47 protein-coding genes and 1 tRNA gene (1 of these 48 only partly in view) are annotated in these 57671 nt (G+C 42.2%); 20 read left to right on the top strand and 28 right to left on the bottom strand.

Annotated elements, in window-relative coordinates; all coding sequences use genetic code 11:
• Both A7985_RS12075 and A7985_RS12080 read right to left on the bottom strand, forming a co-directional pair.
• On the bottom strand, positions 1-792 hold the 5' portion of the coding sequence (locus A7985_RS12075; RefSeq protein WP_065790715.1) for an efflux RND transporter periplasmic adaptor subunit. 477 nt of this gene lie to the left of the window's left edge; 792 of the gene's 1269 nt are visible here — the first part of the coding sequence; its start codon is at positions 790-792; the stop codon falls past the left edge of the window.
• Positions 793-1202: 410 nt separating this feature from the next.
• Positions 1203-1493: a hypothetical protein gene (locus A7985_RS12080; protein WP_065790716.1), complete on the bottom strand. Its 291-nt coding sequence runs from the start codon at positions 1491-1493 to the stop codon at positions 1203-1205.
• Between the two features lie 145 nt (positions 1494-1638).
• On the opposite strand from A7985_RS12080, the gene nhaR reads away from it, so the two are divergent.
• Positions 1639-2532 carry a transcriptional activator NhaR gene (nhaR, locus tag A7985_RS12085; protein WP_065790717.1) on the top strand — a complete coding sequence of 298 codons (894 nt, stop codon included), beginning with the start codon at positions 1639-1641 and terminating at the stop codon, positions 2530-2532.
• 38 nt (positions 2533-2570) lie between these two features.
• Positions 2571-2855 (top strand): SelT/SelW/SelH family protein, encoded by a 285-nt coding sequence (locus A7985_RS12090; RefSeq protein ID WP_065790718.1) that lies wholly within the window; start codon positions 2571-2573, stop codon positions 2853-2855.
• 75 nt (positions 2856-2930) lie between these two features.
• Here A7985_RS12090 and A7985_RS12095 read toward each other — a convergent pair whose 3' ends face one another.
• Together A7985_RS12095 and A7985_RS12100 are read right to left on the bottom strand one after the other, a co-directional pair.
• Entirely contained in the window at positions 2931-3794 is an 864-nt protein-coding gene (locus tag A7985_RS12095) for an AraC family transcriptional regulator (protein WP_065790719.1), read from the bottom strand.
• A gap of 160 nt (positions 3795-3954) precedes the next feature.
• Positions 3955-4887 carry a hypothetical protein gene (locus A7985_RS12100; protein WP_065790720.1) on the bottom strand — a complete coding sequence of 311 codons (933 nt, stop codon included), beginning with the start codon at positions 4885-4887 and terminating at the stop codon, positions 3955-3957.
• A 149-nt stretch (positions 4888-5036) separates the two neighbouring features.
• Here A7985_RS12100 and A7985_RS12105 point away from each other — a divergent pair, with 149 nt between their 5' ends.
• The gene (locus A7985_RS12105; protein WP_065790721.1) at positions 5037-5885 is read left to right on the top strand and encodes a hypothetical protein; all 849 of its coding nucleotides are present in this window, start codon (positions 5037-5039) and stop codon (positions 5883-5885) included.
• Here A7985_RS12105 and A7985_RS12110 read toward each other — a convergent pair.
• Positions 5830-6732 (bottom strand): LysR substrate-binding domain-containing protein, encoded by a 903-nt coding sequence (locus A7985_RS12110; protein ID WP_065790722.1) that lies wholly within the window; start codon positions 6730-6732, stop codon positions 5830-5832. The genes A7985_RS12105 and A7985_RS12110 overlap by 56 nt on opposite strands.
• Before the next feature lie 125 nt (positions 6733-6857).
• Between A7985_RS12110 and A7985_RS12115 the strand changes: the two genes are divergently transcribed.
• Complete coding sequence (locus tag A7985_RS12115; protein ID WP_065790723.1) at positions 6858-7322, top strand: OsmC family protein; 465 nt, start codon at positions 6858-6860, stop codon at positions 7320-7322.
• On the opposite strand, the gene A7985_RS12120 is transcribed toward A7985_RS12115, so the two are convergent.
• Together A7985_RS12120 and A7985_RS12125 are read right to left on the bottom strand one after the other, a co-directional pair.
• The gene (locus tag A7985_RS12120) at positions 7323-8480 is read right to left on the bottom strand and encodes an ATP-binding protein (RefSeq protein ID WP_065790724.1); all 1158 of its coding nucleotides are present in this window, start codon (positions 8478-8480) and stop codon (positions 7323-7325) included.
• Positions 8473-9156, bottom strand: coding sequence for a response regulator transcription factor (locus A7985_RS12125; protein WP_065790725.1), 684 nt, complete (start codon positions 9154-9156; stop codon positions 8473-8475). Before A7985_RS12125 ends, A7985_RS12120 begins: the two co-directional genes overlap by 8 nt.
• 71 nt (positions 9157-9227) lie before the next feature.
• Here A7985_RS12125 and A7985_RS12130 point away from each other — a divergent pair, with 71 nt between their 5' ends.
• The 3 genes from A7985_RS12130 (at position 9228) to A7985_RS12140 (ending at position 14507) form a co-directional block, all read left to right on the top strand.
• Positions 9228-10973: an amidohydrolase gene (locus tag A7985_RS12130; protein WP_065790726.1), complete on the top strand. Its 1746-nt coding sequence runs from the start codon at positions 9228-9230 to the stop codon at positions 10971-10973.
• Positions 10974-11340: 367 nt separating this feature from the next.
• Complete coding sequence (locus tag A7985_RS12135; RefSeq protein ID WP_065790727.1) at positions 11341-13260, top strand: methyl-accepting chemotaxis protein; 1920 nt, start codon at positions 11341-11343, stop codon at positions 13258-13260.
• Between the two features lie 8 nt (positions 13261-13268).
• Positions 13269-14507, top strand: a complete 1239-nt coding sequence (locus A7985_RS12140) for an extracellular solute-binding protein (RefSeq protein WP_065790728.1) — start codon at positions 13269-13271, stop codon at positions 14505-14507.
• Positions 14508-14846: 339 nt separating this feature from the next.
• Here the strand turns inward: A7985_RS12140 and A7985_RS12145 are convergent, their stop codons facing one another.
• Positions 14847-15578: a hypothetical protein gene (locus A7985_RS12145; RefSeq protein WP_065790729.1), complete on the bottom strand. Its 732-nt coding sequence runs from the start codon at positions 15576-15578 to the stop codon at positions 14847-14849.
• Positions 15579-15793: 215 nt separating this feature from the next.
• On the opposite strand from A7985_RS12145, the gene A7985_RS12150 reads away from it, so the two are divergent.
• The 4 genes from A7985_RS12150 (at position 15794) to A7985_RS12165 (ending at position 20918) form a co-directional block, all read left to right on the top strand.
• Positions 15794-16489, top strand: coding sequence for a fimbrial biogenesis chaperone (locus A7985_RS12150; protein WP_065790730.1), 696 nt, complete (start codon positions 15794-15796; stop codon positions 16487-16489).
• A 122-nt stretch (positions 16490-16611) separates the two neighbouring features.
• On the top strand, positions 16612-18954 hold the full coding sequence (locus A7985_RS12155; protein ID WP_256096749.1) for a fimbria/pilus outer membrane usher protein: 2343 nt from the start codon (positions 16612-16614) through the stop codon (positions 18952-18954).
• The gene (locus A7985_RS12160; RefSeq protein ID WP_065790732.1) at positions 18951-19817 is read left to right on the top strand and encodes a hypothetical protein; all 867 of its coding nucleotides are present in this window, start codon (positions 18951-18953) and stop codon (positions 19815-19817) included. The genes A7985_RS12155 and A7985_RS12160 overlap by 4 nt, the downstream gene beginning before the upstream one ends.
• Before the next feature lie 597 nt (positions 19818-20414).
• Positions 20415-20918 carry a hypothetical protein gene (locus A7985_RS12165; RefSeq protein ID WP_065790733.1) on the top strand — a complete coding sequence of 168 codons (504 nt, stop codon included), beginning with the start codon at positions 20415-20417 and terminating at the stop codon, positions 20916-20918.
• 698 nt (positions 20919-21616) lie between these two features.
• On the opposite strand, the gene A7985_RS12170 is transcribed toward A7985_RS12165, so the two are convergent.
• A complete protein-coding gene (locus tag A7985_RS12170) occupies positions 21617-22033 on the bottom strand; it encodes a BLUF domain-containing protein (RefSeq protein ID WP_065790734.1) in 417 nt (138 codons plus the stop codon).
• Between the two features lie 101 nt (positions 22034-22134).
• Here A7985_RS12170 and A7985_RS12175 point away from each other — a divergent pair, with 101 nt between their 5' ends.
• Positions 22135-23934 carry a sensor histidine kinase gene (locus tag A7985_RS12175; protein ID WP_065790735.1) on the top strand — a complete coding sequence of 600 codons (1800 nt, stop codon included), beginning with the start codon at positions 22135-22137 and terminating at the stop codon, positions 23932-23934.
• 277 nt (positions 23935-24211) lie between these two features.
• Here A7985_RS12175 and A7985_RS12180 read toward each other — a convergent pair whose 3' ends face one another.
• Genes A7985_RS12180 through A7985_RS12205 form a run of 6 tightly spaced genes read right to left on the bottom strand, consistent with a single transcriptional unit; the run spans position 24212 to position 31377 of the window.
• Entirely contained in the window at positions 24212-25501 is a 1290-nt protein-coding gene (locus A7985_RS12180) for a sensor histidine kinase (RefSeq protein ID WP_081310540.1), read from the bottom strand.
• A 1-nt stretch (position 25502) separates the two neighbouring features.
• Positions 25503-26768, bottom strand: a complete 1266-nt coding sequence (locus tag A7985_RS12185) for a sigma-54-dependent transcriptional regulator (RefSeq protein WP_065790737.1) — start codon at positions 26766-26768, stop codon at positions 25503-25505.
• A gap of 50 nt (positions 26769-26818) precedes the next feature.
• Complete coding sequence (locus tag A7985_RS12190; protein WP_065790738.1) at positions 26819-28042, bottom strand: ABC transporter permease; 1224 nt, start codon at positions 28040-28042, stop codon at positions 26819-26821.
• A gap of 9 nt (positions 28043-28051) precedes the next feature.
• On the bottom strand, positions 28052-29341 hold the full coding sequence (locus A7985_RS12195; RefSeq protein ID WP_065790739.1) for an ABC transporter permease: 1290 nt from the start codon (positions 29339-29341) through the stop codon (positions 28052-28054).
• 14 nt (positions 29342-29355) lie between these two features.
• Positions 29356-30081, bottom strand: a complete 726-nt coding sequence (locus A7985_RS12200) for an ABC transporter ATP-binding protein (protein WP_065790740.1) — start codon at positions 30079-30081, stop codon at positions 29356-29358.
• A 27-nt stretch (positions 30082-30108) separates the two neighbouring features.
• Positions 30109-31377, bottom strand: coding sequence for an efflux RND transporter periplasmic adaptor subunit (locus A7985_RS12205; protein WP_065790741.1), 1269 nt, complete (start codon positions 31375-31377; stop codon positions 30109-30111).
• A 534-nt stretch (positions 31378-31911) separates the two neighbouring features.
• Between A7985_RS12205 and A7985_RS26260 the strand changes: the two genes are divergently transcribed.
• Both A7985_RS26260 and A7985_RS12210 read left to right on the top strand, forming a co-directional pair.
• Positions 31912-32139: a hypothetical protein gene (locus tag A7985_RS26260; RefSeq protein WP_141685346.1), complete on the top strand. Its 228-nt coding sequence runs from the start codon at positions 31912-31914 to the stop codon at positions 32137-32139.
• 296 nt (positions 32140-32435) lie between these two features.
• Positions 32436-34610, top strand: a complete 2175-nt coding sequence (locus A7985_RS12210; RefSeq protein WP_065790742.1) for a fasciclin domain-containing protein — start codon at positions 32436-32438, stop codon at positions 34608-34610.
• A 57-nt stretch (positions 34611-34667) separates the two neighbouring features.
• Here the strand turns inward: A7985_RS12210 and A7985_RS12215 are convergent, their stop codons facing one another.
• The 3 genes from A7985_RS12215 to A7985_RS12225 all read right to left on the bottom strand — a co-directional run bounded on the left by A7985_RS12215 (position 34668) and on the right by A7985_RS12225 (position 40446).
• Positions 34668-35543 carry an ROK family protein gene (locus A7985_RS12215; RefSeq protein WP_065790743.1) on the bottom strand — a complete coding sequence of 292 codons (876 nt, stop codon included), beginning with the start codon at positions 35541-35543 and terminating at the stop codon, positions 34668-34670.
• A 3-nt stretch (positions 35544-35546) separates the two neighbouring features.
• A complete protein-coding gene (locus tag A7985_RS12220; protein ID WP_065790744.1) occupies positions 35547-36797 on the bottom strand; it encodes an MFS transporter in 1251 nt (416 codons plus the stop codon).
• Positions 36798-37467: 670 nt separating this feature from the next.
• Positions 37468-40446 (bottom strand): TonB-dependent receptor, encoded by a 2979-nt coding sequence (locus tag A7985_RS12225; RefSeq protein ID WP_256096750.1) that lies wholly within the window; start codon positions 40444-40446, stop codon positions 37468-37470.
• A gap of 476 nt (positions 40447-40922) precedes the next feature.
• Here A7985_RS12225 and A7985_RS12230 point away from each other — a divergent pair, with 476 nt between their 5' ends.
• The gene (locus A7985_RS12230; protein WP_065790745.1) at positions 40923-41789 is read left to right on the top strand and encodes an AraC family transcriptional regulator; all 867 of its coding nucleotides are present in this window, start codon (positions 40923-40925) and stop codon (positions 41787-41789) included.
• A 108-nt stretch (positions 41790-41897) separates the two neighbouring features.
• Complete coding sequence (locus A7985_RS12235; protein ID WP_065790746.1) at positions 41898-42683, top strand: penicillin-binding transpeptidase domain-containing protein; 786 nt, start codon at positions 41898-41900, stop codon at positions 42681-42683.
• 47 nt (positions 42684-42730) lie between these two features.
• Here the strand turns inward: A7985_RS12235 and A7985_RS12240 are convergent, their stop codons facing one another.
• Both A7985_RS12240 and A7985_RS12245 read right to left on the bottom strand, forming a co-directional pair.
• Positions 42731-45235 (bottom strand): ABC transporter permease, encoded by a 2505-nt coding sequence (locus A7985_RS12240; protein ID WP_065790747.1) that lies wholly within the window; start codon positions 45233-45235, stop codon positions 42731-42733.
• A complete protein-coding gene (locus tag A7985_RS12245; RefSeq protein ID WP_065790748.1) occupies positions 45225-45944 on the bottom strand; it encodes an ABC transporter ATP-binding protein in 720 nt (239 codons plus the stop codon). Before A7985_RS12245 ends, A7985_RS12240 begins: the two co-directional genes overlap by 11 nt.
• Here A7985_RS12245 and A7985_RS12250 point away from each other — a divergent pair.
• Positions 45943-46563, top strand: coding sequence for an arylesterase (locus A7985_RS12250; RefSeq protein ID WP_065790749.1), 621 nt, complete (start codon positions 45943-45945; stop codon positions 46561-46563). The genes A7985_RS12245 and A7985_RS12250 overlap by 2 nt on opposite strands.
• Before the next feature lie 63 nt (positions 46564-46626).
• On the opposite strand, the gene A7985_RS12255 is transcribed toward A7985_RS12250, so the two are convergent.
• The 4 genes from A7985_RS12255 to A7985_RS12270 form a co-directional block, all read right to left on the bottom strand.
• Entirely contained in the window at positions 46627-47883 is a 1257-nt protein-coding gene (locus tag A7985_RS12255; protein ID WP_065790750.1) for a sensor histidine kinase, read from the bottom strand.
• A gap of 3 nt (positions 47884-47886) precedes the next feature.
• Complete coding sequence (locus tag A7985_RS12260; protein ID WP_256096751.1) at positions 47887-48612, bottom strand: response regulator transcription factor; 726 nt, start codon at positions 48610-48612, stop codon at positions 47887-47889.
• A gap of 284 nt (positions 48613-48896) precedes the next feature.
• Entirely contained in the window at positions 48897-49313 is a 417-nt protein-coding gene (locus A7985_RS12265) for a winged helix-turn-helix domain-containing protein (protein WP_065790751.1), read from the bottom strand.
• Between the two features lie 366 nt (positions 49314-49679).
• A complete protein-coding gene (locus A7985_RS12270) occupies positions 49680-50786 on the bottom strand; it encodes a type 1 glutamine amidotransferase domain-containing protein (protein WP_065790752.1) in 1107 nt (368 codons plus the stop codon).
• A 261-nt stretch (positions 50787-51047) separates the two neighbouring features.
• Between A7985_RS12270 and A7985_RS12275 the strand changes: the two genes are divergently transcribed.
• Together A7985_RS12275 and A7985_RS12280 are read left to right on the top strand one after the other, a co-directional pair.
• Positions 51048-51527 carry a hypothetical protein gene (locus tag A7985_RS12275; RefSeq protein WP_065790753.1) on the top strand — a complete coding sequence of 160 codons (480 nt, stop codon included), beginning with the start codon at positions 51048-51050 and terminating at the stop codon, positions 51525-51527.
• A 472-nt stretch (positions 51528-51999) separates the two neighbouring features.
• Positions 52000-54384 (top strand): hybrid sensor histidine kinase/response regulator, encoded by a 2385-nt coding sequence (locus A7985_RS12280; protein WP_065790754.1) that lies wholly within the window; start codon positions 52000-52002, stop codon positions 54382-54384.
• Here A7985_RS12280 and A7985_RS12285 read toward each other — a convergent pair.
• From A7985_RS12285 to A7985_RS12295, 3 genes are all read right to left on the bottom strand, one after another.
• Entirely contained in the window at positions 54364-54690 is a 327-nt protein-coding gene (locus A7985_RS12285) for a cupin domain-containing protein (protein ID WP_065790755.1), read from the bottom strand. The two genes, A7985_RS12280 and A7985_RS12285, sit on opposite strands and share 21 nt — an antisense overlap.
• 71 nt (positions 54691-54761) lie before the next feature.
• Positions 54762-54837 (bottom strand) — tRNA-Ala (locus A7985_RS12290).
• 156 nt (positions 54838-54993) lie between these two features.
• Positions 54994-55521 carry an NADPH-dependent FMN reductase gene (locus A7985_RS12295; protein WP_065790756.1) on the bottom strand — a complete coding sequence of 176 codons (528 nt, stop codon included), beginning with the start codon at positions 55519-55521 and terminating at the stop codon, positions 54994-54996.
• 116 nt (positions 55522-55637) lie between these two features.
• On the opposite strand from A7985_RS12295, the gene A7985_RS12300 reads away from it, so the two are divergent.
• The gene (locus A7985_RS12300) at positions 55638-56534 is read left to right on the top strand and encodes a LysR family transcriptional regulator (protein ID WP_065790757.1); all 897 of its coding nucleotides are present in this window, start codon (positions 55638-55640) and stop codon (positions 56532-56534) included.
• A gap of 5 nt (positions 56535-56539) precedes the next feature.
• Here A7985_RS12300 and A7985_RS12305 read toward each other — a convergent pair whose 3' ends face one another.
• Positions 56540-57277: a substrate-binding periplasmic protein gene (locus A7985_RS12305; protein ID WP_141685348.1), complete on the bottom strand. Its 738-nt coding sequence runs from the start codon at positions 57275-57277 to the stop codon at positions 56540-56542.
• Positions 57278-57671 lie beyond the last annotated feature (394 nt).

The raw sequence follows: 57671 nt of genomic DNA on the forward strand, positions 1-57671 counted from the left end.
TTGGTTTTTAGAGACGGTATTCTTTTGCTCAACGGCTAAATTACCCACTATGCCTGCTACTGGCGATTTTATGGATAGTGCGGCAACTTGCCTTTGAATTTCATCTACGATGACTTGTTGTGCTTCCCATTCTAATGCACGCGTTTGAATTTCAAATTTTTGACTTTCTTTAAGTAGGGCAACTTCCTTAATGGCGAGACGATGTTCTCTTTGTGCATTTTCAAGGTCATCTTTGGCTTTTTGAAAATCAATATCGCTGACGACTTGGCTTTTGTGCCCCTCTTCATTTCGTCTCATTTCTCGCTTTGCCGCGTTTAGTGCAACCTGCGCCTTTCCAATGTAATTTTCTTGCTCCAGATTCTGCTTTTTGCCTTGAATTTTTTCACGCTCAAGTTGCGTTTTTAACCGAGTAAGTTCAGCTCTCTCTTGCGCAAATAAACTCGTCAATTCAGGGCTATCAATCGTCGCTAATTGTTCACCAGCTTTCACCGTGTCACCCGGTGTTACATGGTAAGTTACCGTACCTTGAGCCGGACTATAAAGAGTCGGTCTTTTGGCTGCTACTACCCTACCTTGAACAGAAATATCCCTAACAAATTGGCCCTTTTGTACTTCAGCAACGCGTATATTCTCTAATCGAATTGCCCCCTGTCCACCAAACCATACCGATAATTGTGGCACTACCCACACAAAAAATACGATGATACCTACAGCGACAGACAAATAGAGTTTGTAATTCCTTTTCTTCTCTATTTGCGTGTCTTGAGCACTGGTATCAGATATATAAGTCATTTTTTACTTCCTTGAGGATCTCGTTACAGCTTTACACTGTATAAAATACACAACAGAGCCGTGATTGTCACCAATAATAAACATTTTATTAAAGAGTTTTATTTAGCCAATTCGCCAGATTATGAATTGAAATTTGGCTAATAAATAACTAGTTAGAAGGCTTTTAGTTGATTTTTATCATTATAATTAAAATATTAATTACAAGGAATAATGAACATATTGGCTATAAACAAAGTGGTTTGTTAACAAATGAATATGAGCACCTGTAAAATAATGTCTTTTTTGGGATAAAAAGCGCAGCTTCCGTGCCGCAGCAAGTGCTTGGGAGTGTTACTTAGTAGTATAAAATCATTGATAAAACTGCCAACCCCCTGAGTACATTGGAGTACTCAAGGGGCTCAACAGTAACATCACAACTTTTGCGTCAATACGGTTTCGCTATTAGATACCGCCCGCTTAATTGCTTGCGCGAAGTCTTTTCCCTTTGCTTTGACCATAATGCTTGGCAAGCCAGGAAGCAGTACCTCAATGCGGCATTGGGTCAACGTGCCATGAAGTTTCGAAGGTACATCGTCTATATGTACTTTTACCTTACGAATATTAGTAACGTATTTGGCAAATTTGGTGGTAATCAATTTTGCAGCAGCGTTCTTGGCACTTGCGCCTAGGGTTTTGCCCGTCATACGTAAATTTAATTTCATATCTGTTGACCTCGTTCAATTAAACGCTTAAAAGCATCATTCATAATGAAATTACTGATTGCGTCGATGAATTAAATCTACTAAGGTGGAATCAAAGATAAAAGCTGATTAATTCTTAGTTTGGCATCGAAATTTACGAAGTATTATGAATATCAACTATAACCACCTGTACTATTTTTGGCAGGTAAGTAAATTAGGCAGCATTGCAGCCGCCAGTAAAGTGTTACACCTGACCCCTCAAACTATCAGCGCTCAGATCACGAGCCTAGAGCAGCGCCTAGGAAAACCCTTATTTGTCCGCGAGGGAAGAGGACTGCGGCTTACCGAATATGGGCAACTGACACAACAGTATGCAAATGATATGTTTAATGTTGCAGAAGAATGGCTCGAGACAACACGAGGAGATCTCGACAACCTAAATCGAACGTTAAAGGTCGGTATTTCTGACGCCCTGCCTAAGTCACTTGTTTCAAAATGGCTTTCTCCACTTATCAAGCATGAACGGATCACAAACTTGCACTGTATTGATGGTCAGCAGTCTGAACTATTAGCACAAATGGCAACACATAAAATCGATCTCGTTCTCGCGGATAAACCGCTGGACAGTTCAACGCCATTCAAAGCGTTTTGTCATGAGATAGGAAAGAGCCAACTCGGCCTTTATGGCAATTCCAACTATTACGCAAAATTGAGCAAAGACTTCCCTAATACACTCAAAGATATGCCCATTATTTTACCGGCAAAGACAAGCCCTGTTACCAATGCGATTCAGTACTGGCTCGAAGACCTTGAGATCAAGATGTCCGTCGCTGGACATGTAGATGACAGCGCCCTAATGAAGTCACTTGGACAACAGGGATTTGGCATTTTCCCAGCCCCTTTGTCAATCAAAGAAGAAATAGAAAGACACTATGATGTCACTTTCATTGGCAGCATAGATAACGTTTATCAACACTATTACGCCTTTACACCTGATAGACTCATTAAGGATTCAATTTACTCCGAGTTTGTGCAAAACGCACAAAAAGAAGGCGAGTAATTAACTCTGAACAACTTGAATAATAAGATTTGAGCGCAATGGATAAACCAAAGATTACAATTCACTATTGTGTATTATGCCAATGGCTTTTAAGAAGTGGTTGGCTTGCTCAGGAGCTGCTATCTACTTTTGGTCAAGATTTAAAAGAAGTCGCACTTGCCCCTGCTTCAAAAGGCGTGTTTGAAATTTACTACAATGACCAGCTTATCTGGTGCAGAGTCAAAGACGGCGGATTCCCTGAAGCCAAAGAGCTAAAACGTAGAGTTCGAGATTTGCTGTGTCCAGAGCGTGATTTAGGACACATAGATAAACACACGAATTAACTAAAGGCGCAGAGTAATGACACCCTGAAAGAGTTAACATCCTCAATGCTCTTTCAGGGTATATTTGATTATTACCTATTTTGTGATTGGTAAATAAATATCAGTGACCATCTCACGCTCTGCAACTTCAGGGAAGAAACGTACTCTTTCCAAGAAAATAGGGAAGTCTCTCAACTGATATGAAGAATCAGCTAACCACGTTTCATAAAGAAAATTGACCGACGCCCCTAAAGTATCATCACTCCCCACATGCCTCAAAACCGCACATTCCCCTGCCGGTATCCGTTTGGTGACAACGCCATGAGCATTATCTTGCACAGGTAAGTTAATAGCACACCCTATGTCTAATTGGTATTCATCGTCACACACTAAGTTAGGATCACTATAAATTAGGTTAAATGTTTTACTGGAACTGGGCGGCAAGTTATTTTCTCGCCGCCAATCAATAAACCGCCTAATGCTGTTTCCTACGAGTCTGGGGTCACCTCGGTGCTCAATCGTCGCTATCAAAGTTTCCTCAAATGAGACGATATCAATATTCGGCATCAGACTTGTAGTCTGACACCGTCGCCGAACCGCTATAATATCGTCATATTTAATATGCCATTGTGTCCAATCTGGCTTATTCCTGAAATTTGTCGGGGTCAAGCTAAAGTATTTTTTAAAAGCACGAGAGAATGCTTCATGGCTTTCAAAACCCGCATTCAATGCAATATCAACAACTTTCATCTCATTTCTGAATGCTAATTGGTACCCCGCACGCTTAAGGCGCAACAACCTCACCAAAGAGGCAACAGGCATACCAAAATAAGTAGAGCACTGTCTGTGAAAGTGGTATTTGGATAGATGGGCAACATGGCAAAGCTGGTTTATATCCAGCTCGCCATCAAGATTAGCTTCTATGTAATCTAGTACCTTGATAAATTTTTGGTGCATCATCGGCCTATTTTTCTCTTAAAAAGGCGATGTTAAGGTCTAATAATCTCATATACTTGACTAAAGTTGCGCAATCACCAACTAATATCCAGTACCTATTGGCCATCATATTGCCTGTAAAATAAGGGAATCTATGATGAATGCGAATGTTGAGAAGGCGATATTATCGCCCTGCATCTCGACGGATCTGCTCCAGTAACTCATCATCACTGATCAAACGCTGCATAACTAACTGAGCCTCTGAACTATTCGAATTGTTGTATAAATCCAGAATATCACTTGCAAGTTGTTGCTTGAGCTCTGGAGATGACTCACCAGATTGATAGTACTGACCAATCAGACCTTCAGCAGCCATAGTCTTCATATACTTATTAGGCTCTTTTTCAATAATATCTTGCAGTGATTTAGCGATACGCGTATCGACCACGGGCGTGTGTGCGACCACTTCTAAAGCCTGCACTTTTAATTTCTCATCTTGGCTGTTGCGACTAATCTCAAGTACTGCGTCAACCGTCTCATAGTCAAACATCTCGCCCTGAGTACGATTCAGAATATACATATTCATTTGCAACTGGCCCATTGCCGACAGGCGCTCTGTAGGTGAGAGGCTCTCATCAAGTACTTTGCTACGCAAGTCTTGACTGACTTTCATTGCAAATTCGGGGTCTGTTTTTAATTTGAGATCATAGTCTTTTGGAAGATCTTCATAAAAGCCATATACCGGATTATCTTCTCGATTTTGCGCTTTGTCTTTGCGTTCTTTTTCTTCTAGTACTGCAAGGATGACTTCCTCCATACCATCCACAGATGGCGTACTCGAAAATGCACGATTTTCTATGTCGAGAATCCGTTCCTCTAAATACTCAATGCGTTCAATAAGCGCATTTTTATCCATTGCTCCAAGATCGAGGTGACTTTGGCTGATTTGCGCTTTCGATAAGGCGTCAGTGTTCGATACGTGATGCGCACTGTCTTGCAAAACCGCTATAGCGGGTTCAGAGCGAGACTGAGATTGAGTAAATACTTGGTTATACAAAGACAGGGCTAACGCTGCTGCAGCGATACCTAGAGCTATATTACTTTTAGTTTGAGACATTGTGTACCTACTATACCCACTTAGAGGTTTTATATTGATAACGCTTCCTTGGCCAAAACTCGATTCAGTAATGTAGTTTATTTGACACTAAAAAACTGTTAAAAGTTGTACACCAAATTTAGCCATAGGTCAGGGGGTAATTGCAAATCATGAGTATAGATAAATCATTTTTATCGCGCGCTGCTTTTTTAGTATGGGTGATATGTGCAGCACAAACAGCCTTTGTTTTATCGGACTTGTGGCCCTATTCCAAAGCTTCTCGTTTGTACCAGCATGCATTAGAAACCCTGACAACCTTTGCTATTGTGGCTATTGCCGCAGCTACATGGCGTTCTTTGCTCACTCACTGTGAAAACCGAGAAACTATCACTTGCGCGAAGCTGGTTGCGTTAGGAGTTTTATTTTGCGCGTTTGGAGATTTAGTTAATTTCAATCTTTTTCAGCATGGTTATCGCTACGATCCGCTAATAAAACACGACTATTTAATTGACTCGATTTATGTTTTCTCAATAGGCTACGGGTTAATTTTGTTGAGTAGTTATTCATTTCTTAAACGGCTAGCAATTACACACCGCCAAATCTTTGCGGTAGTTTTAATGGTGAGTAGTGTAACTTTACTCTCATATGCACAAATGCGATTGCCAGATACTGCTCCCTACGTATCTACCTTGGCTGGTTTTTACGCTTTGTTGGTTGCACAATGTGCCAGCGTTGCCGTCTTGCTATTGCTAAAAGCAGCTAAGTCTGGGGCTCCCAAGCGTTACTATTTACTTGTCATTGGTCTACTGCTCGCGACATTAGCAGATGCACTCATTGGACAGTTTTGGTTATTTGGCAATCAGGGACAAGGTTACTTCCCATTAATTAGGACCGTTAACTGGTTTATATATATCAGTTCGAGCCTGCTTATTATTCAGCTTCCGTGGGTTTTTCAATGGTTAATCATTTCTGAGAGACAAGCTGTGAACGCGCAAATTGAGACTTTAACCAATGGGTGAGATTTCGCATCAGTGAGCGTTGTGCACTGTCCTTTGGCATCACCAAGTGATAAGAAAAGGGCAGTTGAACGGCTTTAAATGGGAGCTTGACTAGCGCTTTATCGTGTAACAAATCACTTGTAATATAATGCCACCCAAGCGCAATGCCCTGACCGCATTTTGCCGCTGTCAGTGTGTGGCTGACATGGCTAAAGCGCCGATAGTTAAGCTGTTTAGGCATATCCAACTTCTGACTTTTAAACCACATTTCCCAGCTCATATTACTCGGCGCGTCTTCTGCTCCACCTTGGTAGGCAAGAAAGTTGCTGAGTGCATTGACTTGACCATTATAATTTGGCGCGCAAACCGGATATACATATTCATGCGCCATAAAAATACACTCCAGATCTGTATGCTGTCCATGGCCAAAGTGTAAATGTCCATGAATATGACGCTGATTAAAATCTACCAATTGATCTGCGGCAATCAACTGCAACTCAACGTTAGGAAAACAATCATAAAAGTCATTTAACCTTGGCACTAACCAACCGTCCAGCAGTGACGGGACCACCGCAAGTACGAGGCGCTGCACAGATTCGGGTTGTGTCGCTGCGTCCACCCCAAAATCGATTAATTCAAACCCCTTATTAACTTGTTCAGCCAGTTGTTTGGCCGTATTGGTTAATGTTACCCCTTTTGACTTTCGATGAAATAAGCTCATACCAAGCTGTGACTCAAGCAACTTCATTTGATGGCTCACTGCACTCGGAGAGATATTAAGAACTTCTGCAGCCTTTGAAAAGTTGAGTTCTTTGGTGACAACTGAAAACGTCTGAAGCGCAGTCAGTGAATAGTTTGGCTTGCTCATGATGTGAAATTTACTCAAATCAGTTTGAAGTATTATCGCTTCTCAAAGCGGCTTGTCAAATGCATACTAAAACGCAATTTCACCCTCAAATATAACCATCAACCTCAGTGCAGGGAGTATCTTTCATGGCAAAATATATTGCGCAAATTTCTTGGCAACGCCCTCAAAATGACATTTTTATAGATCAGAAATACAGCCGAGTACACACGTGGGCATTTGACGGAGGTATACAAGTCATGGCGTCTGCGTCACCAACCATAGTGCCACTTCCTTATTCTAATGCTGAACACATTGACCCTGAAGAAGCTTTTGTAGCTTCCCTTTCTAGTTGCCATATGCTGTTTTTTCTACATTTTGCAGCCAAAGCGGGACTCGTGGTAAATCGCTATGTGGATAGTGCTGAAGGCCTCATGAAACACAACGCGCAAGGAAAGCTTGCCATCACAGACATCATACTCAAGCCAAAAGTCGAATGGCAAGACGGCGCTACTGTGGCGGCAACAACCTTGCATGCTTTGCATCATCAAGCCCACGAAGCGTGCTTCCTTGCTAATTCTGTGCTCACAGAAATTGAAGTTCAGCCTCAATAGTCAGAAGATGACTTCGAGCACGTATCGCTCACCATGCACAGTGCTCTTTACATACCAGCCAAAGCAATCACACACCTGTTTAATGATTTTGCTCCCGAGACCAAAACCACTAGATGGGTGATTCCCCCCCACGCTATTTTCAAAACGTAAGCCTTGATCAGATGCGTATACGTCTAATGCGCCTTGCCCGTGCTGCAATGCATTTTTTGCGACTTGGGTTAGCATTAAACTGAACAGCACAGTATGTAGTGCTTGAATAATTTGGTGCTCTTCTATTTGCAATTCAATTATCAATCCATGCTCATGCCACTTAGTACGCCAACGCTTGAGCACATTGTTCAAAGCATGATTTTGCAATTGACTCGAGTTCGGTCTGCTTAACAGTAAGATACCCTGTGCTATTTGCGACAATTCACGCTGACTCACCTCCAAGGTATCCAGCACATCTAGTGCCTCAAGCGGAATGTCATCGATTTGCTGTATTCTACTCATACAGTGGCTAATCTTTGTCAAAGGTGTGCGTATTTCATGGCTTAAAAAAGCAGCAAATAATCGCTCTTGATCAAGCGCATGCTGCTGAGCAAATTGAGCCGTTTTATACACAGTTGCAAATTGGTCGAATTCAGAAAACTGAGACGGCTTTATGACTTGATTTGCGACACTCTCTAAAACATTGTCTGCCTCTTTGGAAACATGGGCACCAATACGCCAGATAACAAACCCAAGCGGTAACAGCATGGCGCCAGCTAAGATGATAAAAATAGGCATCAAACTTGGTGAGTCTTGTACTGAAAAAAAGTGGACAACATACAATGGCTCTTCATCTACACCTTGAGCTTTAAGGATATACATATCTCCAGACTGGGTGGCAAATAACGCGGTATGGGCGAACATGATCTCAGTACTTTCCACTGCTAAGCGGTACTCTGTCGGCATCTGGTCTAGCGCACCAATATATTTACCTTCAAAGTGATAAGGCAAAGCCAATTGCCCACTCAAAGCGAGCTCTAAATCTTGATGCAAGTAAAACTCGGTCGTATCATCCCACGCATAGTGGTAAACCCACTTCGCAACCAGCGTCCATACCAAAACGAATAGGATAAATAATGCGCCTATCCGCTTAGCTAAATAAGCTGTAATACTCTGTTTTTTATTCACTATGCTTCCTTAGCATAAGACCCTGACCTTTAATTGTATGTACCAGCTCAAGCTCACCATCTTTACTTATGTTTTTCCGTAAACGCGTAAGTAGCGACTTATACATGTTATTGTTCACATCTTGATCTGGCCAAACATTACATAATATTTCTTCTTTGCTGAGGGGGTTAGGTGCGTTTTTTGTTAGTAAACCAAGTAGTACCCATTGCTGTGGCGACAATACTAAAATACGCTCTCCGCGCTTGGCAATTTTCGAATTAAAGTCAACAAACAACGTATCTAGCTCAAAAACATGCTCAAACCGAGTCTCTTGTTTCTTAGCCAAGATTTTCAGACGCACGGCCAACTCAGGTAAATCAAAGGGCTTGGTTATGTAGTCCAATGCACCTGCTGAAAAAGCAGCAAGCTTATCTTCCAGAGCAGTCGCAGCAGTGCAAAATAACACTGGAACACCTTGCCCTAACATTTGCTCACCGACCAAGCTGATGCCATTGCCATCAGGCAAATCCATATCTAAAATTACCGCATCATAGCGACTATATCTTATTGTTTGTGCAGCGATCTCTTTCGCGCTTCTAATAGAAGCGGCATAATCCACCTCAATATTTTCATGTTGCAAAAAGTCAATCAATTGAGCAGCTAACGCAGCATCGTCTTCAACAAGCAAAACCAGCATAAAGCCTCTACACTGTTACCTTATGGTTACCATGCCTTTGATAGTGTAGCGCCATCTAACAGGAGTCAACTATGCGAGTAACAAATATGCCTATTTTTCCCTTATTGTTAGCTGGTCTATGCCTATCAGGGTGTAACTCAGATTCAAGTAACCCGACAAATAGTTCAAACAATAGCAACGATCCCCAACCACCAACAGCGGCAGAACAGGTATCTAACGAGTTCGCGACACAGCTGTTCACCAACGGTACTATATATACCGTAAATGAGGCTAAACCTTGGGCACAAGCTGTTGCTATTAAAGGCAATAAGATCATTTTTGTTGGCAGCAATGAAGATGCAAAGCAGTACATAGGTGACAGCACGCAAGTGATCGACCTAGCAGGAAAAATGATGATGCCGGGCTTTCATGATGTTCATATGCATCCGCTAGAATCAGGTTCAGATGCCACACAATTTACCATCCCAGAATCAGCATCCACCGACACATACATCGCTTTAGTAGAAGAAGCTGCATTGCAGAATCCAAATGCCCAATGGTTGATTGGATACGGCCATAACATCGGCACGTTACTTGAGATGCAAGACAGCCCACTGGATGTACTTGACGAGGCAGTTGCTAATCGCCCGGTGATTATTATGGAGCAAACATCACACTCAATGTGGGTTAACAGTAAAGCTTTGGAGCTTGCTGGTATTCATAGCGATAGTTTAGATCCGATTGGCGGTGTGATCGGCAGAGATGAGCAAATGCGTCTCGATGGGATTCTCTATGATAATGCCGGTAATCAAGTCATGGAATTGGCCATGCGCTCATTGAGTAACGCTCAACAAAATGATTATTTGGGGTTAATAGAGTATACAATGCCAGCCTTAAATAAAGCGGGGATCACGTCAATTAGTGATGCGCGAACCTATTGGCAACGTGGACATTTAGAAACATGGCAACGTGTAGCAAATGAAGATAAGTTAACGCTACGCGTGCATTTGGGCTTATGGGCATATCCGCAAATGAATGATGCCAGCCAAATAGCCAAGCTAAAGTCGTTGTACCAAGCGCAACCAGATAGTTTACTCAAAGTAAACCAAGTTAAGTTCTATGTGGATGGGATTTTAGTCAATACAACTGCAGCAATGCACGAACCTTATCATCAAAACTGGCTAGAGCTTGAGGGTAATAAAGGTCTAAACTATTTTACGCAAGCCAGGTTAGAGCAATACATCAAAGCACTCGAACCTACAGGCTTTGACTTTAATATTCACGCTATTGGCGATCGAGGTATTCACGAAGCGCTCAATGCCATTGAAAATGCTTCTACAGGTAAATCTCGCCACAGATTAACGCACCTAGAGGTGGTGGACCCGGCTGATTATACACGGTTTGACAAGCTCGGGGTAATTGCTGATGCACAAGTCGCTGGCGATTTTACTGATCCGAGTCATTGGCCTGAGAATATTCCGCTGCTTGGCAATGAACGTTCGCAAGATTTAGTGCCCATTAAAAGCTTGATCGCAAACAATGCTACATTGACACTTTCAAGCGATTGGAATGTAAGCCCTTTTAACCCATTTATCGGCATTAGTAACGCGATATCGAGAACGCCACAAGCAATCACCTTGGCACAAGCACTCGAGGCTTATACGCTAAATAGTGCCTATGCCATGCGTCAGGATCACCTTGTAGGTAGTATAGAAGTAGGAAAACTGGCTGACTTAGTGGTTTTAGATAGAAACCTGTTTGACAGCACAATACAGGAAATTGCCCAAACAAATGTTGTGATGACACTGCTAGACGGAGAGGTCATCTATAAAAAGTAGGTGAATAAGACTGTGACACACAGGTGTATTAAGTGCCTTTGTGTCACCCAATTGAAATATATTAACTCACGCACAACCTTTAAGACTATTTTATTATCATCGAAGATCTACTTACCTAATAACCATTACTTTTATCATACACGCACCACACTTCATCAACACTTAAGCTACGCACAATCACATTTAATTATTTAAATATACTGAATAATGACTAGGTTATTTTGTTTCTACCAGTGGTACCATTGCGCAAATTTTAAACCTAAGTACCCATACCATGTTCAAATCATCCGTAATATCAAGAATATCAATCGGATACACGGTAGTTCTCCTGGCAATGGTTGCCATAAGTGTGTTTTCTTTGTTTCGAATGACAGAGATAAATAGCAACTTGAAAAAGGTGACTCAGGTCGCCCAGCCAATTGATATTAAAGTAAATTCTGTAGAAAGCAAACTGGACCAACTCAATTTATTTGTTTATCAACATTACTATACAGATAGCATTTCTGAGCAGTTGAAATTGGAAGGTTCCATTAAAGAGTATAAAAATGCCATTCAACTTGAGTTGGACGCAATGTCAGCCTTGTTTGCGAACTTACCAGACAATGAGGAAAAGTTGCGCGTATTGGAAGACTTCGAGCTCAGCAAATCTCAAGTTTTTATTGCACAAAACAAGTCAATGACTGTAGCCAGTGCCGCCCTGAAAAACAAAGCGACTTTACAGCAATATCAAGCACACATTGACGCGCTTGATAAACAATTAGCTGATTTAACTGGGCGCTATCAAAAATACAAACAGTCTCAGCTCATCACCACAGCACTTGGTCAACTCAGGTATGGCGTATCCATCGCGAAACAGTTTTTGCTGATTAATGAGTTATCTGACTTGCAAGCGCTTTCAGCTGAGTATAAATCTTGGCTGAACGATTATGTAAACACAGGCTATCAGCTAGAAGCCTTGGGAGCCAACAGCACATTAAAACGCAATATACTTCAGCCTTTAGGCAATATCGCCACTGAGCTTGCTTGGACAATGGGTCAGCAAGACGGTATTAAGTCTCTGCAAAGCAGCTATCTATCGAGCAAAAACGTACTGATCAACAATCTGTCACAGGTTGAAACCGGCTTGCAACAGTTAAAGTCTGATATGGCGCAGATCAGCGAATTAAGCCGCGCTTTTAGCGCCAAAATGGAAGATCAAACAACATTATCTGTTGAGTCTAGTTTCGTGTGGATTTCACTCGCAACAGCAACGACACTGCTTTTTGGCATACTTATGGCCTATTTTATTACGCGCAGTATCAGCAAACCATTAAAGCAAACTGTTACAGACATCGAAAAGCTAGCGACAGGAGATCTAAGCAATGAAATCGACGTCAAAGGCGAAGACGAAATATCGCAACTACGTCTTTCTTTACACAGCTTGCGCATTGCTTTTGTAAATATTATTACGGATATAAAAACTCAGTCAGGACAAATAAACCACTCCATTGAGACGCTCTCTCAAAGCGCGCAACATACTACCATCATCGCAAATCAACAGAAGGACCAAACCACGCAAGTTGCCAGTGCCGTATTGGAGATGACAGCGACGTCGAGCGAAATATCTGGCACAGCAGAGCAAGCCACCAACTTAATGGCACAGGCTGACAGCTTGGCAACTCAGTCTCAGGGGTTGGTGCAACAAAACCAGCTGCTCAGCGAGCAACTGCGCAGTGAAATGACTTCGGCAGCAGAGGCTGTCGCTTCTCTTGACCAAGAATGTAAGCAGATAGAAGAAGTCATAAATGTTATCGACACCATTGCTGATCAAACCAATCTACTGGCCCTTAATGCAGCGATTGAAGCTGCTAGAGCAGCTGAACACGGCAGAGGTTTTGCTGTAGTTGCCGATGAAGTTCGTACTTTAGCCATGAGAACCCAAACCTCCACAGAGCAAATTCAAACCAAAATAAATCAATTGATGCAATCTTCTGATCTCGCGGTTAAAGCACTAAATAGTTCACTTGATAACACTCAGTCCAGTCGTCAAATGGCGCAGGAAATCGACGTGCAAATCAAAGAATTTGCTCAAGGTGTCAGTGATGCTCATCAGCTTAATGAGGTCATTGCTGAGGCTGCCAAGCAACAACACATCGCAGCGCAAGAGATCAGTACCAGCATTGAAAACATTGATGCGCTGTCAATGCAAACCCTTGCACAAATCCAACAAAATAATGCTGCTGCAGACGAGCTCGACAATGCATCTGATGCATTAGTCGCTATGAATGAACAATTTAAAGTGAAATAGAGGCTGTGATGTCCAAGTATTTATACCTCCTCATAACTGTACTGCTTTGGCCAAGCTTTACCTTTGCAAAACAACAACTAGATCTTTACACATGGCGGCAACAAGAGCGGCTATTGTGGGAAAAGATTAACCAGCGCAACCTTATTGACGGCATCCACGTCAATGTCAAAGTCATCGATTACGACACGTATCAGGCGCATGTGCAATTAGCAATACAAAACCAGCGTGTCGACTTATTTCAATGGTCCCCGGGCCCTGCAGCACTCGCACCGCTTATTGAATTTGGACTAGTAGCGCCACAAACAAAAACGCTGCCCACCATTAATAGCAATGCGTTACCCGCAGCCACAGGTGCGGATAACAAACTCTATGGCGTTCCTTTCGCTATGCAGCTTGAAGGGATCCTCGTTAACCAAAAACTACTCACCAAGCATAACTTGGCTTCGCAACCGCAAAACCTTTTGCAATTAGAGAGGCTGTTCACACACTTGTTAGATAAGGGTATCACTCCACTGCAAATGGCCAGTGATCAGTGGTACTTGTCACAGGTTGTTGCAGAAGTAATGACTGCAGGGTTACTAAAAGCTTCGCATGCACAGGCACTTATTCAAGGTGAAGCATGCTTTACTTCAAACGAGTATGTCACTGTTCTAAAAACCTTACAGGATTGGCACAGCAGAGGTTTTATCAATCAAGATGTCCTGACGCAGGATTACCACGGTATGGGCACGAGTAAAGCGCTGGGTAACTCAGCCTTGGCGTTAGATGGCGGTTGGCGGGCCGGCCCCAACTCCGTGTTTTACCAAGTAGACAAAAGCTATCAAGTAGAATTTTGGCCCGTACCAGGTGCCAGTGGTAAGTTTTACGGATTTGCAGATGGTACGTATCAAGCTAATGCCCTTGGTTCACATGCTGTATTGGCCCAAAAAGTACTAGACTTCACCACCACAAAGGCTTTTGCTAACTTATTTGCCAATACCTTAAACGAAGTACCAGCATATGCAGGGCATGTTCAAATCAACAGCCAAAATGTGAGAAAACAAGCCAGACTACTGAACGAGCAAAGCTACAGTGCCAGTTTATTTACCGCTACTTCGTTAAACCAAGGTAGTCCAAACTATCAGCAGCTTGTCACAGAGGCCATTAAACAGGTTTTTAAGGGCGCGTCCGCACACTCAGCAGCTTTACATATTCAGAAAGGATTAAATAGTTGGCAATATATTGGTGTTAAACACTGTCAGGTTTAAGCTGATAGAGTAGATAATTATTAGACGCCTAAAAGAGTAATATAGGTGTGTAGAGATAATATGATGATTCTACTCTCCATAACACATATCAAAACACACCTTAGAATACAGTTGCCAGAGTTTAATTAGTCAACTGTATTACAGGTCATAAGCGTAGCCAAAAATCAAAAAATATCATCACAATTAAATATTTTTCACGTTACCGATAATTAGGTAGCGTGGCCCATCATTTTACTGTGCAAATCACAACATAATCACTATTTAAATAATGAGTACAACACAATAGAGCGTAATATTAAATATACCTATTAAGCTTGGCAGCTAGAAGGCCTTCGTATATTAGTGCTCTTGCCATGTACCATTAACATAGCTTAACCGTTTGTTTATCAGTTTATTCTCACTCTGCTCATATAGCCTCTCAGCAGCCTGTTTTGCTTGGTTCATAGCCTCTTGAGACTGCTCTCCGGTGCAAATAAAACTGTTGGTAACCGGGATAAAGACATGCAGCTTCCCACCCAAATGTTTTTTTAACCCTTCTATATATGGTTCACACAGAATAAGAGAGGACTCATATGTCCCATTGGCAGTTACAAATCCACACTCTTGATTATAAATTGAGGTGTGCTGTAAATTTTGTTCTCTAGCAAACTTAGCCATATTTTGTTTTGCTAACTGAAGAAGCTCGTCTCGATGTAATCCCAGTGCCTTTATATGGCTGTTTGACAGCACCAATTCCACATCACCTTCAGGCATGACAAAAATCGCAGACAGTGATTCGGTAATTGAATATGCTAATACGGGCGTGTGATGGTTAGATGCGACATCATCTGGGTTGACTTCATCCGGTGTCGTAGCAGCAACCAAAAATAGCTGCCCTTCTGCAGAAAACATTGTCACATAGGTGTCTGCAGGATAGCTTTCGGTAAATTCTTGAATAAAATCATTGGTTACAATACGTGGGTAAATTTCAAGGTTGGGTAATTGCCTTGATTGAGGTTGGTTGCGCCTTTCGCTGTATAAGTACAACACACAAGAAACGCCCAATAATAACACACACAATAGTAAGTACATCTATCACTCCACAATACTTCTAATGGACAAGTCAAATTGATATGCCAACCAAGGACTAAGTGTAACGCACATTACGCATTAAGAAATCATCCGCACGCCAATAAATCAGGCTTAAAAACCTAATATGACCGTTCAATTAAAATTTACCCTTGTATTAACAGACAGGCAGGGTATCGTATAGCAAAAATTTGTCCCGTTTCTTAATTGGAAGTCAGATGCGTAAACTGTTGTTATTACTTTTGTGGTTGTCGACCCCTGCGATGGCCTACCAAGTTCAACCAATGATTGTTGACCTTGCGTCGCACGGAAAAAATTCACTGGTCACTTATCGTCTACAAAATCCCAGTGACAGCGCATTGCCAATTGAAATCGAGGTATTCAAACGCACTTTTGATGCAAACCAATCTGAAGTATTAGTGCCAGCAGAAGATGATTTTATCGTCCTCCCTCCACAGGTAGAAGTACCCGCTAAAAGCTATCAAGTGTTTCGCGCCAAATACTTGGGTTCACCGGAACTTAAAGAAACAACTTCATACCGCATTGTCTTCAAGCAGCTGCCATTACCAAACGAAGATGAAAAGTCTGGTGTAAAAATGGTGTTTAATTTCGCAACTTTAGTGTTTGTTAGTCCTGAAGGGATAAAGGCTCAACAAAAAAGTACGATAAACTGCGAAAAAATAGACTCTTGTATGCTGACTATAAGTAATGAAGGTGAACGCGTATTAGACCTGTCGAACTTTGACTACCACTTTCATGACGGCAAAACTAAAGTGAGCTGGGCTCAGTTTCAGTCAGTGACACCGGGTCGCTTCGTTATGCCTGGACATTCAGTTGAGCTCGACATCAAGCCTTTGTTAGAAGACAAGCCAACGCCAAGTGCCGCGCTTATCAACTTGTTTGACAAAAAGTAAGACAACGCATGTTAAAAACGGGCTTATATACTCAGCCTGCTCAGTATAAGTGTGTCATTTTCTCACTACTTTTGTTTTGGGCTTGTACTTCAATTGCCGCAACATTCAATATGGATTTCCCTGTGCGGCTAAATTCTGCCGAGGTAGGGCAAGTTTCTGCCGCCACTAATGGCTTTGAATTAGCTTCTATCTCTGCGGCTGATTTTAGAAACAGCCTACAATCTGTGCTCAGTGAGAGCGTAAATGATTGGCTCACGAGCAAAGGGGATACCCCAATCACACTGGAAGAGTTCGCAGCCAAGGGCATCGAACTAAAAATGCAGCCGCAAGATTTAACCATTGATATGACTCTCACCGAAGCGGCCATGGCCACTGACAGCCTCACCTATGGCAGACAAAAGCACTTTGATAAACCAAAGGGTGAAGCAAGTTGGGCCATGCTCAACAACTTCAATTTAAACCACGAACGTAGCAATAACAGCCATGACCATAAATCTCAATTAGAGTGGCTAATGAACGCTAATTTAGGTGGTGGCGACGGCGTGAACATGCGAGGCGCATTATTTTGGGAAAACGGCAACACCCAAGACAGTGATGTATATCGTGGAGATATCGCCCTGTTTTATGACAGGCCAGATAAGCCGTTGCGCATTACACTTGGAGACACGCAAATTAATAGCTCTGGGCATCTTGCAGGCGCTCAGCTTGCTGGCATTAGCTTCGAGAAAGCCTATTCGAGGCTTCAACCACAGCGCAGGATCACGCCTAGTAACAGCCAACAGTTTGTTTTACCCCGTGCGGCAAACCTTGAGATTTACATTAATGATTTCTTGATTTCACGGATCAGATTGAAAGCTGGGCGCTATGACCTAAGCGATTTACCGCTTACATCAGGGGTAAATAATATTCAAGTAGTTGCAACCTATGCCAATGGGGAAACCCAAGAGTTCTATTTTACTACACATTACAACTCGAGACTACTTGCCAAGGGGCTAAGTGACTACTCACTAGCATTAGGGAAGCTTTCGACCTTAGAACAAAGACGTTATGAGTATGACGACGAGCTGTTCGTCTCAGGCAATTATGAATACGGTGTTACTGACAAACTCACTTTGGGCATGAATGGTGTTTCACACCCAAGTGGTCATGTATTGGGAGCGATAGCCACAGTAAATAGTCCTATTGGTAATATTTCGGTCCGCTACTCCAAAAGTAAAGCCAGTAATCAGTACGGTGATATCTATTCTATCGAAACGGAACATAGTGTTTTTGGCCATGGTAATTTTGGTTCACCCAATTTACGCTTGGGCTATGAAGTGAGAAGCGACTTCACCAACACACCTTGGCAGGAATTTGATACTATCTCAAGTAGCAGCAGAGCATTTATGGATTACAGCTACTTTATTAGTGATAATTTAGACTTTAACTTCAGTGCGTCTCGTGCCAAAGGCAGCGACAACTTCGTTACGGAAAACGCCTCCATTGAACTGAATTTACGCTATGAAGAAATAAGGGTCCGCGCAGGCTTTGCGCATAACGACAGTGAAGATGCCCGAATTGTCTCTGACAACCAGTTTTTCTTAAATTTTACTTGGAATCACTACGACAGAAACTCCAGTAATCGCGCCCGCACTCAGTATAGCAGCAGAGATAAAGTCGCCAGTGCAAGTTATGCAAAGACAAACAATAACTTTGTCAACGACTATGGCTACGAGGTACGTGCAGAGCAAGGTAGTGACTTTAGGCAGGAGCAATTAGAAGCCAGTTATACTGGTGCGTTTGTCAGAGCAGATATCAGCGCCACTAATAATACACGCAAACAACAACACGCTGACAGCAGTGCGAGTATTAACCTATCTACCAGTCTAGGTGTTGCCGACGGCCATATAGGTATGGGTGCGACCACCACTACCCCCTTTGCCGTTGTGACAAAGCATAATACCTTGAAAGATGCTGAAGTATTAGTAAATGTGGACCGCCAAGGCCGCGCACAAACTAAACCAAGCGGGGATATTGGCGCTCTAATTGAACTGGGGAATGGATACAGCAACTCTCAACTCAACATTGATGTACCTGATGCCCCACTTGGTTATGACTGGGGTCCTGGCATGTACGTCGTGGTAGGTGGAGCCAGCACAGGCCACCACATTCAAATAGGTTCAGAGCTTTCTTATACTATCATCGGCAACCTTTTGGACGATAAGGGCATGCCAATTGCAATGAAACGCGGGCGTGTTGTAAAAGCTCAGGTATCAAGTGACAATGATTTAGCACCATTGAGCGTGCCGATATTTACCAACCGCACAGGGCGATTTGTGGTCGAAGGGATCAGCGTCGGCGATTATGTTGTTGAAATTAATGGTATGACTGGACAATTTAGTATTTCTGATGAAGAACAACGCTTTATAAGAGTGGGTACGCTTACACTAACCAAAAGTCAGCCTGAAGGAGGCGAAAACGAATGAAATCCGTGATCTTTACTTGGCTGATTTTAGGCTTTTTGCTGGCCGCCCCCAAGGCGATGGCGAGATGGAACGACTGTTATGGCAGTATGTTAGCCACTTCTAATCCTTCGGAAATCATTGAGGAGCACAACAACCGTGTCACGGTGTATATACCTCTAAAAATAAAAGTGTCTGATAGTTTATTGGACTGTGCCGATGAAATATGGGTTGAAGACGTCTACTACTACTCAATGGTGTTTTCAGGACCCACACAAGACAAGTACGCTAAGCTGTACGACGCCCAATTCAAAAAGATCAAAGTAAGAAATGGTATTTGGCGTTCTGACCTGAAAGACCGTTCTACGCAAATGTGGGTCAGATTAAGACACTACAGCCTATTCCCTGCTGGTGCCTATACAGGCCACGTCATTGTGTCTGTCGTCAAAAACAATGAAATCATTGATGAGCAATATGTCGATTTAACCTATTACTCCGAGCCACAAGTTGCGATATCTCTTTCCAATTCCAGTAAAGGCAAGGTATCTGGCAGCAATGGTAATTACCACATTGATTTAGGTGAGCTTAAAAGTAATATGCGATTTAACTGGGGCATAAAAATACTGAGTAACAGCTCTTACGATATAGTTGTAGACTCTGAGTACAATGGCTTACGGCATGAAACTAACACCCAAGCGCTCATTGACTACTCAATTCGGTTTGATAACACACAAATCTCATCATCTGGCAGACTCCATCGCAGTTATAACTTTTATCCCGGCGTTAAAAACAAATGGTATGGATTTGAGTTTAAGCTGGGCAATGTTGAACTGATGCCTGCGGGTACCTACCAAGATAATTTATCATTGACCGTTTACCCAAGGTAATCACACTGCAGCTCCTTCGCAATCCTCTTGTATAACGTAAACCGGATAGGGAAGTCGTGTTTTGACACTTCCCTATCAATCTATTGGCACACACGCCACGATATAAATCAAACGGAAACAATATCCATACTTAATGTCAGAAAACGGACAAAGTGCGTGCATTTCACCTAATCAGTTCAAAAAAAGACCACTTTGTTTGGTAACTCGATGAATAGCGTCATAAAATTAACGCGCACCTTAATTAATTACCTCATCACCATCCCATTATCGTCAAAATACCGTCATTAAATATAAATCCCCGCTTATCAGTGACTTTTGCCGCGTCAAAAATTCGTGGTACGAGTTTTGAAGTCATTATTGAGCAAGCTCGTTCAGTAACCCGGAGAAGTTTTATGAGATTTAACAAATATTCTTAGACAGGCAAGCAATTGATATTAAAGGGATACTTTAAGAAAGCTTCACAAAAAAGAAAAAGTGACGAAATATTTTTTCACTATTGGCACGCCCTGTGCATTTAAAATATCAACTAAGGTGACAACACCTAATCATGAAAACTAAATAAAAAACCAATTCTGTGTTTTGTTAAGGGGAAAAGCCATGAACGCACTACTTAAATCACTACTAGCTGCAACTGCAATCACTTCAATGGGCGCTGCAGCAGCAGTTTTAGATACAACAGGTACTGAAGCAAAATTCACTTTTGAAGGTACAATCCAACCAATGTGTAAAACAAGCAGCGGTAACAACAGTGTTACAGGCCTAAAGCTTGACTCTTCTCAACAAACTCAAGAAATCGGTACTTTAGATGTTTGGTGTAACACAGGTGAAAATGCAACAACTGAGTATACTTCTGCAAATGGCGGTTTCTTAGTTGCAAACAATGCTCAAGGCAGCAAAATCGCATACACACTTAACATTGGTGACACAGCAGGTATTGACCTTCAAACAGGTGCATATAAGCACTCTAAAGCAACTTCTGCTGGTACTGGTACTACAGGTGAAACAAAAGCAACATCACTAAAAATTACACCACAGTCAAACGGTCTAAATGATGCAGGTACTTACTCAGATACTATCACTGTAACTGTAAGCCCTAACTAATTTAGCATTTAGGCAGCAAAGTTTATGGCTTAATCTATACTGCCTAAACTGTAAAAATCAGAGCGAACTAAAGCAGTTCGCTCTTTTTCATTCTAAGCGTGTTCTGGCGATTCATGGCAACCATGTTTGTTATGAAACACAATACATTGCTTACCGCTAACCCCGCGCAGTTCATCTATTACCGTCTAGCACATTTCAATTTACAAAAAACTAATTAAATAATTATAAAATACATCACTAAGAATAATAAAATTACACATTGAAATTAAAGTAACAAACACCTAATTATATAATTTAAAAAACAAAACCACATTAAAATAGATAAAAACGAGATTTAAAATTCCATTCAACTCTCCAATAAACAATATTTAACTCATCTATTTATAATAAAGTGTGCTGTGTATTTTCGAGCTTGAATAGTCACAATTGAACTAGTCGCTAACTAGGCATCGGCTGATATAAGAGAAGTAAGCTTTTATTATATAATTAGCCGCTGATATTAACTAGGTAGGTTTAACAGGAATCAACAATTTTGCTAGGACATCAAGGGATGTAGGCTGCTTAACTCACTATATAAATCAGCCCCAGCCCCTCAAAAAAACAGCACCGTTTTATAGAAAGAAGTAATAACCAATCCATAATATGTTGGCGTCTACCAAGGTTTTAATACTTAAAACTGTCAATGGCGTAAAACGTATCTAGACCTCAGTTTGACACGCGGCCATACCTTTCAAAAACGATAAAGCCTGCTCTTTAGACATCTCTTCTGGGTCGAACTCAACTTGGCCATTTTTACGCAGAAGCTCGTAAAACGCTTCGGAACCAGCAGCATACCCCATTTTCCAGAGCTCAAAGGTTGGTTGTTCAACTTCATCATAGCTGAGTATGGTCGCACCTTCATGTCGCGGATCATCCGCGATATCTAGATACAACTCATTCACTGTTTCTCTTTCTCCTTCGAGTGCTTGCAAGAAAAACTCGTTTTCAAAACACAACATGCCGCAAACCTTTAATTCATTGTTGTTAGAGCGGGCAGTCTCTAAAATATTGCGTAAGTCTGACAAGTTCATGGTTCGAGAAGCCTGACTGTAATACACCAATCTAACCAATTTCATTTTATCACTCTCCTAGTAATTTATTGACGCAGCTGATCTTTCGTCCAAAATTTAATCATTGGCTATAGTTAAACAAAAAACAAGGCAAGGTGCGCTGAGTTATGGACAATTTAAACAACCAAATAGTCGTGGTATCTGGCTCAACTTCTGAAGAGTTAGAGGCCATTCTAGCGCAATCTCAATGTGAAACGCGCAATGCAGAAAACTTTAAACTTTTTAAAAAAGCCTATAGAAAGCACCGCCCCGGCGTCTTAGTTTTATATGTGAATGATACTGAGTCCGAGCAATTGGCCAGTCAAGTTTTATCGCATGTCCGACATGCCATGCAAGACAAAGACGCAATTTTTGTTGTCGCACATCCACCAGAGCATATGCCAGATGCGTTAAACTGGATAGAGGAATATAGCATTGCTAGCTTTATTACTTTAACCACAGACAAGAGAGCGCTTAATCAAAGCGTTATTGACCGCAATATCAAAGCTTGGCGACGCTTTGTACAAGTCACTGAACAGCATCAAGCTGAGAGCAACTTATTAATGAGTGTCGCGCACTTACACCGAAATAATAACAATGTGAACGAAGTCATGCATCAGTTTATGCAAGCGCTATCTAGTATTGCTTGCGCTTCTGTACAATGCAGAATCAAAATCAATGCGCAGGGAGAAGGAACGATAACCAGCTGCTCTCCTGACTTAGACGAACTAGAAAATACGTTAAACCAAGCGTTTCAGCTTCCCACTTTACCTCCGTACTTGCAACGGGCCCTCAATGAAAAAAAACCGCAAATTGACTTACTGCCAAGCATTGATGCATTTTCCGCCTTGGGCCAATTGCTCAAATTAAAACTAAGTAGTTATCTTATATTCCCCATTGTTGTCTATGGTAAGGTATTGGAGCTTATGGTGTTTTTCATTGATGAGAATGCGATGGAGTCTGTCTCCATGCGTCAAATCGATGTGATCAGCAAAGCAGCCGAGCAGCTCACTATGCTACTTGAACGTAAAGAATCTGAGAGACGGCTCAAAAAGCAATGTACACGACTCAAGCACGCTTTGATCGAGCTAAAAGAGACACAAGAACAGCTTGCGCATAGCGAAAAAATGGCCACAGTAGGGCAGTTTGCAGCGGGTATTGCCCATGAAATCAATAACCCTTTGTCTTTTGTCCTCAGTAATTTTGGTTCGATGGACAACTACCTTGATAGCATTTTAAACCTGCAAAATTTGCATGACCAATTTTTAAGCGCTGTAGAAGTTGGCAACCAAAATAGACGTGATGAGATTAAAGATGAGATAACCCATTATCGGGGCCAATCGGAAATTGACTTTATCTACGACGATATGCGCGAAATTGTAGCTCAATCTCAGATGGGCCTATCTAGAGTCAGTGAAATTATTAAAGATTTACAATCTTTCAATGGTAAAGCACAGCGCACAGAACTTGATCTAAAAGATCTGTTATCACAAAGCCTTACGCTCCTTCGTTCAACAAATGTTAGCGATATCCCTATTAAGACTCGCTTCACGCACCAGAGCGAAATCGTTTCAAATGCAGGGTTCATTCAACAGATCCTAACCAACTTAATCAAAAACGCCTATCAAGCATTGGCAACTCACCCATCAACCGAGCCCGTTATTGAAGTCAGCTCAGAAGAAACCAACGGGGCTATTCACATTTCTGTTCGAGATAATGGTCCTGGTATCAGTTTTGAAAAGCAAAAGCATGTTTTTGATCCATTTTACACCACCAAGGCAGTGGGTGAAGGGACGGGACTGGGGCTCTCCGTCAGCTATAATTTGAGCAAAAGGCTCGGAGGCAAATTACTCGTTGACTCACAAGAAGGCAAATACTGTCAATTTACTCTTGTATTGCCGATACAAACTGAAGGTTCACCCCATTAAAACTCTCGGTGTATTTAAAGAATAAGGCTTTTTATGTGTCCATCTGCCATATCCTTCCTGGATCAGGAAGATGGGCTCAGCCACCAAAAGAGCAAGGCAGTAAACGGTAAAAGTTGAAATGACTCATTACCTAACAAAACACTCACATTTCTGGTTTATTCCTTAAGCTCCAATTTAGTCCCGTTAAGAAAAACAAACAAGCACCTTAAACACTTGTTTTGTAACTAATTGTGAAAATTATTCCTTTAGAGCCAATGCGATGTATTCATTATTACCACTACAACGCAGATGGCAGAAAAATGCTCACCGTTAGCCCGCCACTTTTACGGTTGTAAAAAGACAGCTTACCTTGATGGGCTTCGATAATTTCTCGACAGAGTGCAAGCCCAAGGCCCGTCCCAGCGTGTTTTGTGGAGTAAAAAGGCAACAATGCATTCTCCAAAACTTCAGGTGCCATACCAAGCCCAGTGTCTGAAATCTCTATGCTAATACCATGCGGCTTTACTGCCGAAATAGCCATAGTCACTTGTGATACTTTATCCGTCTCTGATTGTGCCTCATGAGCATTTTTTAAAATATTAATTAACACCTGCTCAATTTGATGTTCATCTGCATATACTTCGACATTAGGGATATCCGTGATCAGATCAAACCTGTACAACGCGCCAATCTGATCAAACAACGTTGTCCAATCAACAAGACGTTTATCAGGTATTTTTAGTTTAGACAGTGCCCCATAACCTTTTATAAACTCGTTAAGGTGGCCAATACGACGCGATATTGAGCTAAATACACGGTCTAATCTCGGCTCATCAAGATTCTGCGCTAATAATTGCCCTGAATGGCACATGGAACTAATCGGCGCTATTGAGTTATTAAGTTCATGACTGATCACCCTGATCACTTTTTTCCATGTTTGAACTTCTTGTCGACTTAATTCATTAGTTATGGATTTAAGTAAATACAGCGTATTGTTTGCTTGATGGATCCGCACACCAGATTTCGCTAGGTGCCAAGCTTGTTCTTCACCTTGACTGTTTTTTAGCGTGAATATACTTTCACCACTTTGTTGTAATGCCTGCACAAAATCAGAGTTTAAATTGGTGCAAACTTCACTCCAGCTATACCCCAAAATTGAATTGCCATCATTAAACATCAGCTCAGCAGCTCGGTTTGCAAAAATGATTTTTTGATTAATATCTACCAAAAAGGTCACAACAGGCGACGTGTTGAGCACCTTATCAAGCAGCATCTCTCGCTGATATAAATGCTGGCGTTCTTTTCTTAACTTATCCGCACATTGATTAAATAATTCAAAGATTGGACCGCGATTGTCTTCTTTATCAGTTGGGATACTGACCGAAAAGTCCGAGTCCATTAAACTCAACAGGCCTTGCTCTAAGCTTCGATCAGCATTTTTAATTTGTTTTGACCTTTGGTGAAACATATACCCAATGACACCATTAAAGCTGATACCAGCTATCAGTAATAACCACGGGTGTTGATTTACATATAAGTAAGTCGAGACAAAAAATGCAATTTGCCCAATAAATGCCACCCATAACATACTATTGTTCACCCTTAAACAATTTGAACTTTTCTATACGGCGGTAGAGAGTTTGACGGCTTAAACCAAGCTCTTGTGCAGCATGCGCTATTGTCCAATCGTGTTTTTCTAACACGGCAGAGATGTGCTCTTTTTCACTTAAAGACGCTGACTGTGATAGGCCACTGAATGCACTGGCGGTTACTCGCCCATCTTCAGCAAAAATCAACGCACGCTTACAGGTGTTTTCTAACTCTCTTACATTACCTGGCCAGCTGTGTTGTAATAAAAATTGTTCTGCATCCTTGGTGATAACCGCGTCGCCACCAAGAAAGTGCTGAGCCAGAGGCAAAATATCGCCTTTACGCTTATGCAATGGCAATATAGATAACTCCATGCCATTTAAGCGATAATATAAATCCTCTCTAAAAGCGCCATTTTTGATGTCTATGAGCAAATTGGCATTGGTCGCACTGATTACTCTGACATCCACTTTTTGCGTTACATTCGAGCCCAATCGCTCAAACTCGCCCGTTTGTAACACGCGCAGTAATTTCATCTGTCCAGACAAAGATAAATTACCAATCTCATCGAGAAATAAAGTCCCCCCGTCAGCCGCTTCGAAGCGTCCTGCACGAGCTTGATTTGCACCAGTAAAAGCGCCCTTTTCAGCACCAAATAACTCAGCCTCCATTAAATCTTGCGGAATTGCGCCCATGTTTACTTTGACAAACGGCTCATTCGCGCGCTTCGACTTTTGATGAATAAAATCCGCGAGTTTTTCTTTTCCTGAGCCATTCGGCCCCGTGACTAAGACATTGATCTGCGCCGCAGCGACTTTGGTGGCGGTAAAAATCAGTTCAGCCATTTCTTTACTTTGATAAATGAGCGCATTGTGTTCATCTGGCTGACTTTTAGTAGCAATGTGCTCCGCGATAATCTCAAGTAATTTTTGATCATCCCAGGGTTTAGGGAGATAATCGGCAGCCCCAGATTTGATTAAAGTTATGGCTGTCTCTAACTGGCTCCAAGCCGTTATAACAATAATGGGTAAAGCCGGGTTAAGCGATTTTATTTCATAAAAGAGTTGTTTACCCTCTTCTCCTGACGTGGTGCCTTCACTAAAATTCATATCTTGAATCACAAGATCAATTTTCTGCCGAGATACACTCAGCAAAGCCTCTTTCACACTGGAAGCACTTAATACCTTGTAATTATGTATGCTCAGTAGTAGATCTAATGCATCCAATATATCTGGATTATCGTCAACAACGAGAATTGTGTTCATAACTTGCTATCAACCCTGCTCGCACATTAACAAGCAGGGTTTGTCCTTTTTTATACCGTTCGGGTGGCCGTAACGGGTGCGATTTTTGTTGTTTTCCAAGCTGGTAGCCAAGTTGCCAATGAGCCTGAGATAAACACGATAGTAACACAACTTAAGTAGCTGATAACATCGGGCTTAGGCATTGAAATTACCTTACCTAGCAACATGTTGATGGCAATGACACTGACAACACCAAGCCCTGCAGCGACCACACTAATTAACCAGTTTTCACTCATTACATAGAGTAAGACATCTTTTTTACGCGCACCCAATGCCCGTCGGATCCCAATCAACTTTTGCTGTTTTGATGCGTGGAAATGCGCATGTGCAAAGCTACTGATCATTGTCACAAATAGCATGAATGCTGTAAGCAAGCTAAACAAAACAGCCAAGCTCGTCGCCTCTTTATAGTAGTCACTGTGGTGCTGCTTCATAGTGATGATATCTTTAATGTCACGCTCAGGATGCACTTTTTTTAACGCTGCAATGGCCTTGGTTTTAGTTTCTTGCAGCTTTCCAGGCGCGACTTTGAGCAGGTAAAACATTCTAGCTTGCGCGCGTGCCATATTTCGATATTTAAATATGCCATGATGAGCATGTTCTCGCGAAGGCGTAATGGCTATATTTGACACCACCCCAATTACACGGCCTTCATTTGTTTGCTTACCAATTGCAGACTCGCCGGGGTACAAAGCCTCCGCGAGCGAACGCGTTAAAATAATGTTTGCCTCAAAATCCGTATTTTCTAAATATCCACGCGTTGCATCGTCTGACGCTTCAAAATTTCTCCCTTGAAACATGTTTGCGCCCAACAAGCGGAAGAAGTCTTTACCCGTGTAATACGTTGGTATGCCACTAAACTGATCGTCAATGGGTACATCTTCAGGGTGATTGATGTCTTCAATAGAATGATAGTTACCACCACGCATCAAAGGTAGCTGATTCGTATATGAAACAAACGAAACCTCTGGTAACGCTTTTAACGTAGCCATATCTTCATCAACGATAGACAAGAAAAAGTCTGCATCAAGAAACGCTTCTGAAGTGGGGCGAATTTGAAATGCCACAACATTATCCATCTCGAACCCCACGTCACGAGATAATTTGTCGTTCGCTTCAATGCTTAACAACAAGCTGTTACACGCTAACCCAAGGGTGAGAATGAGCTGAAATATCAGCAACCCTGTCGCAAACTTTCTCAGCAACATAGACTTAATTAATGCTTTGATATTCATAGCGACTCCCTATTTTAAAATGCTTGCAAGTGATGTACGAGTACCTTGAATTAGTGGATATACCGTACTCAGAAGGCTAGAGGTCAAGGCAACCCCCAAGCCAATTACTAGCATGTGCAGTGGTAATTCCGCTACTGGTGCGAGTTCATCAAATAACTGCCTATACAGGGCCAACAAACTAAATGCCAAAACAAAGGAAAGGAGTGCGCAAATAAAACCGAGTATGATACTTTCGACCACACCTTGAAAGAATACTTGCTTTTTACTCGCGCCAACTGCACGTCTTAAATTCGCTTCAAACTGACTTGCTTGATATCGCGATAACATCAAGCTATTGGCATTGAAAATACAAACCAATAAAAATAAACCTGTCGCAATCGTAAAAGCCAGCAGATCTTTATTAACGACCTCATTTTTATCCAGCCACTCATTAACGTTGTAGAGTCGATTATCAACTTCGTGGCGGTGGTTCCCTTTTTCTTTTAGTTGATTGGCATAGCCATCTATGAAAGTCTGAAACGCAAGGCGTTGCTTGTCATCTAATAGCTCAACAAAGACTTGGATGTAGTACGCGTTGATTTGGCGTGTTTGATCGAGCCTTGTATAACTGTCAGTAGACATGGTGCGAGCAAACACAGCCCAATTGTTGTCGATCGCAACTTCAATAGGAACAAAAATATCATCGGTCTTATCAAAAGCTTTTCCTTCCGAAGCGTGGTAAAAAAGCGGACGCATTTCCCAAGGTTTAAGCACCCCCACAATGGTGTAGATTTTGCCTTGCAGCTCTAGCTTTTCTCCAACACTATTCTCGCCACCGAAGAGCTTACCGTTTAGTTCATGGCCTATCACGATGTTATTGCTATGCTCATTTTTCCAAGGTTCTCCATAGGCAAATTCCGCGCCCATTACATCAAAGAATGAGGCCGTGGTTGCGCGCGTTGGGCTCGCATAACGGGTAAGGTCTTGTGCGTCTGCTCTGCGGCTGTAAACCATGCTGGAATAGTGCATGACCGCGTTGTTTGCAACCTTCGAGTCTAAAATCGCTTTTGCATCACTGTATCTCAGCACGTGCATACTGCCAAACCGATTGTTTGCCCCAGCGTAGGTATTCATGTTTACGTTAAAGATCTGTTCGCTCTTACCTGGGATCGGATCTTTAGACATCAGAGATAACATGGATAAATTTGCTAGCAATGTGCCAATGCCAATCGATAAAGTTAAAATTACCAGCGCAAAAAAGAGTGGCGTTCGTCTCGCATTGCGCGCGAATAAATGAATGTAATATAAAAACATTTCCATGGTTAGCTCCGTTCTTATGCTGGCTGTTGCTTATCAAGCGCAATGCTCGAGTCTGGCTGCATTGGGGCATAGATGCTGTAATCTGTGATTTGGCCATCAATAATTTGTATGTTCCGGTTCACCTCTCTTGCCTGATCGGGGTCATGTGTAACCATAATAATCGTGCTTCCCTGAGCGTTAATCTCTTTGAGTAAATCCATAATTTGCCTAGCCATCAAAGAGTCCAAGTTACCTGTTGGCTCATCCGCCAATAGGATCTTAGGCTCCCCAGCTAATGCCCTCGCAATAGCAACCCGCTGCTGTTGACCACCGGACAACTGGCTCGGTAGGTAATTATGTCGACTGGCCAAGCCTACTAACTCAAGCGCATATTCTATTCGGTTGCGTCTTTGTTTCGCACTGAGCCCGCGATAACGTAGCGGCATGTCAACATTGTCAAAAATGCTGTAGTCCGGAATGAGGTTGTAATTCTGAAAAATAAACCCTATTTTTTCGTTTCTTAAACGTGAGAGGTCATCATCAGTTAAGCCACTAACGTTAGTGCCATCTAAGGTGTATTCGCCTTGTGTAAAGCCATCTAATAGACCTGCCACATTTAGAAAGGTTGATTTACCTGAACCTGAAGGGCCTGTCACCGCAACAAACTCCCCTTTTTCAACCTCTAAACTAAAATCCCTCAATGCATGGGTTTGAATCGTTTCACTTCTATATACTCGGCTGATATTTTTCATTGAAAGCATGATCTTGTCCTTTATAAATTCTGTTTTTTATTTATCAATATTGAATGTCTGACTTTGGCTAAATGCCTCATAATCCGAGATAATAATTTCATCCCCTTCTTGTACACCCGCCGTTAGCTCGATGTACTCCACACTCGACGCGCCTGTTTTAATTTCACGTAAATCTGCAACGTTTTCGGCAATAATAAACGCTTTTTTGCCTCCATAAGCGTTAAGAAAAGGCCCCCTTTTCACTTGCAATACTTGTGGCTTTTTCTCAAACTCAATCCGTCCATTGATGCGTTGATTTTGGCGCAGCTTCGTACCATTGTGGCTTGATACTTTTACACGTACAGCCACCTGATTTTGATTGATTTCTGGAGATACTGAGCTGACTTTTCCAGCCAACCGTTGGCCTGCTAGCGTCAGTTCGACGTTCAACCCAATACCAAGATCATCCGCATAAAACTCTGGCACGTTAAGTTCGGCTTCGTATTCAGATAAATCAACGATGGTCATCAGCGCTTGTGCATCTGCCACTTCTTCCTTTTGCTGTACTAACCAATTTCCTACGATGCCGGATACGGGGGCTTGCACATCTAGCGCACGCTTTCTGCGTTTGAGCTCGTCAAGGATTTGAGTTTGACGTTTTACCGCAAAATCTCTGGTTTGCGCTTCAAAAGTTAAACGCTTTTTCGCCAGCTCCACACGCTTCTGAGCATGCTGATACATCAAGTCGGCTTCTAATAAAGTATCTTGACTTCTTGCGTAATCTAACTGGCTAATCACCTGTTTTTCAAACGACTCTTGTGACCTAAGCTTTTCTCTTTTCGCTGCGTTTAAGCGAACAGTCGCCTCATCTAAACTGCGTTCTAAATCTAATTGAGCCTCATCGTCGGCTAACAGCCCTCTATCAGCCTCAAGCTTCAGTTGCGCCAGTAAGGACATCTGTTGCGCGATTAATGCATCAAGCTCGGGGCTCTCAATGCGTGCAATGAGTGAACGTTTATCCACTGAGTCACCCGGTTTCACCAATAAAGTCACTTGTCCCGGTTCAGGACTGTATATCTGTGGTGCATTAGCCGCCACTAAACGTCCAGATACAGAAACATCTCGAATTAAATCTTGTCTAATTACTTTTGCAGTCAGAAGCTGCTCATAAGATACGGTTTTAATCCCAGCATACCACTGACTAATTGCTGGAATAGAAACAACGGTCATCACTGTCATTAACAAAGCGATTAAGGCATATTTCACCTTGCCTTTCGTTTTATTTGGCGTAATCAATTCATCTTGGGACTGCGTTCCATCTATCATAGTGTTCACCTTTTAACTTTCTATGCAGAGATAAAAGCGAGGACAGTGCCAACATTTTAAAAAAATTAACACACTGATATAAAAGACTTTTTTGTTTATTCCTATTTTATAAGTGTCCGAATGGACACTTATAACGTCCAAGCGTGTCCGTGTTACACTATTTTGGACACATAAAATCAATAGCTTGTAGACTAGACTTCACACCGTATGATTTCAGATCAAAATTGAGGCCGCAATTTACAATTTACATATGCCAAAGCCTAAATGTGAATTAATCGGTGGGCGTAGCGCATGAACCGGCATGAACCGTGTAAGTAAAAAAGACGACGCGATATCTGTTCTTATTTATCAATCTGACAACAACTCCCCCTATTCGTTACCGTGCCTAAAAAACCTCTACAAGGTACTAACCTCATACCATTCAACTCAATTTACATGGAAAGCTATCCGATCAACTGCTCAACTATTGAACAGTTTCGAAGTGCTTTTTAACCTGTACATGCAACATAAACATACATTGAATAAGGAAACGTTATGTACAAACTAAAATTTATATTATCCGCGGTTCTTATCGCATTTGCGGGCAGTGCCAGTGCTTGGACTACCGTACCATCGGGCGTCGTTGAGAGTTGCTCTTGGCAATATGTCACTACTTACCGGGGGACTGGCGTGTACATCGTAGAGTATCGTTCTACTGACTCTTCTTGCCGCTATAGAACAAAATTGTATGACTATAGAGTAAGAGAAATTCGTTATCACTAAGTCGATAACCCAGTCAAATACCCATGGCGGACGGATAATACATGAGTGTTATCCCTATATTTTCATATGGGTATTTCAACTTGCAAATAAGTAAAAAAATACCTTTCAACTACACTTTTCTTCGAACAAAAAAATAGCCAAAAAATTCAGCCTATTAAATTACAAAGCCGACCTGTAAATTAAATAAAAAATGTTAAATATTGCAATAAAAAAGCAATCGTTTTTTAAAAATTCATGATCTTATTTTAATACCTCGCCGTATTGCCGGAAAATTAACCACTCCAACGGAGATGATCGTGAATATTATTGCTAAACTCGCACTCGCCGCTGCAATGACGACACTCGCAGCTTGCTCTGACGATGATGACCCCATCATCACACCAACCCCTGATCAACCAGAAAACTCAGTGTATGATGCAGCCAAAGCGGCGGGGTCATTTACGACATTGGTTGCAGCATTGGAAGCAACAGGCTTGGATGCAACACTCGACAACACGAACAACAAATTTACCGTGTTTGCACCAACCGACGCAGCATTTGAATTGTTGGGCACAGATACCATTAATGGCTTGCTCGCTGACACCGACACACTGAGTGGGATTTTGACATACCATGTTCTCAACTCAGAAGTAAACGCAGAAACCGCACTGTCACTTGCAGGGCAAACAGCCGACACTGTCAACGGGGCTAAAGTTGCATTATCACTGTCTGGTGATAACCTGCTGATCAATACTGCCACCGTTACTCAAACAGACATAACAACCGATAACGGCATCATTCATGTCATAGATGCCGTGTTAATGCCACCAGCCCAATCAACATCAACACAAAATATAGCTGAAGTCGCAACGGCTGCGGGCTCGTTCACTACCTTACTCAAAGCGGTCGAAACCGCAGGCCTCAGTAGTGCCTTAACGGGTGCTGGACCACTTACCGTGTTTGCGCCAACCGACGCAGCGTTTGCCGCATTGGGTACTGATACAATTAACACATTGCTCGCCAACCCTGATGTACTTGGCGACATTCTGAAACAGCACATTGTTTCTGGTAATGTGGACTCAGTCACCGCCATGTCACTCAATGGCAAAAACGCCACAACCCTACTCAATAACCAGTTACCAGTCGCAATAGATGCCACAAAAGACAGGTTAAAATTCGCAGGTGTCACTGTCACCCAAACGGACATTCCCGCATCTAACGGGATCATTCACGTGCTGGATGCGGTCGTTGTAGCCGATATTACCGTCCCTGAATCTCTAGGATTAATTCCGCAAGTAGCGCAAAACGATGGCTCCTTCAATACTTTAGTCAGCTTACTCAGTGCCACGGGGTTAGATCAAACGCTCTCAGATCCAACAATTAAATTTACGGTGTTTGCACCGACCGATGCCGCATTTGCCGCTTTGGGGCAAGACACCCTTGATGCGCTTGCAGCTGATACACAGAAGCTTTCAGACATCCTGTTGTATCATGTGGTTTCGGGCCAAAGCATCATGTCTGATGCCGCAGGCGCGGTCGCATCCTCGGATAATAATATGGTAATGATGGCCAATTCAGATAGCGCTGCACTGAGCATGGTCGATAGTAAGTTGTTTATTGACGATGCAGTGATAAGAACCGCTAATGTGAACGCAGATAATGGTGTGATACACGTATTGGATAAAGTGATCATGCCACCAGTAGAGAAAACAGACACCACAAAAACCATTGCAGATGTGGCGGTAGAAACAGACTCTTTATCCACTTTAGTGAGCGCTTTAACTACGGCAAACTTAGTCGCAACGCTATCTGACACGAGCAAAAAATTCACAGTATTCGCGCCAACGAATCGTGCCTTCGAAAAGATTCCGGCTGCAACACTCAATGCGTTACTCGCAGATGTACCTGCGTTAACTCAAGTATTAACTCAACATGTGCTGGGTCTTGAAGCATCCGCCATGACCGCTTTAAAACTCAATGGCAAACAAGTAGAAACACTTGCTACCAACATGCTTGATATAAAAGTGGTCGACTTTGCCGGTGCGACGAATACTGACTCAGATGCCGTAGCGTATAATGCAACCTCCCAAGTGCTCGTGACTGGTAACGCCCAATCAAAAGCTGGCTTTACTCTATATGTGTTTGACAATGACCTTACTTTTTCTCAAAGCCAATGTAATGATGCGTGCGCAACAAGTTGGCCACCCGTCATTGCAACGGCAGAGCAAATCTCTAACATCCCGGGATTGTCACTTATTTCGAGACAAGATGGTTCAATGCAAGCAGCCTATCTAGGAAGACCTTTATATATGTTCAGCGGCGATACCGAGGCGGGACAAAATACCGGTAACGGCGTCAACAACCTATGGTGGCAAGTAACTCTGCCAACGTCTGGATTGCAGATTGAAGGCAGTAACGTCACACAAAAAGATATTTATACTGCCAACGGCGTTGTGCACCTGATCGATACCGTGATAACGACGGTTGATTAAAGTTAATTTCCCATCGACTTTGGGTATGGCGATGAGCCATACCCTGTTTGCCTATCATCAAGCAGATTGAAGGTTTGTTAGTTCAATGCGGTAGCGTTGATAGAACAGTTCACATGCACCGACCAAGGCGGCATGAGGCAGAGAGCTAATACAAATTTTAAGGTGTTCACACTGTTCAAACTGTGCAAAGCGAGCGTGCATCGCGGCTTCGAAAAGATGGTAAGCATTAGAAACCGACCCTCCCAACACAATCACATCAGGATCATAGGCCAATTGCATATGTGCTATTGCCACACCTAAGTGACTACCTAACTGTTCGAAAAGGCGCAGTGCGCGTTGATCGCCTGCAAGTGCCAATTCATATTCTTTCGCACCATCCGTACCTAAGTTGCGGAAAAACTGGCCACTACAATAATCTTCAAGGGTATTGTTCAAATAAGGGGCACTACCAAACTCTCCTGCAAGCCCGTGACGCCCTTCGTACAATCTACCTGAAATGACAACGCCCGCACCCAGTCCGGTACCGAGACAAACGCCTAAAATGGTTTGGCATGGCAAGCCATTATCAAAATGCGCACCATACTTATATTCACCATACGCAAAACAATTAACATCATTATGTACCATCACGGGTACCTTAAATCGCGCCCCCAAAATGCCCGTTAAGTTGATATTGCGCCAATTAGGAATATTAGTTACTTCAAAGATATAGCCTGTATCACTATCAACCACTCCAGGAATGCCGATGGCAATGCCAACGCACTCATCTGTTACCGTTTTATCGATCAGATCAATGATATAGTCAGTCATCTCGTTTTTCGAAGCGGAAGATGGCACAGGGTAACGTTTAACATTTGCCACTGCACCTTGATTCGCCAACCCACACAGCGCTTTGGTACCACCTAAATCAATACAAACAATTTTACCAGTCATCAATTATGCTTCCTGCTCTGACGGTTTTTTACTAAACAAACGTATCGTGTGATTATTTACGATTGGTTTTGCCACGCTGGCAACATAGAGAATGTACCCAGTCGGGAGCAAAAGAATGAAAAGCGCCATTTTTAATGAGCCGAACACTTGTGCGAATAAACCAATAATAGGCGATGCAATTGCCCCACCAATTATACCAGTGCATAAAATTCCAGCGATAGCGCCATGTCCTTTTTCAAAAGAGTTTAGTGCCAATGAAAACAACCCGGACCATAAGATAGAGAGGAAAAACCCAGCCATGGGAAACGCGATTACCGCGATCTCGGCTGTGCCCATAATTGCCAACGATAGGCTCAATGCAGTACCGATGCAAAACCAAGATATTAACTTTCTCACATCGTACAACTTCATAAGTGCCAAACCAACGAAACACCCCACAGTCAGCATCATCCAAAACTCACTCACCACTGTCGCCCCGACCAGTTTTGTATCCAGCGCATGTGTTTGATAAAGAAAAACACCTATCGAGTTTGCAATACCTTGCTCCAAGGCTACATATGCTGCAATCGCAAAAAAGAACTTAACCACCGTAGGGTTTTTAAACAACGCAACACATTCATGCCATGTAAATTTAGACTGCTCTGAGCGCGTATCTGCATGCTCAAGTTGAGTCCCTGCAACCCAGACCAGCATCACAAAACTCATCATTGCAAATAGCCAATACATACTCAGCCAACCCATCGTCTCTGGCACTATGGTGCTAAGTAGCGTACTTTGGTCTTGTGCCAAATCAGAAAGATTAAGGTATACAACAGGGGACAATGTCGCCCCCGCGCCAAACATTAATTGCGCCACCACAGATAACAGTGCAAAGTGTTGACTGCCACCGCAACGCCGTAACAATGGATTGATAGAAACCTGCAACAGTGCCATTGCGCTACCGATTAAAAATAGGGCGGCCATTGCAAATTCAAAAGACGGAAAAATAGCAAACAAAAGTGCGCCAATAGCCGAAATGGCAAACGCTAGCAAAATGACTATTTTTTCATTTGTGCGCTGCACAAGAAGTCCGGCAGGTATAGACATCACACCATAAGCTGCAAAAAATGCAAATGGGAAAAAACCAGCTAGGGCTAATCCAATATCGAAACTGCGGATTAACTCAGGAAAGATGGGACCTAGAATGTTTGTAAAAAAGGAAATCACAAAAAAAGTTGCGAGTACCATGCCCACGGCAGGCAAATTCTTTTTCATTTATAGCACCTTATTTTAATAAAAAGGTGATGGCAAAAATAGGATCTGATTGTTGGCAGACAAATGATCCAAGGGGAATCCGCCATCACCTTAACTCGTCAAATAAGGTTAGTTTGCCGCTAAATAGCAATACTTTGCGGCACTTTTCAATCCTTTATCAATACAATTCAAGCTCACAATTATGCTTGTTAAGGGTCACTAATTTAGTACTAAAGTGAGTACTTAAAAAAGCATCAAATAAACTAAGACTATTTAAGAGAGATCAAATAACTACAACTTAAAGTTCGCGCTTTTTTAAGCATAGCGTCTGAATTTATAACTATGGAGAGTGCTTCAAATACCACCTTTCTAGACGTGAATTTAGTTCATATAATCACGTCAAAGAGATTCATTCTAACGTCAAATTATTCCAAAATAAAATACAATATGTAATTTTATAGTATTTGAATGTATGGCGAATCCCATTGATAAATATTTTTAAGCTATGTCCAAAGGGGTCAGTTAAGGGCGATTATTAGCAAATAACTAGGTATCAACTGGCGGTTCCAAGTAGATCCTTTCGTATTTTAATTACACTAGGGGGGATAATTGAAATAAAGTGAGTGAGTAAAATTAACCCAGAAAAAGAAAGGCCACGCAGGGCCTTTCTCGATTAGGAAATACAATTAGATTACCAACGTCCACGAATACCAAATGTGAGACGTCGCTCATAAATATTTTGCGCCATACGGTTATCTTTCCACTGCGCGTATTGAGATTCATATTCCTCAGTTAAGTTGCTACCTGACATATACACTGTGAAATGATCATTCACATCATAACTGGCTGACAAATCGATATAGGTTGTCGGCTCTGTCCAAATACCAATGTCGTTCATGGCGCCCGGCGTAGAGATGATATGTAACCGCTTCGAGCGGTAATTGGCTGCCAATCTAAATTGAAATCCATCACGTTCGTACCATAACACGGCATTACCTGATTCCTTTGAATTATCAACCAACGGCATTGCTTCACCGCCAAATCCTGTCTTACCACTTTCGCTTTCTGAGTAGGTGTAGTTAAATGCTGTACCAAAACCACTCCAGAAACCGGGCAAAAAGTCGAAAGCTTGTTGATAGCTTAACTCGGCACCTTTCATCGTACCGCCGTTACCATTTACTTGACCTCTTACAGTTACATTTCTGCGTAGCACACCATCAGCATCTTCAACGGGTATCTGCCACTGTGCTGACTCGATAAAAGACTCTAGGTCAATATGAAAGACAGCTGCGCTCAACAAAGCACTCGGTGAAAAATACCATTCGAGCGTCACATCCGTATTTTCTGCACGCCAAGGCTCCAGATCAGGATTTCCTTGCATAGTTGCATTGGTCGCGATTAATAAATCAGGGCTGATCCCTTCTGATGCAGCGAGCTCATCACCAGCACGTGCTCGGCTGATTGTTAAACCGCCGGCGAGTTCCTTCAGGTCAAGACGCGTCATCGTCTTACCCCAAGATGCGCGTAAGATAAGGTCTTCTTGAAGGTTAAATGCCACATTGACCGATGGTAAAAAATCATTGAACGAACGGTTTGAGATAATGTCCCCATCGTCTTGTGCCACTTCTGCTGGACAGTTACTACAGATGGATGCACCGACTTGATTTTGTAAGATATCGAGCTCTGTTTTTATATATTGGAAGCCTGCATTAGCCCGATAAAAATCATTAGAGAAATCGGCTCGCCAATAGACAGATTGTGTTTTTTCTTCAACCGTGTAAGAGCTTCCGGGTACCCCACCTCTAATATTGTTTGGATACAGGCTATTTTGGAAAGCAAAAGGGTCATCTAGCTGGCGTGGATCAACAAAATAGTATTCACCTAAATTAACAGGGCCGAAATCATTATTTGTTTTCACCCATCCTTGTGGCAATCCACTAAAATTGAATGGCGTATCAGCCCCCATGGTAATGTCTCCAGCCGAAGCACTTGGTGTGCCACCACTGCCATCGGTGTCAAATGCCGCAAGACCTTGGTCTTTCCACATCACGTTGACACTGCCCTCACCAACTGGGTTAGAAAATGGAGCCAGTAAAACATATTGGTTTCGAGTGACATCTCGCTGGCTCGCCCTGACTCCAAAGGTCATTTTTTCTAGGTGACCAAGGTCAAAGACATACTCCCCATCGAGTCGTAAAATATCTAGGTTGGCCTCTTCATCGTAGTTATTTTCAGAATACGTAGACACGATCGCATAACGATCGATGTTTGAACCAAATACTTCCCCTTGAACCTGCCCTGGCACAGACAATGTGGGATGCTTACCTGTAAAGTTTAATCTCATAGGTATTGGATCAGGCCCATAACCATTTGGATTTACAGCTGTAGGGCCAGAGCCATCATTTCTTTTAAGGCCATGAGCAAGACCGTTCGTCATATAACCCTGTGCCACATTCTCGGTATGACTGCGCTCTGCATCTGCGGTGATAAACCTCATTTTACCCGAGAAGTTACCATCTCCCTTATACTCCAATTCAAAGTTAAAGTTGGTCGACTCACGTTGATTGGTATGGCTCTCTGAGTGCGATACAACACGCGGAGAATGTAAGGTTATATCTTGTGCGGTATACAGGTTATGTCCATTTGACAACATGCCGCGATTGATTGGATCATGTTGTTCTTGCCAATCCCAATGTCCACCCCATGCGTTGTCTGCCGTGATCCCCATTTGTCGATCAGCATCATCCATATCTGTATAAAAGACATCACTACTAAGCACCCAATTATCGCTTAGCTGCGCCTGAAAGCTGACGGTTGCACCTGTACGCTCACGTTCTGTAAAGCGGTTCATAATACCGTAATTGACATAAGTAAACTCCGCATCATCAAAGTCACCGTCACCTGTCATATCCGTCGTCGGACAAAACCAACACTCCGCACCTTCATCATTTTCATAAGGCGCATAAGCCCAACCATCGTTGAGTGTACCGAATCGGTAGTTTGCCAAGTTTACTTCATCATGAGAGACGGTCGCTAAAATTGCAAAGCGCTCGCCATTGTAACCAGCTGAAACCATGAATTTAGGGTCAGATTCTTCGGAGTACGATCCTGACGACACTTCAGCCAACGCTGCGCCACTAAAGCCATCTTCCAAATCAAATGGTTTTCGAGTCAATAAATCAACAGTGCCAGAGATCCCTCCTGCCAACGTGTCTGAAGTAGGCGATTTCATCACATTCATCGCGCCAACTAGACTGGAAGGAATATCAGTAAAGTCAGGCTGAACCGTTGAAATGGAGCCTGCACTTAGAAACTGTTCACCATTGAGTAATGTTGTAACTTGAGGCATACCGCGCACATTAATGGTCGATCCCTCTCCCGCATTTCTGCGAATTTGGATCCCCGGTACACGCTGTAAAGAGTCAGCAATCGTGATATCGGGTAATTTACCAATGTCCTCAGCAGTAATAGAATCTACCACGCCATCAGCAAAGCGTTTGGTGTTTAAGCTTTTTTCAGTTGAAGCCCTGATGCCTCTAACCTCAATGACTTCAACTTGCTCTTTTTGAGCTCCCACCGATTCTGCCACCGCACCTGTTGACCACACACTGATTAAAACCGCAGATGCAAGGGGGGACAGTTTAAATGGAGACAATCTATGTTTCATCATTATTCTCTCTGATTATTTTTATATCTGTTATCGACAAGAAAATTAGAGAAAGACCATACAACTTAAGACTCAGTAACCACATTTACCTGTCATTTTAATGAACAGCTAAGCTGAAAAATCTTTCAGAAAAGGCGCTACTAAAAATTAACAACTCTAATTTCATCCGTTACTTATTTGAGCAGCCTCAGCGACAAGGTGTTTGCAATTTCTATCTCATGTAGGTACAAATCTATCAAGTAACAGCGTTGTCATCTTTTAAAAGCGGCGGATTAGGAAGATGTTAGGTAAGTACTACAATCGATTTGAATAATATTACTTAGGTATCTAAATATGATGAAAACTTTAATTATATGTAACTCATTTAACCAAATTAGAAACAAGTAAAGACCATTGCATTATTAATAAAAACCGAAAAAGCCGTTAAATTGACCATCAAGCGGTAGCGATTATTAAAACAAAAAATTAAGGATAATGTTATGAAAGCGATGTGCGAAAAGGTAATTCCATCATCCAATTGTTCATGGCGATACTGTTTGTACCAACTTAATGAAATACCGTTCAATTGGCACTATCACCCAGAGTATGAAATTTGCTTGACCTTGAATAGCCAAGGGGTATGCCACATAGGTGACTATATCGCATCCTTTGGTGATTATGACTTAGTATTGCTTGGCCCTGAACTTCCTCACACTTGGCAATCTAAACCAAATTCAGATGGCAGTATACAGAAAGTGCATGTTGCCCAGATACCTGCCCTCTGGCTCGAACAACAGCTCAGGCTTAATCGAGAATTAGATAGCCTCAGGTCTTTACTTTTCGAAGCTAAATGCGGGTTGAAATTCGATATACAAGTGGCCAAAGAAGCAGAAGCACTGTTTATTCAAATGGGTGATGCTAACCCGCTTGAGCGCTATGTGCTGCTATTTAATTTACTCAACTTGATGGCAAGTAACACCTATCAAACTTTATCGAGTATGGAGTTTAATTTTTCGAACCAGCAGGACCCCGCCAAAGATAAGTTTGATAGGGTGATAAACTTTATTTATGAGAATTATACCGAGCATTTGAGTGCCGATATTCTCGCTGAGCAAGCACATATGAGTACTAACCACTTCCATCGTTTTTTTAAAAAACGCACTGAAAAAACCGTGACAGAGTTTATTAATCAGCTACGCATTGCTAAAGCTTGTAAGTTACTAATTAACTCCCAAGCACCTATCACAGTGATTAGTGATCAGTGTGGTTTTAATAACTTATCTAATTTTAACCGCCGATTTTTGGCCCTAAAGTCATGTACGCCAAGCCAGTTTCGGGCGCGAGTTCAGCATAAAGCATTGATTTAATTTAGCTTGTATCGGTGGCTGACTCATAAGCCGATAACACCAATTCAGCACTCAGTCAGATAGATGTTTATAGTATGCCTGCAACAATAATAATCAAATAGGTGCATCATGCGCTCACCAATATATTTTTTATTCAGCGGCCTCCTTTTAACAATCGCCACTCCCACACTTGCACAATCAGGTTGTCAAAAAAGCGAACGCTGTACCATGGTCGTTTACAGCGAACGGTCGGATACATGGCAAATCATCAATAAAGAGCGAGCTGAACGCGCATTTAGTCCATTTTCTACATACAAAATCCCAAATACGCTGATTTTATTGGAGCAACGAAAAGTTGATACAACATCAACATATCAAGTCGATACGCAGCAATACAAACCCGAAAAGTGGTGGCCACAGACTTGGTTAAATGACGATATCCGCCTCAAAGACGCTTTTCACAACTCCGCATTGCCTCTTTATCAAGGCTGGACGAATACTTTGACTAAGCCACAGATCCAAACACATTTGGATACCTTTAGCTACGGAAACCAAGATATCAGTGGACCACTCGATGCATTTTGGTTGAACTCCAGCTTGCAGCTATCAGCCATTGATCAGATAGACTTTTTACGTCGACTGGATAATCAAACACTCGGTCTAAGTGACAAGACTTATCGCACCTTTGAAACCATATTTTTAAAGGAAAGCACCCAGAATCATAAGCTATTCGCTAAAACTGGTACTGGACCCATTGCGAAAAAAACGTATGTTGGATGGTATGTCGGCAAGGTAGAAAATGCACAAGGCACACATTACTTTGCGTTTAATATGTATGCACCGACGTTTAGAGAAATGGTTAAAGTACGTGTCAAAAAAGCCCATGCGACGCTTGAACAACTAAACATACTCTAACATGTCAGTGAGTGGGCTTGGAGGCCCACTCACCGTGTAAATACCCACTAGGCAAGCTTGCGTAATAACCCTTGCGTATTTTGGCGCATCGTACTGGACACCATAAAGTACCCGATTGCAGCAACAAACGCTGCGCCGCTAAACGGCCCTAACGCCCAGATATAAGGGTGTAATTTTCCTTCCACGTCAAATAGCTCTCGCTGAATGATTAGCAAAGTAACATCACTCACCAGTGCTGCCACGAACCCAGCTAATGCACCGAGCAATAAAAACTCATATAGCGTTGCTAATTTGATCAAGCGCCCTCTCGCACCCAAAGTACGCAGTATAACGATTTCTTGCATGCGCTCTGCCAGACTCGCTTGTACTTGAGAAATCAAAACCAACGCTCCACTGGTAAGTACGATGGCCAGCACGAAACTGATGGCCAGTGAGACTTGCGCAATCATGGATTGAGCTTGTTCAAGCTGGCTTTTAATATCAATCATGCTCATTGTTGGGTTGGCTTTTAGTAATTCACTGATAGACTTGGCATCTTCTTCAGCAAACTTAGCAGCGGTAAAATAAGTAACCGGGAACTTCCCGGCCACAACCGGGTTGAAAATCATCACAAAGTTAGGTTTTAAAGAGCCCCAATCAACACTACGAATACTGGTCACCTTGGCATCAAACGTACGTTCATTGACTAAATATGTCACCGTATCACCGACTTTGATACCAACACGCTCAGCTAAGCCTTTGGAAACCGACACCTCAAGCTCGGTGCTGTCAGTACTAAACCATTCACCTTTTACGATTTCATTGCTTGATGGTAGCTCACTCATCCAAGTCAGGTTAAGCTCTCTACCAACGCCTTCTCTGGCTTCCTCATCCTGCTCTTCACCCTCTTGCTTTGAGGTTCTGCGCGCAAATGTTTCGCCATTCAAGCCATTCGCTCTGCCACGGAAAATTGGAAAAATATCTTCATGGATAATATTGTTCTCAGCAAAGAAAGACTCGATGTCCGCAACTTTTGATTCATTGATATTAATTAAGAACGCGTTAGGCGCATTTTCTGGGACTTGCATTTGCCAATCAGAAATTAAATCGTTCTTTAACACAAATAAAAACAGCATCAGTTTAATTGCCAAAGCAAAACTGATAAGTTGCACCGCATTGGCGTTCGCGCGCTTTTGCAACGTCGCAATAGCCAACGACCAGCTGCTGCCTGGGCTTAAGCCGAGCTTTCTACCGGCACTAAAAAACAGTCTAGACAGGCCAAATAATACCGCCATCAATACCGCGGTGCCACCAAACAAAAATACCGTTGTTTTCAGTTCACCACTGAATAACCACATCAAAGAAAAAATAGTAAATATAGAAAGCCCCATATGCACTTTACTGATTGCCAACTTATCGCCTAGATTACGACGCAGTACACGCAAAGGGGGGATATCAAACAGGTCAAGAAGTGGCTTCAGTGAAAACATTAACGCACATACAACCCCAATTGAAATTGCTAATGCCCAGGGTTTAAAACCTGCTTGCGGTAATTGAGCATTCATGAAGTTGGCTAAGTAATCCGTTGCGAAAGACTGCAGTGCAAAGCCGATAATCAAGCCAATCATCAACGAAAATAACGTCACCAAGGATAAGTGCAGCAAAAATATATTACGAATGGTACGGCGACTTCCCCCTAGCGTTTTCATCATTGCCACCGGGTCATATTGTCGTTCGCAGTATCTTTTTGCCGAAACAGCCATTGCCACCGCAGCCAACATAATGCCGAATAAGCCCGCAAGCAGTAGGAAGCTCTCCGAACGCGCTAAGTTTTCCCCTAGCGGAGACTGCCTGTCTTTAATTCCCTGCCAATTTTGGTTTTCTCTTAGCTGTGGCTTTAACCAACCGTAGTAGTCAGTTAATGCCTGTTCGCTACCAGCAAACAGCATGCGATAAAAAACCCGGCTACCAGGCTGGACCGCTTGCGTTGTTGCGATATCATCATAGTTCAATAACACGCGCTTGTTGCCAGCCAATGAGAAAAATGGCGCGTCGGGCTCGCTGACCAAGATTTTGGTTGCCCGAAATACGCCTGCCCCGATTTCTACTTCATCACCAACCGACAGCCCAAGACTGTAAAACAGCCCTTCACTGAGCCAAACTTCGCCCAATTGAGGCACACTTTGCACTTCATACTCAGATGCCACAAAATCATCTTTGAGCGTTACTTGACCACGTAAAGGATAGCCCTGCGACACCGCTTTAATTGACCCCAAAACCAGTTCGTCATTAGCAAATAACATTGAGTCAAAAAACATTTGTTGCGCAGTGTTTAACCCGACATTGTGTGCTTCTTCTAAAAATGCTTGGTCGATTGGGTGATTACTCGCAAGGCGTCTGTCAGCTGCAATAAAGTCCGCCGACTTTTGTTCTATGTTCAGCCTGATCCGCTCTGTTACAGAGGACAAACTAAATACGGTCAGTACAGCAAGTGCAATTGCTGCAAAAATAATTGTTAACTCTCCCCGACGTAGCTCTCGCCAAAAAAGAGTGAGCGCTAACTTAAACCACATATGCCTTTGCTCCTTCTCCATCGCGAATTTTTTCTAGCTGACCACCCTCAATATGAATAATGCGATCACACTGCTTAGCCAGCGCCTCATCGTGGGTTACTAATATCAGTGTCGTACCGTTTTGCTTATTTAGGTCAAATAAAAGCTTTTCAATTAAGTGGCCATTTTTACTATCCAGATTGGCTGACGGTTCGTCGGCAAATAGAATTTTTGGTGACCCAATAAACGCCCTAGCTATGGCAACACGCTGTTGCTCCCCCCCAGATAATTGTGATGGATAATGACCAATACGGTGTGATAGGCCCACTTTTTCAAGTAACGACATGGCTTGCGCTTTTGCGGACTGATCACCGGCCAGCTCAGCGGGTAACATCACATTTTCCAAAGCTGTCAGACTTTGTACTAACATAAATGACTGAAACACAAAGCCAACTTTTTGCGCTCTTAATCTTGCGCGTTCCTCTTCGTCTAGCTTGTGAAGTGCTTCACCATCAAGGAACACCTCACCCGCTGAGCCGGTATCTAATCCAGCCAGTAAACTAAGTAAGGTGGATTTACCTGAACCAGAAGTACCAACAACGGCCACAGACTCTCCTGACTTGACAGTGAAATTTATATCGCTAAGGATATCTAAGTCACCTTCAAAGGTACTTACTGTCTTATTAAGTCCTTTGACCTGAATAATATTTAACTGAGAAAGTACTGACATGATTCGAATTTTCCTAAAACTTGTGGTGTTACTCGCCTGTCTTTACCAACCATTTGCTGCGTATGCAAGCGAGACTAAAATTATGATCATAGGTGATAGCTTAAGTGCGGGCTACGGACTTAAACAAGACCAAGACTGGGTTAATTTGTTACAAAATAAGTACGCTGAAGAAAAAAAATCGATCTTACTTATCAACATGAGTGTCTCTGGCCAAACCACCGATAATGCACTGTTAAATATCGATGCACAACTGAAAGCGCACAAACCTAGCCATGTTTTAATAGAATTGGGCGGTAACGATGGGATCCGAGGATTTCCAATTAAACTGATCCGCTCCCATCTCACTCAACTAGTAGAAAAAAGTAAAAACAGCGGTGCGCAGGTGGCCATCATGGAAATTCAGATCCCGCCTAACCTAGGGCCGAGATACACCAAGATGTTTACGGGTAATTATCAAAAGGTTGCACAAGCCACTGGCGCACACCTAATGGACTACTTTATGGTACCGGTGGCTGTAGACAAAAGCCTCATGCAAAACGACAATTTACACCCAAATGAAAAAGCCCAACCAATTATTCGCGACTTTATGGCTGAGCAGTTTAATCAGTGGCTCAATTAAGTCGGGCTGCTTTTGACGCTTAAATTGCGCCTTCTAAGGCGCAATTTAACATCCGTACATCGACTAGTTGTGAGATGGACAGGTAATTATAAACCGGGTACCCGATTCATTACTGTGGTAATCAAGCGAAATGTTCAACCTTTGACACAAGCGGTGCACTATAGAAAGGCCCATGCCTAGCCCTTCACTGCCCTCTCCTTTGACACCTGAGCTAAACAATTGTGACCTGATTTCTTGAGGAATACCCGGCCCTGTATCTTCCACGCTCAAAACCCCATTGTCATACCTTACGCAAACTTGCCCTGACACGATGTGCGCAAATGCATTCCCAATTAAGTTGCTCAACAATAAATTTAATGCGCTTTCACCAATCGCCATGGTTGCGCTAGATGGGACTTCAATCGCAATCTCAATGTTTTTATCTGCTATTTTTTCTGCTTGCTGTAAAACGCAATTCTCAACAATAGGCAGCAATTTCACTTCTTTTTGAGTGATTGTTTCTTCTCTTGCTAGCGCCAGTAAGGTTTCTACACTCTGTGCCATTTGCGCTTGGGCAGACATTGCGCGAAGGATTAATTGTTGCTGTTTATCATTTAATTCAGACTGATTTAATAACGTTAAAGCACCTTGTGTGACGGCGATCGGGGTGCGTAATTCATGAGATGCATCTCGTGTAAATGCTTGCTCCCTATCTATGAATTGACGTATTCGGTCAAGGGCTCGCTCTAAAGTCTGGGCAAACTCGCCGATTTCATCATTCACAAATTGTTTGGAGAAGTTCTGCGGGAGCTTTTCAACGGGCGCTTCAGCGACAATATCAACGAGTTTGTCTAATGGTTTGAGTAGCTTTTTAGCCATTGCCAATGACAAATAGGCGAGTATTACTGCAACCACTAACACAACAGCAAGCGCAACGAGTAAGAAGTTCAGCATGCCTACTTTGATTTTTCGCACCACCAGATGTTCACTTACTTCTGCAAGCAACACACCTTTTTCCATTCTAACCATGTGGTAATGCTTATCATCAGCTCCTGCAAACTCCTTAGCTCGCGGCTCCTGTGAAAGCGCATGCTTTATGAAGTCAGGCAATTCGCCCTCACTCTCTAGGTATTTAATAAAGCCCAACCTAGGTATTGGGGGATTGCCCGCTTCCAATTGTTCCGTAATGTAAGTTGCTTCATCTTTAAGTAAAAAGTTGAACAAATGATCTTCGATTGTATAAGCGAATAAAAAACAAACAAAACCAAATAACAGGCTAATAAATACAGCAACACCTACAAAATAGGCAATAATTCGGGTACGTAACTGACGTGCTTTCATGGGTTACTCAATATCTAATGCAAGTCCAACACTGTGAATTGTTTTGATAACAGCTTCATCGAAAGGTTTATCAATGGCCTTGCGCAACTGATAAACATGAGAACGCAATGCATCTGAATCAGTGGGTTCATCTCCCCATATTTTGTCACTGATTTCACTACGGCTTAAAGGTCGAGGGTGGTGCTCCATGAGCAGTTGTAATATTTTGAAAGGTATTGGCTGCAAAATAATGCTTTTATCAGCGCGATTCACTTGCTGAGTTTGCAGGTTTAGACTGATCTCTTTACTGCCTTCGCCAAGTTTTAGCGTCCGCTCACTGTGTAACAAATGGCGCTTGGCAAGTGCTAAACATCGTACTAATAGCTCTTCCAATGCAAAAGGTTTGGTCAAGTAATCATCCGCCCCACTAGAAAAACCGACTAGCTTATCATCCAATGCATCTCGGGCAGTGAGCATGATGATGGGGATATGCCGATTTGCCTTTTCTCGGAGTAACTTACATACCGCCAAGCCATCCATCTTAGGCAACATGATATCGAGGATAATACAGTCGTAGTATTGGCTTAATGCCAAGTCCACGCCTTGCTCCCCATCATAAGCAAAGTCCATGATCATGCCGAATGGCTCAAAGTACTCAGCAATATTACTGCTGATCTCCTGATTGTCCTCTATAACCAGTATTTTAAACTGCAACTCTGTGTCACCATTGGGTGATTTGTAGTGAGACACTACGCGCTCCGTGAACAAGTATTTTTGCACAGCTTAACATGGCGACTCGTGAAATGATTGTGAAATATGGTTAGGCAAAAAGTGACATAGGAGCACGCATTTGCTGGCGATAAGTAGAGCCAAAACAAAATTATGCTCAGGTTAAAATACTTCTAATGCAACTAAAGAGTGAGCAACTTTCTTGCTCACCCGAGATGCAAAGCACGACTAATGAATATATTTATTTTTATTCTTATTTTTTTAGAGCTTGCTCGCTCTTTCCTCCCCCATAATCAATGGGTCTATTACGTTAACTTTCCTTTATTTAGTAAGGTTTGGCTAAACAATCTAGATAGCCATTGAAACAAGCTGGGCCTAGGATCCAATTGAACATCTAAATTGAAGCTATACCCTTTTTTGTAATGTGTTCTGATTACTTCACCCTCGAATTTGTGTTTAGAAATACTGCGACGAAGCTCTGACACAGCACGATTAATCGCGTTGTTATCAACATATTCTTGTTGCCAGATTTCTCGACACAATTCATCACGGCTAATGACGCGATCTCTGTGCTGAATAAAGTAAACTAACAGGTCATAGATCAAGGGTTCAACTTTCACCCTTTCTCCACAAAATGTTAACGAACGTTTCCTTTTATTCAGTGCATAATGACCAAATACCGCAAAGGTAAAGTCAGTATTTTCTTTATCACTTAAACTCATGATCAACAATATACTTCCTTTATATATGACTTTAAAAGCAATTATATTTTATCGCTCACAGGGTCAATTTGGAACGAATTTAAGCGCAAATTCACATGACTTTTTGTTAATAGCAACATATGACTAAATTGCCCACAAAAGAGACAAAAAACCTTAACAGTAAACCGAGAATAAACAATATCTATACAAAAAATACACATAAGCGAATAAAAAACCTACGCATCATTTTATTAGATCACTCTTTATTTAGGTATTCATGACAGTTTTTAATTTAGTGCTTTTTGACACACTTTAGTAAATTTCATGATGTCTTATTTTTTTAGTATTTTAGCGAGTTTGAGCCAGCAGAACTGGCCCAACCTTTCTTTAAAGAGACGCAATGAAAGATTTTATTTGTTGGTTTTTAGGGTACAATTTGGTGCTTTTATTCAGCAGCGCCATTGCTTTCTCTCTTTGATTCAATCGTACATAAGCTTTGGCTAAGGTAAGCTCCATTACTGGATGCGAAGTTTTAGTGAGAATGTAAGATAAAAACCGCGCACTAGATTCTACTTGAAACTCTGTCTCGGCATGCCTAATTTGCAGCACACTCATCATAGCCAACATGTTTAAATCATAATACTCGCTAGAAGACTCATATTTCTTCTTAGCAAGCTCTGGATTTCGCAAAAATAATTCATAAAGTTTTACGCTAGCATCATCTTGATATTCTCGCAGCGGCAGAAGCTCAACGCCGAGCCCTGAAACCATTGCTCGCGCAGTATCCACCGTCGAAAATGGGTTTTGACCAGTGATCAAGTTCCCATCAATCGTTACTTGATTAAGCATAAGGCCATCCTTTTCAAAATGTGCACCTCGCTCAATCAACTTATCCTCCAGTAAAAATTCAAATTTATCTCGCCACTTTTTGCCAAATGCTGACTCTTCTTGATTCGTAAAGCCGTTAACTCGTTTGCCATCAACTAGGTAACTACCATCGCTCAACTTTACATCGACCAATGCTGCTGGGCCATGGCACACGGCACCAACAACACCTTTGCTTTCATACATTTCAGCTATGATTTCTTGTAGCGGCTGATGCTGGTATAGATCAAACATAGGCCCTTTTCCACCAACAACAAAGATGCCGTCAAACTCACTTGGGTCAATGCTAGCCAATGAAAATGTATTTTTTAGCGCCTTCATCGCGACGGGATCTTGAAGAAATGCTTGGTTATACTTAACGGATTTATCATATTGATCTGCAATAGGTTCTCCACCAGATGGGGACGCTAAGGTTACTTCAATTCCATGGCGATTAAATACGTGATACGCTTTGCTCAACTCGCCGAATTCATAGCCTGGTTGCACCAATTTTTGCTGGTCGTCCAGTTTTCCATGGCTGCTCAGTACCATTAAAATTTGAGGTGCTTCTGTGGCAAGTGATGCGGTACTCACTAACGCCGCACAGGTAAGGGTAAGTAGCTTGTTCATAACATCTTTCCTTCTTAGTTGGGAATGCCAAAGTACTAGAGAAGATGTGAAAGCAATGTGAAGTTTCATGCAACTATACACAACACATCAATTGCATTTTTCGAATCAAAAATGTACAGCAATTGAAAGCGAGTCAGGTTATGTATTTAGTAAAAAATAGACATAGGGAATGCCAAAGACACACTATGTTGTGTCCTTTAAAGACTAGAGATTTCTCCTATATAATTGGTGTTAATTCAGAATGGTAATATTCAATTAAAAATGATAGATACCACTTTAAAATCAGCAGATATTCCATCACCACTTTGGGATATATACAAAGATGTTTACTTCGCACCGTGTAGTGCAACTCATCATTATCTAAATGGTGCCATCATCAGCCTATGGAACCCCAATGGGAAAAGCTTAAATAATCACCAAAACAGTTTTTTTGCTAAAAAAAATATTTCATTAATTTCCCGCCAACAAATATCAATAAATTACTTGTATGGGGGTAATGAAAATATGTCATATAGAGAATTTAGTATCTCAATCAATACCTCGCTGGCTAATGCTCAAAAAATTGCGCAGAGATGTCGCCAAAATGCTTTTTACTACCTTAGCGAAGGGCAGATAACTTTATACAACAGCATGAAACTGACGCAGTATTGCCGACTAAACGCACACTTTTTATCCCGCTTATGCCGTACTTCTATACCTAAAAGTAACGCTGCGATTAGCAAACCAACCTTTCTAAAGTAAATCGGTCCAAATACCTCTTATTCCTTGATTCAGCCCGCCCAATGCATGTTAATAATCCGCTAAGCAACCCCAAATCCTGAAGCTAAGTTAACGCCAATTATGCTACCACTGACCAATTTTTGAAAAAGCAGGGCTCAAAACATTCACATATGAATAATCTACATTCGACCCACTTCGGTAGTGTCGAAAAAGGTGTCACAGCAATGATAACACGCAGTCCCATTCTTGGTTGTGTCGTTATGATCATCGTTAGATATTGTTTTATTTAGCTATTCTTATCTTCTAACCTGATCATAAAACTAAATTATCACTATCAAGCGACCAAAGTTTTGATTCAGAATAATAAAACGACAGCCAGCCTATAAATCGAAATAAGCGATATTCAATTGCCTTAAGCTCACATGCTTCATTTGCCCTCAGATAGACAAATTATTGACTAAACTTAAGTACAAATAGACAGCAATACTTGCCTATGCAACTCAAAACTCGATTACCGCTTGTACTTGCAATTACAGCACTCTTACCTATGCTCGTGATTTTTTTTATCGCTTTGATACACAGTGCTAAACAAGCAGAGGAAATGAGTATTCGCGCAGCACAATCTGAAGTACTGAATGCCGCAGCCATTTTTAACAACTACTTTTCTTTACGAAAGTCAGAAGTCGCTACTTTAGCTCGTCAAGCGACGCTTCGCACAATGCAATTTGACAGCATTAAGCCTATTTTATTACGCGAAAAACACGCCCATAAAAATACCTATGAAAAGTTTATACTAGGCAGAGCTGACGGCAGTTTTCATAATACTGAAGGGGGCAACCCCCATCAAAATATGCTCAGAACCTTTGACGACAAGGACCCAAGTGCAAAATTAAAGACCATCGCCAAACGAGACTATTGGCAATACACCATCAGTAACAACATAGAACAAACAGAAAGAGTATATGTGTCTGAGCCGATGATTTCCTATACGACAGGGGTTACCCAAATTGTCGTCGCGGCTTCCATTATCAACGACAATGGACAAGTCGTTGGACTACTTGGCGGCAGCATTCCATGGCGAGAGGTTGAGCGTCTGGTGGCCCGTGTCAAAGCACATGTATTACAACAATTTGGTGAACAAGCTAAATTCATGCTGGTTTCTAGTGTGGGCACTTATATGTATCACTGGACAAAAGCAAAAAATATTCAGTACAAGCATGAAGATGGTCGCCATGTCATCAATGAAATCGGAGAAAAGGCGAGTATTATTTACCAGATCACCAAAGAGCGAGATCCAAGCCTCAGGGACATTGGGGTGAAAATGATTGCAGGATTTGAAGGCTACGGGCGCTTCTCAATGGATGATAGAACCACTGCTTTTACGTTTTATGCACCTATCACTTCTGCAAATTATAGTCTTGCCGTTGTGCTCCCTGAACCAGTCGTTTTCTCTTCTGTTTACGCATTACAAAATAAATTACTCTGGATACTCGTTATCGCCACTTTTATCAGTATGGGGATAGCATGGTGGATAGCTTATCGCCTTTATTACCCTATTTCAAAACTGACTTATGCTGCTCAATCTCTCGCCAAAGGCCAATACAATATTCACCTAAAGCCCAAAGGCAGTGATGAAATTGCAGAGTTGAGTCGGACATTCGAGTCCATGCGCGATATGATCTCCAAGCGTGAAAGCGATTTAGAATACCGAGTCGAAAAGCGAACACAAGCCCTTGTCAAAGCCAAGCATCAGGCCGAATTAGCGGTATCGGCCAAAAGCCGCTTTCTCGCTAATATGAGTCATGAGATCCGAACACCTATGAATGGCATTCTGGGTACCATTCAACTGCTAGAGCAAGAAGAGAACTTTAGCAAAGAACAAAAACACTTACTCAAATTAGCCAGTATTTCTGGTAGCAACCTAGTTACACTCATCAATGATATTTTGGACGTATCAAAGTTAGAACAGGGGCAAATTCGGTTATATGAAGAGCCGTTCAACTTGCGGACAGCCGTTGACCACCTGATGCAATTGACACAATCAAAAGTTGATTGTAAACCCATCACAATGTGTTACTACATTGATACAGGTGTACCAATAGAGTTGGTTAGTGATAAACACCGCCTACAACAAGTACTGCTGAACTTACTCAATAATGCTTATAAGTTTACGGCTGAGGGAAAAATCACGGTGCACATTCAGGTGCATAAAAGTAACCCTCATTTTTTGCAATTTTCAGTAAACGATACGGGGGTCGGGATTTCTCCCGATAAACAAACCAAAATTTTTGACCCATTTTGCCAAGAAGATGACAGCACGACAAAACGCTTTGGCGGTACAGGACTTGGATTAAGTATCTGCCGGCAATTAGTATCTCTTGCCGGCGGATCGATAACGTGTGACTCAATTCATGGAAAAGGCGCCACCTTTTATTTTAGTTGGCCCTTTACACCCTGTTGCTTGCTCAAACAGTCAAATGAAAAGTCATCTTGTACACAATTAACAGGCCATGTTCTGTTGGCTGAGGACAATACCATTAACCAAGTCGTCATCTGCACGATGCTCGAAAAACTGGGTCTGAGCGTCGAGCTTGCAACCGATGGTCGACAAGTACTAGAAAAAGTGACGCAATCTCGATTTGACTTGATTCTGATGGATGTTCATATGCCAAATATGGATGGCATAGAGGCAACTAAAAGGCTGAGGTTACAACCGGAGTATAACAAGTTGATCATCATTGCTATTACAGCGAACGTGTTTTTAGAAGATATCGCCACTTACTATAGTTCGGGCATGGACGATTTTATTGGTAAACCTGTTGAAATCACTAAACTAGAAACTGTTCTCAGCAAGTGGTTAAGAATAAAAAACAGCTAACCAAACCGTTTCTTCATCGGGTTTTGTCCAACTGACTTTATGCTTACAGTGAGCTGGAATATTAATATGTTCCCCTGAATGCAGTCTCACGACTTGGCCATTTTCAAAAGTGAGCTCTCCCGCCCCTTTCAGTACCATAACCCACTCGTGTTGGTCTTGGTCATACCAACCTTCATCTGGTGAAGTGTGGCCCTTTGACACAATTCGCTCAATCTTTACGTCACCGTTACCTGCAATCACTTCAAAAAACTCGTCATTTAAGTGAGTGGGAATTGCTTGAAATAGGTTGTGTTTATCTATAACCATTGAAAGCCTCGTTGCGGTGATTATCGGTGCGCAGGTTATGTACTGAACAAGTGAATGTATACAGAGAAGTTTGGTGGAGCTAGGCGGGATCGAACCGCCGACCTCTTGCATGCCATGCAAGCGCTCTCCCAGCTGAGCTATAGCCCCAAACAAAACACATTGATTTTATTACGTCTTTTAGATTTGTAAAGTAGTTTTTTGGGAAATGAATAATACTTGTACGCCCAAGGCCACTCGTCTAGTCGGGACGCTGGTGTTCTTCACACCAACGTCCTCATCACTATCGGAAACCACCTTAATGGCTTAGTTAGTCAATTGTTTTAGTGCGTTCTCTAGAGCTGCGTCTATTTCGTCATTAGTCAACTTGCCAGCTTCTACATCAAAGTTATCAAAGAAGCTTGGCACTGACAGGCTAGCTTTTACATCGGCCGCAAAATAAGGCGCTGAATTTACCGCAGCCCCCAGTACACTTTGCGCACCACCTGGACCAGGAGACGTGGCCATCAGTAGCATTGGCGTATTTTGGTAAACTTTCATATCAATACGAGAAGTCCAATCAAAAATGTTTTTATACGCCGCTGTATACGACCCATTATGCTCAGCAAACGAAACAATGATGACATCGGCAGCACCGATTTTGTCATAAAACCTCTGCGCCTGTTCAGGAATACCGCCTTCACTCTCTCGATCAGAACTATAAATAGGCATTTCGAAATCATTTAAATCCAGAATTTCTACTTCTGCATTGTCAATTTTAGACGCTGCGTATTTTACAAGCTGTTGGTTGATTGATTGACGGCTGTTGCTCGCTGCAAATGCTAAAACTTTCATAGTGCTCTCCAAATGTTCAGGTGATTCATTTTTTATGTCTCTCGACTTGATGACAAACAGTGTAGATTAAGTTTTAATAAACATTAATAGGGCAAATATAAAGTAACTATTTCCATATGGATTATAATCTATTTGAAGGCATCCAGGTCTTCGTTAAAGTCGTACAATGTAATAGCTTCGCTTTAGCGGCAGAGCAACTTGGCCATTCACCTTCTCACGTTAGTAAAGTTGTCAATCGACTAGAAGCGCGCTTGGGGTTGCGGCTGCTCAATCGCACAACCCGGACACTGGCTTTAACACCAGACGGGGAAGTTTACTTCCAACATTGTCAGCAGTTAATTAATGATGCCCAACATACCCTTCAGTTACTGACGCACAAAGATGATAAACCCAAAGGCGTGCTCAAGATCAGCTGCCCGGTCGCATTCAGTCTTGACTATTTGCGCCCTGCAGTGGCGCAATACCTTCGCAAGTACCCCAATGTAACAATTGAGTGGGACATTAGTGATCGCGCCGTGGATGTCGTGGGAGATGGCTATGATTTGGCAATTCGTGCAACAGCGCAGCTAGAAGAGTCCAGCCTGATTTGCAAGCGTATATATCAATGTCGCACTCTAGTCGTAGCAAGTCCACAATATATAGAGCAATTCGGTAGGCCCTATCACCCGAGAGAACTCGCCAAGCATCATTGTGTCTGCTACAGCAACCTCAAAAACCCCGAGCGATGGGAGTTTTCAGACCCGCATGGCAAGCCATTTTCCGTCGATGTAAGAAAGCGCATAAATTGTAATAATGGCCGAATGCAAGCCGCAATGGCGATAGATGGTTTGGGTATTACTCGGCTTCCCGAATTTTATCTCTGTGACGCTTTGAATAACGGCGAATTAGAAATCTTATTTGAGGAATATTTACAAAAGCCGGTGTACGTTTACGTGGTATATCCAAGCCGAAGACACCTTTCCCCTAAAGTGCGATATTTTATCGACATGCTCAGTGACCACATAGAGCAATAATAGCTTTAGTGTTTTAGCGTCGCACCGTAACGCGCATAAATTACTGCAATTTCATCGTGCTCTCGCATCTGTGTGAGCGCCTTATTGAGCTGCTTTTGGAGTAAGGTTAGGTTGGGTTGCAATCGGATATATACGGGCAAAGTGCTAATTTCATAGACCTCTTTAAAAGTTTGATAAGCCTTCACAGTGCTTTTGTAGTAATCCGCGGTGGTGTCACCTAACATCACAAAATCCACCCGTTCATAGTGCAGCTGTGATAGCAACTCTTTTTCTGAAATATTGTCGTATATTAGGATTTTCTCTTGGCCAAAGTGCTGTTCAAAGTCGCCGTAACGGTAGCCGCGCACGCGGCCAATGACTTTTCCGTATAGCTGAGTTGGATTCGTAACAACGACATCACTTCGTCGCCCCAATATCACTTCTGTAGAGAAGGCATAAGCGTTTGTATAAATTCCTGGCACCAATCTATGTGACCGCCAGCTTGGATGTACACCCGGCTCAATATCAATTTTTCCTTCATCAAACAACTTTTGGCCTTTAGCGACTGACCAAGGAACTAGCTCGAAAGTGTGTCCAGTTAGCTCCCCGAGCCGTTGAAATAGATCTTTGAAAATGCCGCTTTGCTTGTTATCTGCTAAGAAGTTATAAGGAGGGTTTGCACCGTGATACACCAAAACAGTGTAGGTCTCTGCACGTACGCAAAAAGCACTTAAAATCACTAATATGCTGAATATATGACGCATAATGTCCTCAATTTGACGCCTTCTTCCTCAACTTAGCATAAATTTTACACTTTTAAATTAAAACACCACTTTTTGTGCAAGCAACCGTCAGTTTAATCGACAAATCGTAATGGTGAGAAAAGCCGCATTGGAATTAATTGAATCAATAATTCATTAAACTAAATATTCAGACTATTTAATACCCATTTATTTCATAGTTTAAATTTATTCTTCATTTTTTTGACTTTAATCATAAATATTATATTCATTAACTCGTTTAATAATGGTGTGCAACGCGAGACATACATCACGCAGTCCAAACTTGTGAAGGAAATAGCACGAAGAGGACGCAATCGCACACAAAATTTTATTAACCGAGCCAACTAGGCTCTCATTCTTCAGAAAAGGAAAAAAA

Source organism: Pseudoalteromonas luteoviolacea (genome assembly GCF_001696455.1).
Classification (GTDB): domain Bacteria; phylum Pseudomonadota; class Gammaproteobacteria; order Enterobacterales; family Alteromonadaceae; genus Pseudoalteromonas; species Pseudoalteromonas luteoviolacea_C.

Bases quoted from the DNA above. Each gene is read 5' to 3' on its own strand.
- A7985_RS12080 (WP_065790716.1), bottom strand. From the start codon at position 1,493: ATGAAATTAAATTTACGTATGACGGGCAAAACCCTAGGCGCAAGTGCC.
- nhaR (WP_065790717.1), top strand. From the start codon at position 1,639: ATGAATATCAACTATAACCACCTGTACTATTTTTGGCAGGTAAGTAAA.
- A7985_RS12090 (WP_065790718.1), top strand. From the start codon at position 2,571: ATGGATAAACCAAAGATTACAATTCACTATTGTGTATTATGCCAATGG.
- A7985_RS12095 (WP_065790719.1), bottom strand. From the start codon at position 3,794: ATGATGCACCAAAAATTTATCAAGGTACTAGATTACATAGAAGCTAAT.
- A7985_RS12100 (WP_065790720.1), bottom strand. From the start codon at position 4,887: ATGTCTCAAACTAAAAGTAATATAGCTCTAGGTATCGCTGCAGCAGCG.
- A7985_RS12105 (WP_065790721.1), top strand. From the start codon at position 5,037: ATGAGTATAGATAAATCATTTTTATCGCGCGCTGCTTTTTTAGTATGG.
- A7985_RS12110 (WP_065790722.1), bottom strand. From the start codon at position 6,732: ATGAGCAAGCCAAACTATTCACTGACTGCGCTTCAGACGTTTTCAGTT.
- A7985_RS12115 (WP_065790723.1), top strand. From the start codon at position 6,858: ATGGCAAAATATATTGCGCAAATTTCTTGGCAACGCCCTCAAAATGAC.
- A7985_RS12125 (WP_065790725.1), bottom strand. From the start codon at position 9,156: ATGCTGGTTTTGCTTGTTGAAGACGATGCTGCGTTAGCTGCTCAATTG.
- A7985_RS12130 (WP_065790726.1), top strand. From the start codon at position 9,228: ATGCGAGTAACAAATATGCCTATTTTTCCCTTATTGTTAGCTGGTCTA.
- A7985_RS12135 (WP_065790727.1), top strand. From the start codon at position 11,341: ATGACAGAGATAAATAGCAACTTGAAAAAGGTGACTCAGGTCGCCCAG.
- A7985_RS12140 (WP_065790728.1), top strand. From the start codon at position 13,269: ATGTCCAAGTATTTATACCTCCTCATAACTGTACTGCTTTGGCCAAGC.
- A7985_RS12145 (WP_065790729.1), bottom strand. From the start codon at position 15,578: ATGTACTTACTATTGTGTGTGTTATTATTGGGCGTTTCTTGTGTGTTG.
- A7985_RS12150 (WP_065790730.1), top strand. From the start codon at position 15,794: ATGCGTAAACTGTTGTTATTACTTTTGTGGTTGTCGACCCCTGCGATG.
- A7985_RS12160 (WP_065790732.1), top strand. From the start codon at position 18,951: ATGAAATCCGTGATCTTTACTTGGCTGATTTTAGGCTTTTTGCTGGCC.
- A7985_RS12165 (WP_065790733.1), top strand. From the start codon at position 20,415: ATGAACGCACTACTTAAATCACTACTAGCTGCAACTGCAATCACTTCA.
- A7985_RS12170 (WP_065790734.1), bottom strand. From the start codon at position 22,033: ATGAAATTGGTTAGATTGGTGTATTACAGTCAGGCTTCTCGAACCATG.
- A7985_RS12175 (WP_065790735.1), top strand. From the start codon at position 22,135: ATGGACAATTTAAACAACCAAATAGTCGTGGTATCTGGCTCAACTTCT.
- A7985_RS12180 (WP_081310540.1), bottom strand. From the start codon at position 25,501: ATGTTATGGGTGGCATTTATTGGGCAAATTGCATTTTTTGTCTCGACT.
- A7985_RS12185 (WP_065790737.1), bottom strand. From the start codon at position 26,768: ATGAACACAATTCTCGTTGTTGACGATAATCCAGATATATTGGATGCA.
- A7985_RS12190 (WP_065790738.1), bottom strand. From the start codon at position 28,042: ATGAATATCAAAGCATTAATTAAGTCTATGTTGCTGAGAAAGTTTGCG.
- A7985_RS12195 (WP_065790739.1), bottom strand. From the start codon at position 29,341: ATGGAAATGTTTTTATATTACATTCATTTATTCGCGCGCAATGCGAGA.
- A7985_RS12200 (WP_065790740.1), bottom strand. From the start codon at position 30,081: ATGCTTTCAATGAAAAATATCAGCCGAGTATATAGAAGTGAAACGATT.
- A7985_RS12205 (WP_065790741.1), bottom strand. From the start codon at position 31,377: ATGATAGATGGAACGCAGTCCCAAGATGAATTGATTACGCCAAATAAA.
- A7985_RS26260 (WP_141685346.1), top strand. From the start codon at position 31,912: ATGTACAAACTAAAATTTATATTATCCGCGGTTCTTATCGCATTTGCG.
- A7985_RS12215 (WP_065790743.1), bottom strand. From the start codon at position 35,543: ATGACTGGTAAAATTGTTTGTATTGATTTAGGTGGTACCAAAGCGCTG.
- A7985_RS12220 (WP_065790744.1), bottom strand. From the start codon at position 36,797: ATGAAAAAGAATTTGCCTGCCGTGGGCATGGTACTCGCAACTTTTTTT.
- A7985_RS12225 (WP_256096750.1), bottom strand. From the start codon at position 40,446: ATGATGAAACATAGATTGTCTCCATTTAAACTGTCCCCCCTTGCATCT.
- A7985_RS12230 (WP_065790745.1), top strand. From the start codon at position 40,923: ATGAAAGCGATGTGCGAAAAGGTAATTCCATCATCCAATTGTTCATGG.
- A7985_RS12235 (WP_065790746.1), top strand. From the start codon at position 41,898: ATGCGCTCACCAATATATTTTTTATTCAGCGGCCTCCTTTTAACAATC.
- A7985_RS12240 (WP_065790747.1), bottom strand. From the start codon at position 45,235: ATGTGGTTTAAGTTAGCGCTCACTCTTTTTTGGCGAGAGCTACGTCGG.
- A7985_RS12250 (WP_065790749.1), top strand. From the start codon at position 45,943: ATGATTCGAATTTTCCTAAAACTTGTGGTGTTACTCGCCTGTCTTTAC.
- A7985_RS12245 (WP_065790748.1), bottom strand. From the start codon at position 45,944: ATGTCAGTACTTTCTCAGTTAAATATTATTCAGGTCAAAGGACTTAAT.
- A7985_RS12255 (WP_065790750.1), bottom strand. From the start codon at position 47,883: ATGAAAGCACGTCAGTTACGTACCCGAATTATTGCCTATTTTGTAGGT.
- A7985_RS12265 (WP_065790751.1), bottom strand. From the start codon at position 49,313: ATGAGTTTAAGTGATAAAGAAAATACTGACTTTACCTTTGCGGTATTT.
- A7985_RS12270 (WP_065790752.1), bottom strand. From the start codon at position 50,786: ATGAACAAGCTACTTACCCTTACCTGTGCGGCGTTAGTGAGTACCGCA.
- A7985_RS12275 (WP_065790753.1), top strand. From the start codon at position 51,048: ATGATAGATACCACTTTAAAATCAGCAGATATTCCATCACCACTTTGG.
- A7985_RS12280 (WP_065790754.1), top strand. From the start codon at position 52,000: ATGCAACTCAAAACTCGATTACCGCTTGTACTTGCAATTACAGCACTC.
- A7985_RS12285 (WP_065790755.1), bottom strand. From the start codon at position 54,690: ATGGTTATAGATAAACACAACCTATTTCAAGCAATTCCCACTCACTTA.
- A7985_RS12295 (WP_065790756.1), bottom strand. From the start codon at position 55,521: ATGAAAGTTTTAGCATTTGCAGCGAGCAACAGCCGTCAATCAATCAAC.
- A7985_RS12300 (WP_065790757.1), top strand. From the start codon at position 55,638: ATGGATTATAATCTATTTGAAGGCATCCAGGTCTTCGTTAAAGTCGTA.
- A7985_RS12305 (WP_141685348.1), bottom strand. From the start codon at position 57,277: ATGCGTCATATATTCAGCATATTAGTGATTTTAAGTGCTTTTTGCGTA.